Genomic DNA, 56,160 nt, shown 5'->3' with positions numbered 1-56,160 from the left:
TGCTGCGCATCCGCGGCTATGTCGGCAAGCTGCCGATGCCGCGCAGCTTCCAGGAAGGCGCCGAGATCCTGAAACGCCTGTCGGACCAGCAGTTCCCGATCCTCGGCGACGCCGAATGGGAGATGATGGCGCGCCGCACCTGGACCGACCGCGACGGCGCTCTAAAGCCCGACTACGATGTCCGCTTGATGAAGGTGCTGGAGGAGCTCGATCTCGAAGCGCCGTTGCCGGTGCTCTGGACCTATTTCGATGCGCTCAAGACCGTGCCGATGCTGGCGATCCGCGGCGCCAATTCCGACCTGCTGGCGGAAAAGACGCTGGAGGAGATGGCGGAACGCCATCCCGATTGCGAAACCCATACCGCGCCCGGACAGGGTCATGCCCCGCTGCTCGGCAGCAAGGACATGATCCGGCGGATCGCCAAGCTGGTCGCGCGGGCGGAGCGCCGCGCCGGCTGACCGGCTTCAGGATTTCGGGCGCTTGTCCTCGATCTTGTCCTCGACGATCTCGGCGACATTGCCCTGCCCCGCCGTGCCGTCGTCGCGCGAGGTTTCGACCTCGCCGGCCTTGGCCCGTCTGGCGAACTCCGTCTCGGTTCCAGCCGCCAAAAGCTTGGCCTGACTGACCCAGTCCTCGCGCTCGATGCGTCCGGGAAAGGCGAGATAGCCGCCGACCCATTCGACATTCTCCGGCGCCCAACCAGCGATCTGCTCGAAATGCCAGATGCCGAGACCGTGCAGCCGGCCCTCGTTCTGACGGCCGATGCCCTTGATCAGCTTGAGGTCGTCCGGCGTGTCGTCGCGGGCGGCTACGAGCCCGGCCGGACGCTGGCCGGGCAACTCCGCCTCGTTTTCGACAGGCGGCAATCGGGCCTCAGTCGCCACAGACGGGAGGACCGACGCGGCGCTTGCAACGACCGCAGCCTGTAGCGTCGCCACGGGCTCGGCGGCCATTTGCGAAGTCTTCGGTTTGCGGAGGAAGCCCGCGCAGACGCAGCCCGCCCAGTAGACGGTCGTAAACAGCAGCGCCGTCTCGACCCAGGTTGCCGGCACGCCGTTCAGGAACTGAAACCAGGTCAGGACGGCACCAACGCCCCAGAGCGCAGCCAACACGCTCCAGGCACCGCTCCAGAGCCGCGCCTTACCGCCGTCATGGCTGATCCAGCCCATGGCGAAGCCGAGACCGAAGGCGGCAAGCAGGAACCAGACGAACTGGCTGGCGAGATAGAGCATGTCAGCCTCCTACTTCGCCACGGTGAACTGCACGCGGCGGTTCATCGCGCGGGCTTCCAACGCCTCGTGCGGCACGAGCGGCCGGCTGCTGCCATAGCCCTTGACGGCAAGCTGCGCGGGGTCGATGCCGCGCCGCGCCAGTTCGTCCCGCACGCGCAACGCCCGGCGCAAGGACAGATCCGCATTGTCGAAGCCACGCCGCTCGCCGTCACGATTGGCGTGCCCCTCGATGACGACCGGAGAGCCCGGACATTTCTTGAGGATGGCAGCCGCCTCACTGACGACGCGCTCGGTCTTGGCATCAAGCGCGACGACCGACGTTCCCTGGCCGAACAGGACCGTATTGCGCCTGGTCAAACCGTCGAGATCGTTCTGGCAGCTCGCTGGTGGATCAACAACGCAACCGGTCTGGCGCAGGCCCACCATCGCATCGACCTTGAAGCCCTGCGGCAGGCCGGTGGCGGCGCTGGTCTCGATTTCGCTCTTGATCAGGTCGCGGCAGGTCAGGCCCCGCAAGGTGATGCGATCGTCCACCACCGAGGCCGAGCCGAGATCGAGGCGCAGCAGATCGGCAAGCACGGCCCGGGCCGCTTCGGCAAAGCCGGCCGGAGCGCCTGGAACCAGCGTGGTCACATCCTCGAGCCGATCCTTCAACGGCGAATCCGCGATCAACGCGCGCAACGCAGCCTGTGTCGCCTGATCGGGCAGGTATCCGGAGAGCCGCAAGCCGGTCCGATCCGCAGAGAGCGACAGCCCGTAGGGCCGCACGACGACGCTCTCGGGCAAGTCGGGCAGCCTCAAGCCGGCAGGAGCATTGCGGGAAAGGAGTTCCTGCAGGGCCGCGAGACTCGCGGCATCCGCCGCCTCACCCGCGATCGCAAAAGCCTTGTCACGGATCGTCACCGAACCTGCCTTGAGCTTCGACAGAGCATCGAGGGCAAAGGCGATGGTCGTCCGCAGAGCGAGCTCGGACCGAAGCGCCGGCTCGATCGCCATGCGGTCATCGAGCGCGGCCTCGCCGAAACGGCTGCGCGCGGCGACGAGAATATCGGCGCGAGCAGACTCGTCCGGGAGTTTCCCGGTCAGGCGGAGACCGCTTTCGCCCCGAGTCGCGCTCCATTCCAGCGGCACCGGCGTAACCGCTCGGGGAGCGGCGAGCGGCGCGCCTGGCGGTGAGCCGGGAAGCACGCCTTGCGGGCCCGCGGGAGCAGGCGAGGTCACCGGGCCTTCCGGCTTCGGCGGCATCGGCAGCACATCATGCAGAACCAGGCCCGGCACCTCGGGCAGAGGAACGACCACCGGCACGGGTGGCGGCGCCGGCGGACACTCGATCACGGCCTGGGCAACCGAATCCGGGCCATCCAGCTGGGCGATCTGCAGGCGCAGCGCTTGGCACGCCTCGTAGGTCTCAGGCCCCTTCCCGGCCAAAGCGTAGCTTTCGCCATTAATCTCAGCCTTTCCCTGCCGCAGCCGGGCCAGATCGCCGAGGGCGCGCGCAACCTTCGCGAAGAAGGCAGGGGGAGCGCCGAGCGCAGGTTTCATCTCATCGCGAAAGGCGGCACCGGCGCCGAAAGCCTGCCGCGCGACAGCCAGGATCCGGCCCCGCGCGTCCTGGTCGGGATAGGAACCGCGCAACACCACCCCGGTGCCAGCCTCCTGTTCGGCGCTCCAGCGGTAGGGTGCGACCGTCGGCGGCTCGAGGTCGCATTTGACGGCGCGATAACCCGGCCGTTCCGCCTGCTCCATCGCCGCCTCGAGCGACAGGAAGGAATCGGAGCTAGCCGCCTTGCCCTCGATGCAGAAGCGGCCATCGTCGAGCGTGACCCGGCCGGTAGCGAGCTTCGGCAATTCGGCCAGCATCGCCACGGCCATGGCCGCGAAGCCTTCCGGAGCACCAAAGGCAACGGCCTGACGATCATCGATCCGTATGCCGGGCAAAGCTGCGGCGGCAACGGCCACATTCGCCGACGCGGTCTCGAGATCCGGCACGAAACCGCCGAGCGTCACGCTGTCCGACTGGCGGCTGGCAAACCAGGAATAGGGCTTCTGCGCGACGACCTGCGAAAGCCCGCCAAGCGTCCTGCGCACGCCGAACTCGGCGTGCAGCCGAGCCATGGCCTTGCTCGCTCCGTCGGAGGACAGGACCTCACCCCCGATCGTGACATCGCGGCCGTCGACCTGAGCCACGACCGGCCGGGCGCCCGGCGTCGTGCCGGCCGCCGCCGCCACAGCCTGTTCGGCGCGCATGCCGACATCACGCTCGATGACGGAATCAAGCGCGAGATTTCCGGCTCCCCACAACAAGCCCAGTGGGATCAGCCCCCAAAGCCAACGCGCCGGTTGAGACATGCACAAGCCCCCTGCCCGCGCCGCCCTCAAGCCAGACGCGGTACCCCAAGATCGCGATCACCCTTGTTTTTTCAACGGCTTGTCGAGCGATCCGCAGATATCGATTCAAAGGGCGCCCTAAGCCACATTCCCAGGGACCGTGACGGGAACGCCTGAACCAGATCAGGCCGGGCGGCTGGCCTCCGTCAACAGCGAAGCCGGAACAACCCACATAAAAAAGAAGCCCCGGGTTTCCCCGGGGCTTCCTGACCAGAGATCGGAAACCGATCAGAAGTCGCGCTGGATGCGCAGACGGCCGGTCCAGGCGTCGTCCGACTTGATCGTACGACCGTTGACGGCGAAGGCCTTGGCGTCCGGAACGCGAACACCGTACTCGGTGCGCGAGTAGAGGACTTCGACACCGATGTCGAGGCCGGAGACCGGCGACCACACCAGGTTGGCGCCGAGGATCAGCTCCTTCGGATCGACCGAGCGGATCGCGCCGTCGTTCGTCTGGAGAGCCGAGTACGAAGCCAGGAAGTCCGAACGGATGGCCGGGGTCCAGTAGTGGCGCAGAGCCGCAACCAGGTTGTAGCCAGTGTTCGACTTCAGGTTGCCGAAAGCGTTCGGGCCGAAGTTGTTGACGGCATAGGCGGGAAGACGGCCGTAACCAGCGGTACCCCAGCCGAGGTACTCGAGAGCGCCGTCAGCATAACCGGCCTGCAGGAACAGGGCGTCGCCAGCAGCCAGCATCGGCAGGTTGATCTTCACGCCGGCCTGGATGGCCCAGCCCATCTCGTCCTTCTTAGCGCCGTTGCCGCCAGCGAAGGGCGACGAGTACGCGCCGCGATCACCGATGGCGCCCGACAGCTGAGCAGCGCCCCAGCCCTGCTCGACGCGGAGCGAAGCGACGACGTCAGGATAGGTCGTGCCCTGATAGGCGGCGAAGGTCGACGGACGACGACCGGTCGTCTTCGGATCTTCGAGCGAGATCGTGGCGCTGAAGCCGCCGCCGAAGGTGGCGGTGTAGGCCAACAGGTTCGGCGAGCGATCCGAAGTGCGGAGGACGCTGAAGCCGTAGTCGTTGGCGTAGAAGTCGTAGAACGACTGCGCCTTACCAGCGGTGATCGGGCCGAACTGCACGAAGGCCTTATCGAGACCGAGGCTGCTGTCGCTGGTCGTGCCGTTGACACCCGAGAAGCGGTTGGCGCCGGCGTTGGTGCCGCCGTAGCCGTACGAACCCGTGCTGGTGGTCACGTCGTAACGCACGAAGGTGCGCAGCGTGCCGTAGGCGGTCTGGTTGCGGGCGTCGATGTAGATACGGCCGCGAGCGCGGGTGCCGTACGAATCCTGGCCAGCGTTCCAACGCTCACCGAAGGTGTACTCAGCGCGGACACGACCACCGATACGAAGGCAGGTGTCGGTGCCCGGGATGTAGAAGAAGCCGGCGCCAAAAGCGGAGCAGACACGAACGTATTCGACCGGAGCGGCCTTCCGCGAGGGAAGGTCGGCGGCCTGAGCCCCGGCGACCGCGGCGATGCCGGCGGCGGAACCGAGGAGGAGGCTCTTGACGAGCTTCATTTGGTAACCTCCAAAAGAGTTTCGAGACCCTCGGGCTTCAGCCTGCCCCCCGCCCCAGACTTTCAGCCTGATCGCAGAACCTGCTTATTCCCGGTCTTTCGCCTGCGTCACCGACCTATTTCGGAGGCGAAGGCGAAAAACAGCGACCGGGAACGTCCCGACGCATTCCCACCATACGAAAGCCGCCCCGCCGATCAACCACGATCCGTGCCCCAAGGCCGGGAATGGGGTGCTTTGAAAACCGGTGTTGCAGGCGAGCCACGCTTTGACCGGCGAAATTCACCAAGCATTAACCCCAACGGCACCGCACAAGCGATTTTTGCCTTGCGAAGCCGGGGAATCGCTCCATCGGAAACCGGATTCGAGCCGAATCTCTCCGCAGCCCGATTCTCGTGGGAAGCCTGTTCAGTATTCCCACTCGGCGCCGATTCCGACAGCAGCGCTGCCGTCCGCCCCGGTCTCAGCCTGGAGCTTCAGGCGCTTGGTCACGTCGATGCCGACCGAGACGCCGCTATCCTCCGGCTTGGAGCCGACCTTCACCCCGACGGAGATGTTGTCGCTGATATAGCGAGAGGCTCCGACGGTCGGTCCGCCCGCCCCCATCTGGATGTCGAGATTATCGACGCCCAGCGATCGGCGCAGCCGTTCGAAGGTATCGTCGCCGCCGCCACCGGCGAACTGAGCCGCGGCCTGGGCGAGCTGCAGGGCCTGGAAGGGCGAGAGGGAGCCCGAGGCGCGAGCGAAGAGCAGTCGCGACAGCACTTCATCCTGCGGCAATTCGGGTTGCGAGGTGAAAGCGAAGACCGGCTGGTCGGCCGGGCCGCTGATGATGATCCGGGCGGTAACGTCGCCGGCGCTGGTCTGAGCGATGAAATCGAGTTCGGGAATCAGCCCACCCGCGAAGGTCAGCCGGCCACGGCTGAAGTCGAGCCGCTGCGTCAGCACGCTGAGCCGGCCGCGGCGCAGTTCGAATCCGCCATCGAGCGCCGGCGCAGAGGAGGTGCCACCGACGCGAATCTCGCCGCCTAGCTCGGCATCAATGCCGCGACCGCGGATGAAGACCTTGTTGGGGGCGGAGACCGTCAAGGCGAGCGTCGCATCGAAAGCCGGCGCCGCGCGGCCGCGTCCTCGGGCCTGCTGCGCTTTGCGGGCGGCAGCGAGACGAGCGGCAGCAGCGCCGCGCGCATTCACATGCCTGATGCCGTCGACCGGACGGAGCGTCGCCGGCAGGCGATCCGGCACAGAGACCTCGAGCGAAGCGATATCGACCCGGCCACTGAGACGCGGGCGCTGGGCGAGCGGCCCGGTGATTTCGAGATTCAGCCCCGCCACGGCGGTCACCAGCCCGCTGGAGACGAGCTGTGCGCGGTCGCCACGAATGCGGATATTGCCGGGGAAGCCCGCCGCCGGATCGACCTTGACCTGCCCGCTCGCCGAGATCGTACCGCCGTTCGGCGTCTGGGCGCTTGCGCGCTCGATCGTCAGGTTGTCGCCATTGGCGGCGATGCGCGCTTCGATGGCATTGAGGCGAATGCCTTGAAGGGCGTCGGTGAAGCTGCCGCCCGTCAAGGTCGCGTTGCCGCTGAGACGCGGGACGGCAGCGGTTCCGCCGGCGCGCATGTCGAGGGCGACCGCGCCCGTGACGCGCTGTCCGCTCGCGGCGAGCATCGTGTTGGCGAGCGCGGCATCGACGCGTCCTTGCGCGGAGAGGTCGAGCGGGCCGGTGGCGTTGAGCGGCGCGGTGCCGCGGACCGTCAGACTGGCACCCTTCCCGGCGTTCACCGTCGCGGAGATGCCGGCGGCATCGCCCTTGAGTGTGCCCTCGCCCTGGATCTCGACCGGCGGCAGGCCGGCTTGACGCGTTTCGGGCGTGACGAGCTGCGCGATCCTGAGTTTCCACGGGCCCGAGAGATCGCCGGGCTTGCCCTTCACTTGCGCCTCGGCATTCAGCGTTCCGCCCAGCTTCAGGCTGGGCACGGCGATGCTCGCGGCGGAGAGCGGCACGTCGCGGGCAGCGAAGCGCAGGTCAAGCGTCTCGCCGGCGCGGCCGTCGAGCGTCACCCGCCCCTTGTCGATCACCAGCGCGAGATTGGCGATTTCGACGCCGGAAGCCGGGAAGCTGAAGGCCGCAGGATTGGCCAGCGTGATCGCGCGACCATCGCGGCGCGCGTCGAAGGAGGCGAGTTCCAGCTTCAAGGGTTCGCCCGGAACGAGGCGGCCGGCGCCCTTCAGCGCGAAGCCGCGGGCATTGGCGGTCAGGGTGAAGGCGCTGGCATCGGGCGCGCCTTTTGAATCGAAGCGGATGCCGCTGATCGCCTCGCCGGCCGCGACGGCGCGGTCGATGGCGATCGCGGCATCGAGCATCGGGCGGCCGTGTATGTCGCGGGCATTGGCGCGGGCATCGAGCTTGTCGATGGTGAAGGACGGGCCAGCAAGCCGCGAGCCGCGGGCGGTCAGGTCGATATCCTGCCGGCCCTCCGGCGCCGCGAGCACGATATCGGCGTCGAGCTGTCCGCCGAGCTTGGCCAGAGCCAGCGCCGAGAGATCGTCGAGATTGCGGGCGGCGAGCGTCAGGCGGCCGGCGGCCCGGCTCGCCGGATCGAGCGTCAGGCCGCCGTTCAGGCGGACGGAGCCGAGCGCGAAATCGAGCGTCGAGAGGTTCCAGCTATCGTCAGGTTGACGCGCGAGACGCAGCGAGCCGGTCGCCGGCTTGGAATCGACCTCGCCAGCCAGCGTGACGCTGGCATCGAGCGCGCCCTGCAGGTCCTTGGCGACGGCATCGATGGTCAGGCGCGGGATCGGCCGGGCGAGTGCGGTGGCGTTCGCGACGGCGATACGGGCCGTGGCATCGAGCCTGTTCTGCGGCCCGGTGATTCGGGCGGTGACGTCGCCGCGGCCGGAAAGGCGCGGATCGGCGCGCTTGAGATCGGGCAGGTTCAGCGCGAGCTTCAAGTCGGATTGCTGCTGGCCGATCGAGCCGTCCGCCGTGAAGGCGGCATGCAGGCCGGCCACGCGCAGGCCGGTCACGTTATAATCTCCGGCGAGCGCATTGACGCGACCGGCGAGTGTCAGGTTACCGGCGAGCAGGCGGTCGAGGGCCGCCTCGCCCGTCGCGAGGCGCTCGGCCTTGCCGGCGAGCGTCGCCGTGTAATTGTTCGTGCGCGGCGTCGCATCGAGATCGGCTGTGATATCCGCCCTCCCCGTGAGCGAGCGCCCGGCGAGACCGCTCAGGCGAGCGAGATCGGGCAACGCTGCCTTGAGCTGGCCGAGCACGCGCGCCTGGCCGAGCTTGCCCTTGTAGTCGAGCTCGACGCCGGAGAGCGCGAGCTTCAGCGCTTCGAAATCGGCGGTGCCGTCATCCTGCCCGGTGCCGCGCAAGGTGAAGGTGACCTTGTCGCCGACCGCGCGCATCAGCGCCTTGTCGGCCAGAACGATCCCGCTCGCCTCGCCGTCAGAGGTCAGGGTGATGCGGGTGCCGGGCTCGCCGATCGTGCCGGTCGGCGTCGCGTTGAAGACAAGCGCGACCTTGCCGAACTGCCCGGCCGGCAGCTTGGCGTCGCTTGCGTCCAGCTTTGCGACGACGGTCGGCCCGGTGACCGGGCCGCGGATCGTCGCGTCGAAGGCGAGCTTGCCGATCTCGGTGCCTGCCGTGACGGTGCGGCCATCCGCATTGGGGCGTGAGGCGGCAGTGACGCGCAGGTCGAGCGTCTTGTCGGGATTGTAGCGGCCGAGCACATCGAGACGCGCCAGCGCCGAGACCAGCGCGAGATTGCGGATATCGACGCCGCTATCGTCCCGCAGGCCGATCGAACCGTCGAGCCGGGTCGAGCCGGTGAAGACCGGCGCCACCGGTGCCGGCATCAAGCCTTCGATGCGGGCATCGAGTGCCAGCGCAAGCTGACGTTCGGCACCCGAACGGGACAGCGTGGCGGAGCCGTCGGCGCCGATGGTCGGGCCGGCGGTGAAGACGAGGCTGGAGCGGAAGGCGTCGAGCGGGCCGTCGCCGTTGAGGTCCAGCTTCACCGGAGGCTCGCCCGGGAGACCGGCGGCCTTCGAGATCAGGCCGCCCGCCGGCTCGTCGAGCTTGGCCGCGAGCTGCAGGCGCGTGCTTTCCGGCACGAAGGACAAGGTGACATTGAAGAGCCCGCCCATATCGAGCCGCTTCGCCTCGAGCTTGAGGTCGAGCCCCTCATTGGGCGGTCCCAGCCGCGCGGCGCCACTGGCGCTCAGGCGAGCGGCGACGCCCAGAACGGGTTGCCCCAAGGCCAGCTCGTTGAGCTGGAGCGCCCTGACGATCACCTTGAGCGGCAACTCGGGCAGGATCGGCTCGTTGCTCGGCGGTGCCGCGCCGGCCGGCTGCGGCGCGGGCTTGCGCAGGATTTCGAGCTTGCCGATCTCCAGCCGGTCGACATCGAGCCGGCGCAGCAGCAGGGCGCTGCGCGTCCAGATCAGGCGGACGCGGTCGAGACGCAGCCAGGCGCCGTCACGGTCCGAGAGCACGATGTCACGGATCTCGACATCGGAGGACAGCGCACCGTTGACCTGGCCGATCGAGACCTGACTGGAATCGCTCGACAGGGCCTTGGAGATCAGGTCGGCGATCACGCCGCGATCGGTCTGCGCGTTCTGGGCGAAGCCGCCGAAATGCGCCGAGAACAGGAAGCCCGCCGTCAGCAGCAGCGCGAACAAAGCGAGGCGCGGGATGGTGAGGAGCCGGCGCATCAGAAGGCCTGCCCGATACTGACATAGAGCGCGACCGGCTTGTCGCCTTTGCGCGGATTGAGCGGCGCGGCGACGTCGACCCGGATCGGCCCGATGCCGGTATAGTAGCGCAGGCCCAGGCCGGCAGCCATCTGCAGCTTCTGCTTACCGTCCGGCAGGCTCGATTCGAAGGCGGTGCCCGCGTCGAAGAAGGGCACGATGCCGATCGTGTCCGTGATCTTGATCCGGGCCTCGACCGAAGCCTCCAGCAGGCTGCGCCCACCGGTGACACGGCCGAACGGCCCGAGCGGCGACAGGCTGCGATAGGCATAGCCGCGCACGGAGCCGCCGCCGCCGGCATAGAAGCGCCGCGTCGCCGGAATCTCGTCGAGGCTGGCGCCGGAGATCGAGCCGAAGCCGATGCGGCCGGCGAGCACGTAACGGGCATCCTCGTCGAGCGCGTAATAGGCGGAGACGCTCGCCTTCGTCTGGTAGATGCCGACCGTCGAGCCGAGGAAGGTCGGATAGGGCGTGAAGGAGGCGGTCGCACGATAGCCGCGCGTCGGGTCGAGCAGGTTGTCGGTGGAATCGTACTTCACCGACAGGGGAATGCCGACGAGCGTGTAGTCGACCTGCCCCAGCACGTCGCTGGTCTGGCCGCGCTCGACCTCAATGCCGCCCTGGATCGAGAAGGTGTCGCTGAAGCGGTGGCGGATCGCGGTGGTAACGTTGCCGTAGCGAGCGGTGTAGCCGCCATAGCGATTGAGGCCGACGCGCTCGCGCGTCGCGACGCCGTCGAGCAGCCAGTCATTGCGGCTGCCGCCCAGCGCAGGCTTCATGAAGTTGAAGGCGAAGCGGCCGCCGAGATCGGATTCCTTGAAGTCGCCGAAACGCTGGAGCTTGCTGCCGTCGATCCGCGGCGCGAAGAAGACGCTGGCCTCCAGCCGCAGGCGCTCGGCCCCGCCGAACAGGTTGCGGTGCTCCCAATAGGTCTTCACAGCGGGGCCATCGACGGTCGAATAGCGCGCCGAGAAGCCGAGCAGGCGCTTCGGCCTCTCGGTCACGTCGACGAAGATCGGCAGATTGCCGGTCCGGTCGAGCTTGTCGTCCTCGCGGATGCGGACGGAGCCCACGGCGGGAATCGTCGCGATCGATTTGCGCGTATCGGCCAGCGCCTTCGGCGAATAGGGATCGCCCGGCTCCAGGTAGATGAAGGAGCGCACGACTTCGGGCGGGATCTCGTCGGTCTGTCCGATGGTGATGTCGCCGAAGCCGGCGAGCGGGCCGGGCGCGAGGACATAGGTCACGTCCATGATGCCGGCGGCATGGTCGACGACCGGCCGCAGCTCGACGATCCTGGCGAGTGGGCGCGACTGCGCGCGCATATAGTCGACGAGAGCCGCCTGCGCGGCCTTCAACGTCGCCGTGGTGGCTGCCTCGCCCTCCTTGAGCCTGGACACCCTCAGCGGATCGGCGATCGCCGGCGGGCCGGCTTCGTCGCGCTCGACGACATCGATCTTGCGCAGGCCGAAGACCTTGCCCGGCCGGGCAACGACCGTGATCGGTACGGCGTCACGATTTCGATGCGCTTCGAGCGCCCGGACCAGCGCCGCATTGGGCTCGGCTCCGATCCTGAGCGGCACGCCATCGACGACCAGCGTGATATCGGCGTTGAAATAGCCCTGCGACCAGAGCGCATCCAGCATCGGGTTGAGATCGGTCGCCATCCGGCGCGACAGGGACTCGCCATCGGGCGGCGCGTCCTGGCGCAGGCGGAAAAGCAGCGAGGCATCCTGCAGCGAGCGCGTCAGGGCCTTGGCGTTATCGGCCTCGCCGAGATCGAATTCGAGCTTGTAGGGCAAGCCGGATGGGCTCGGCGGCGGCGGCTCGTCCTTCTTGGTGAAGAGGCCGAACACATCGAGCGACGACAGATCGAAAGCCCGGGCAGGTTCAGCCTGCAGGCTCAGCAGTGTGGCAAGCGCACAGCCGCCGCTCAGCGCGACCGCATGCCCTGCCCTACGCCAGAACCGCATCCACCCTCCAAGCAACCCCCGCCACACTCAAAAATCATGCCCATGCCCGCCGCCATCATAGGCAGCGAGCAGGCATGCGCAATGCTCAAGGACTCGACCGTTCCCGCTAACGAAGGGTTAAGGTCACGGTCGCCAGCGGCGACAACCGCGTCACGACCTCGCCCTTTCCGGGCGAGAGCACGCCGCCGCAAAGGCTGCCGGTGGTGATGATCTGCCCGGCCTTCAGGCTGCCGAGATCGTCGCTCTGGCGGTTCGCCCAGGCGAGGAAGGGCGTCATCGGATCCCCGTTTCCGTGAACGGCCGGCTGGTCATAGATCGTGACGCCATTGAGCGAGATGAAGCAATCCAGGCCGCTGAGATCGTCCAGCACGGCGACATCGAGTTCCGGCCCGATCAGATAGCCGCCATGGCCCATCGCATCGGCGAGCCAGAGCGGGAAAGCGACATTGCCGGCCCAGTTGGCGAGGCGGCTCTCGACGATCTCGATGCCGAGATAGGCCTTGTCGCAGCAGGCGAGCAGCTCGGCGCGCGAATAGGCTTGAGCCGGACGGAACGGCACGTCGCGGGCAAGCCGGAGCGCGATCTCGATCTCGATGCGCAGCTCCGCGCCGATCGCCCCGTCATAGACATCGCCGGGCGCCAGCCAGGGGCCGGGCATCAGGCCGGCGACGGCCGTGCCGTCCTCGGCGATGCCGACCTTCCAGCCGAGTTCGGGAAGACCCAGCGCCTTGCCCACCCCCGCCTGCGCCTTCAAGCCCTCAGAGAGGGTCGCCGGCACCGGCAGGCTTGCGATCTCGGCCAGCGAACGCTCGCGGCGGGCCTTCACCAGCGCATCGCGCACGGTCTCGACGGTGGTCGGCATGGGGCTTCCTCTGAATCCGAATGGGCGAGCGTACGCGGCCCCTGCTATCGCAGCAGGCCAGGGGCGACAAGGCAGCTGAACGCACCGGCACCGGATTGCGGCGCATGGAACCTCGCCGTGGCTTCCCCGTTCCCCGAGCATGACCCAGATGCTTCATCATTCTCGCCGGGCGTTGCTGCACGGCTTTGCCGGCCTGGTTCTGCTGGGCTCGGCAGCTCAGGCGCAGTCGTCTGTTCCGGCGCGTGAATTCGTACGCCAGGCCGCGATCGCCCATATGTTCGGGATCGAGTCGGCGACGCTGGCGCTGCACAAGACCAATTCGCCCGCGATCAAGGATTTCGCACACGCACTGACCGGCGAGCAGGGCGCGGCGACCAGCGGCCTGCGCCGGATCGTCGCCAAGCGCTCGGACATCGCCCTGCCCGACCGGCCCGACGGGCGCCATCTCGACCTGCTGCGCGACCTCGGCAACAAACAGGGAGCGGCCTTCGACAGGGCCTATGTCGAAACCCAGCGCAACGCGCATCACGAAGCCGCCGTGCTGATGGAGCGCTATGCCAGTGAAGGCGACGATGCAGAACTGAAACGTTTCGCCGCGCAATCGCTGCCGGTGTTCCGCGAACTCGACCGCAAGTCGCAGGAATTGCCGGTCGCGCCCTAGCTTGCCTCAGCCCTTCGAGCGCCCCTCGGCCTCGCGCTCATAGACGGCGAGGAAGGCCTTGCCCATCAGCGAGTTCTCGCCGTCGATCAACTTGCGCAGCGTCGCTGCGCGGATGGCCTGGAGCTCAGGGTCATCCGGCACGGCCACCGCCGCGAGTTCCGCCAATGCCACGGCGAGCCGGTTCTGCCCCTGCCCTGCCAAGACCTCGGCACGCTCGGCCAGCTTGCGGGCGCCACCGGCGAGTTCGGCCAATTCAGCTGCCAGTTCGGCGGTTCGAGCGGGCTTCAAATGAGCCGCATTGCCGTCGAACCAGCCGGCATAGAAATGGTAGATGCCCCGGACGAGGAATTCGGGATCGTCGTATTTCGGCAGGAGATAGGGCTTGGCGAGGTAGCTCGCAGGCACCGTGACCTTGCTCAGGACATCTTCGAGCCCCGCCCCCGCATTCATCAGCGCGAGCGTCTCGCGGACGAGATGTTCCAGCGCCTCGGCGCCGTCGCTCAGCATCCGCGCGACACGCTCCGCCCCGAAGACGACGGGGCCATGGCCAGGGATGAGAATCTCCGGCTTGAGCGCCGCCATGCGCCGCAGCGCCTGCGCCCATTCGGCCGCATAGCGCTGGACCTTGCGCGGGTTGCCGGCATTGGGGAACACCCAGATCACGAAGTCGCCGCTCGCCAGCACGCGCCGCTCCGGCAACCAGACGAAGGTCGCGTCATCGGTCTCGCCGCGGCCATGGAAGAGGTCGAGCCGCTCCCCGCCTATCGCCAGCGACAGGGTGTCGTCATAGACCTCGTCGGGACGACGCTGGCCGATCGGGTAGACATAGCCGGGCATGTTGAACTGCTGGCTCTGCACCAAGCTGTTGAAGCCGTGCGAGTCGACATAGCGCTGCATGCGCCGGGCGACATTGCGATGGGCGACGATGCGCGGGCGCAGCCACCCGCGCGCATCCGCCTCCTCGTCAATCACCTTGATGCCGCTGGTATGGTCGATATGGCCGTGAGTGAAGATCACGGTATGGATCGGGCCATCGTCCCAGGAGCGGATGACGTCGAGCGTCTGTTTGGCGGTATCGGGCTTGGCGGTGTCGATCAGGACGAGGCCTTCGCGCGTCCGGATCGCCGTGACGCTGCCGCAGAAATAGGTGGTGTGGACGGTGATGATGGTGTCGTCCACCTGCGTGATCGCGCCATGCGAGACCGACGCGGTCCATTCCTCCATCGCCGCGCTGCCGTCCCAGAGGCGCTCGAATAGCGGGTCCTGTGTCATGCGGCGTCCTCTGGCGAAATCCCCGCCTGTTTAGCACCATCGACCGCCCGCGACAGGCCGGCGTGGCCGCATGCTGACAGCAGGCGTCAGCGGATCCGCCGGCCTCATCCCCGGCAAAGCGAAAACCTCAACCCCGCCAAACCCTTTCGCCTCTGGACATGGCGCCCCAAAGCCCGGCAAGAAGCGTGCGGGCGCCGCGGCCAACAAGACCGCGCGTGTGAACAAGAAACGTCCGGAGGAGTCAGGGAATGAAATCGCTTTGGGTCATGGCCGCCGTGCTCGGCGCCGCCCTCAGCCTGCCCGCGCAGGCGCAGGACAAGGTCAAGCTGGTCGACGTCATCGAATTGTCGGGTGCGGGCGCCGCCGCCGGCACCAACTGGAAGAACGGCGCCGACATGGCCATTGCCGACATCAACGCCAAGGGCGGCATCCTCGGCAAGCCGGTCGAGATCGTCCATTACGACACGCAGACCAATCCGGGGAACACCCGCGCCGCCGTGCAGCGCGGCATCGACGAGGGCGCCTACGCCATCCTCGGGCCGATCTTCTCCGGCCCGATCGGCGCCTCCATGCAGATCTCGCAGCGCGCCGAAGTCGCCCAGATCGTCGGCGGCGAGGCGGCCGGCTTCACCAAGCAGGGCAACCCCTACATCTTCCGGACCTCGCTGAGCCAGACGGCGGCGATGCCGAAGATCGCCAAATACCTGAAGGACACCGTCAAGGCCGGTTCGATCGCCGTGGTCTGGGTCAATAACGATTTCGGCAAGGGCGGCCGCGACGCCATCCTGCCCGAACTCGAGAAGGCCGGCATCAAGGTCGCCGTCGATGTCTCGACCGAGCAGGGCCAGGCCGATTTCACCGCCGACGCGATCAAGGTGAAGAACGCCAATGCCGATGCCGTCTTCGTCTATCTGAACGAGGAGGAGAGCGCCCGCTTCCTGCGCGCCGCCAAGCAGCAGGGCATCACCAAGCCGATGATCGGCGAGACCACCCTGCTCGGCGCCCGCGTGCTGGAGCTGGCCGGCGACGCCGCCAACGGCGCCAGGGGCCATGTCGGCCTCTCGACCGATGCGCCGATCCCGGCCCTGCAGGAATTCGGCAAGCGCTACCGCGAGAAATACGGCTTCGCTTCCGACCATAACGGCGTGAAGGGCTACATGGCCGTCTTCATGGTGAAATGGGCGACCGAGAAGCAGAAGAAGCTCGACAAGAAGGGCCTCGCCGACACGCTGCGCGGCGCGACCATCAAGGCGAGCGAGGAGCCGGGCATCATGATCGACACCGTGATCGAGCAGAACGGCGACCTCGACCGCGAGAGCTTCCTGGCCGAAGTCGTCAACGGCAAGCAGGTGATCAACACCACCCTGCCGCGGATCAAGCCGTAAGCAGCCAGCATACCCTCGACGTGATCCCGGACGGAGCGAAGCGAGGATCCGGGATCCATGCCTGAGCCTTCATCGACAAGGTTCGGGAATGGATCCTGGGTCTCCCTGCGGTCGCCCGGGATGACATGAGGTTGGGCACAAAGCGGAAGCCATGGCCGAATTCATCGCCTATCTCATTGCCGGTATCGCCACGGGCGCGATCTATGCGCTCGCCGCGATCGGCTTCACGCTGGTCTGGCAGACCTCGCAGACGATCAACTTCGCCCAGGGCGAGTTCGTCATGCTGCCGGCCGTGCTGATCCTGCTCGCGGTCAAGCTCTTCGGCCTGCCGCTCTGGGCCGGCGGATTGCTCGGCATCGCTGTCTTCCTGCTGATCTTCGGCGCCGGCTTCAAGCTCGTGGTCGTCGATCCGATGATCAAGCACGGCGTGCTGCCGCTCGCCATCGCCACCATGGCGCTCTCGATCGTGATGAAGGAAGGCGCCAAGGACGGCTTCTCGGCAGAGGCGCAGAGCTTCCCCTCGCTGGTGCCGACCGACATGGTCAACCTGCTCGGCGCATCGATCTCGCTGCAGCATCTCGCGATCATCGTGGTCGCCTTCGCGGCGATCGGCCTGCTGCAATGGTTCGTCGGCGGTACGAAGCTTGGCCGGCAAATGCAGGCGACGGCGCAGAACCCGACCGTCGCGCGCATCCTCGGTATCCCGGTCGAGCGGATGGTGCTGCTGACCTTCCTGCTCAATGCCGCGCTCGCCGTCGTCGCCTCGCTGCTGATCTCGCCGATCTATCTGGCGAAGTTCTCGAATGGCGAGACCATCGGCCTCTTCGCCTTCATCGCGGCCATCGTCGGCGGCTTCAACCAGGTGCGCGGCGCGCTGGTCGGCGGCTTGCTGATCGGCGTCGCGGATTCACTCGCCGCCGCCTACATTTCGACCCAGTACCGGCTGGCCGTGCCGCTGGTGCTGCTCGTCGCCATCATCCTGATCAAACCGGAAGGGCTGATGGGCCGCAAGGAGGAGCGCCGCGTATGAGCGCCCCCGCCGTCCAGAATTCGGCGCCCCTGCGCCGCGCCACCGGCCGCATCGATGCCGCGCTGATCGGGCTCATCCTCGGCGCCGTCATCCTCTGGTTCGCGCCAGTCGGGATGGGCCGCTACGGCACCTATGTGCTCTCGCTCTGGCTCGTCATGAGCATCGGCGTGATGGGGCTCAACCTGACGCTCGGCTATGCCGGCCAGACCTCGCTGGCGCAGGCCGCCTTCATGGGTCTCGGCGCCTACACGACCGCGATCCTGACCACGAAATACGGGGTGAATTGGTATGTAGCCTTCGCCCTGTCGGGCCTGCTGACCTTCGCGGTCGGCCTGCTGCTCGGCTTCCCGGCTTTGCGTGTCCGCACGCATTACCTCGCCTTCGTCACGCTCGCCTTCTCGACGCTGATCTGGCTGGTGCTCCGCAACGAGCAATGGCTGACCGGCGGCGTCTTCGGCATCTCCAACATCAACCGGCCCAACTTTTTCGGCATCAAGCTGTTCGGCGCGCTCGAATTCCATCGCTTCGTCGTCGTGGTCACGCTGATCCTGTCGCTCAAGCTGTGGTGGCTGATCCGCAGCCCTTGGGGCCGTGCCTTCACGGCGCTGCGCGAGAACCCGGTCCGGGCCGCGAGCCTCGGCACCGATACCCGCGCCTACACGCTGCTCGCCTTCGCCATCGGCTCGGCCTATGGCGGCTTCGCGGGGGCGCTCTATGCGCCGCTGGTCGAGTTCATCGACCCCTCGCCCTTCTCGCTGTCGCAGAGCCTGTTCCTGCTCCTGATGGTCGTCGCGGGCGGGGCCGGCTATCTCTTCGGCCCCTTCGTCGGCGCGCTGCTCGGCGTCGTGCTGCCGGAATGGCTGCGCTTCGCCGGCTCGCTCTACCTGATCATCTTCGCCGCGATCGTGCTCGCGCTGCTGGTCATCTGCCCGCAAGGCGTCAGCGGCCTGATCGAGCGCGGCTGGAATGCGCTCCGCCGCAAGACCGGGGGCACGCGATGAGCCCGGTCCTCGAAGTCCACGACCTGCACAAGGCCTTCGGCGGCATCAAGGCCGTCAACGGCGTCTCCTTCTCGGTGAAGGAGGGCGAAATCCTCGGAATCATCGGGCCGAACGGTTGCGGCAAGTCGACCCTGTTCAACTGCATCCTCGGCCAGCTCGAACCGACGCAAGGCGCGGTGAAGCTCGACGGCCGGGACGTCACCAACATGCGGCCGTCCGCGCTCAACCGGCTCGGCGTCAGCCGCACCTTCCAGCTCCTCCAGGTCTTCCCGGAACTCTCGGTCCGCGAGAACCTGATCCTCGCCGGACAGGAGCACCAAGGCTCGATGCTCGGCCGGCTGTTCGGCGAGCGCGATGCCGGCTTGTCGGAGAAGGCCGAGCAGATGATCGGCTTCTTCAAGCTCGGCCATCTCGCGTCGGCCAAGGCGGGGGGATTGTCCTACGGGCAGCAGAAGCTGCTCGACGCGGCGATGGCCTTCATGGCCGGCCCGCGTCTCGTGCTGCTCGACGAGCCGGCCGGCGGCGTGAACCTGACCATGCTCGGCGATCTCAAGGAGCGGCTGCGCGCGATCAATGTCGAGCAGGGCGCGACCTTCGTGGTGATCGAGCACAACATGGATTTCGTGATGTCGCTCTGCACGCGCGTGATCGTGCTGGCCGAGGGCAAGGTGCTGGCCGAGGGCACGCCGGCCGAGGTCCGCGCCAACCCGGCCGTGATCGAAGCCTATCTGGGACACTGAGGAGCGCGGCGATGAGCACCCCAATCCTCGAACTCGATGGCGTGGTCGGCGGCTATGGCGCCATGACCATCCTGAACGGCACGAGTTTCGCGGTGAAGCGCGGCGCGATCACCACCATCATCGGGCCAAACGGCGCCGGCAAGTCGACCGTGTTCAAGGCGATCTTCGGCCTGCTCAAGCTGCGCGAAGGCCGCATCCGCTTCGACGGACGCGACATCACCGGCTGGAACCAGCGCAAATTGCTCGAAGCCGGCATCTGCTACGTGCCGCAGGGGCGCAACATCTTTCCCGAGCTTTCGGTGCGCCACAATATCGAGCTCGGCACGGTCGCCGCCGGCGCGGGGATCACCGACATGCCCCAGCGGCTTGAAGAGGCGCTCGACCGCTTCCCGGCGCTCCGTCGCAAGGCCAACCAACAGGCCTCGACCTTGTCCGGCGGCGAGCAGAAGCAGCTCGAGATCGTGCGCGGCCTGCTGCTCGATCCCAAGCTCGTGCTGATCGACGAGCCCTCGATCGGCCTCTCGCCGCTGATGGTGCAGGAGACCTTCGGCATTCTCAGGGATCTTCGGGCCAAAGGCGTCTCGATCCTGATGGTCGAGCAGAACGCCCGTTCGGCGCTGGAGATTTCCGACGAAGGGCTGGTGCTCGAACTCGGCCGCACCCGGATGCAGGGGCCGGCGGCGGAGATCCTCGCCGATCCGCGCATCGGCCAGCTCTTCCTAGGCGGCACGCTGACCGACGCGGCCTGACGGCGCAGGCGTCAAGCTTTGACAGCGGCGCCCTCTCCTGTCGGGATGGCACCGGATACCGAGATCGGAGCCCAGCCATGAAGATTCGCGCCGCCGTCCTGAACGCCAGCCCGGTTGCGGCGCCCTATGCGCAGAGCCGGCCGCTGCGGATCGAGGAGCTCGATCTCGCTCCGCCCGGCCGCGACGAGGTCCTGGTGAGGGTTCGCGCCGCGGGCCTCTGCCATTCCGACCTCTCGGTGATCGACGGCAACCGTATTCGCCCGGTGCCGATGGTGCTCGGCCATGAGGCGGCCGGCGAGGTGGTGGAGACCGGCGAAGGCGTCGACGATCTCAAGCCCGGCGACCGGGTGGTGATGGTGTTCGTGCCGTCCTGCGGACATTGCATGCCTTGCGCCGAGGGACGCCCTGCCCTCTGCGAACCCGGCAATGCCGCCAACGGACGCGGCGAGATGCTCGGCGGCGGACGGCGGCTCTCGATCGCTGGCCAGCCGGTGCATCACCATATCGGCGTCTCCGCCTTTGCCGAGCATGCGGTGATCTCGCGCCGCTCGCTGGTCAGGATCGAGGCGGATATCCCGCACGAGATCGCGGCCCTGTTCGGCTGCGCCGTGCTGACTGGCGTCGGCGCCGCCGTGAACACGGCGCGGATCAAGGCCGGCGAGACGGTCGCGGTGGTTGGGCTCGGCGGCGTCGGGCTCTCGGCGCTGCTCGGCGCCATCGCCTGCGGCGCCTCGCGCGTCATCGCCGTCGATCTCGCGCAGGACAAGCTCGAACTCGCATTGGCGCTCGGCGCGACCGACGCCTTCAAGGCCGATACGCCGGATGCGATCGAGGCGATCCGGCAAGCGACCAAGGGCGGCGTCGATCACGGGCTAGAGATGGCCGGCTCGGTGAAAGCGCTCGACCTCGCCTACCAGATCACGCGGCGCGGCGGCACGACGACGACGGCCGGGCTCGCCAATCCCGCCCATACGCTCTCGCTTTCGCCGGTCCGATTGGTCGCGGAGGAGCGGACGCTGAAGGGGTCCTATGTGGGCTCTTGCGTGCCCTCGCGCGACATCCCGCGCTTCATCGAGCTCTACCAGCGCGGCCGGCTGGCGGTCGACAAGCTCTGGACCAGCTCGGGCAGCCTCGACGAGATCAACGAGGGCTTCGACGCGCTGCACGAAGGCCGCACGATCCGCCACATCGTCAGGATGTGACGCGCGGCGCGCTCCTCGGGCGGGCAAGGCTCGCCGAGAGCGCGGCCAGCAGCATCAATCCGGCCGCCGCGATCGGCAAGATGGCGAATTCGGTCGCCGTATAGAGCGCGCCGAACGAGGCCGTGCCGGCGAAGAGCGCGAGATAGGTCACGCCGCTGTTGAGGCCCATCACAGCGCCACGACGAGCGGGATCGAGCGCGCCGAGGCGCATGATCAGCACGTTCAGCCCGAAATGATTGGCGAGGCCCCAGAGGAATACCGCCGCCAAAGTCAGGACATAGCTGCCGCTGGCGGCGCCCATGCCGAGATAGACGCAGGCGACGGCGAGAAACATCACCGGCAGGAAGCGCCCGGCATCGAAGCGGTCGATCAGGCCATCCAGGAAAGCGGCGGCGCCGAAGCCGAGGCCATAGGTCAACGCGAGCAGTCCGTTGGCGCTGAGCGGGAGGCCGAGCGTGCGATGCAGGTGGTCGCCTATATAGGCGTAAACGCCGTAGAAGGATGCCATGAAGCCGGCGCAGGCGGTCAGCAGCGGCACGACACCGGGCACCCGCAACGCAGCCAATGGCGAGGAGGTCGTGGCTGCGGCCGGCGCAACCCGCAGCTTCATCGCTTGCGCGACCAGAAGCGCGAGCGCGCTGGCAGCGGCGGCGAAGCCATAGACGAAGCGCCAGCCGACGCTGTCGGCCAGCACCGCCGAGAGCGAGACGCCCGCGACCATGCTCAGCGTCCAGCCTGAGAGCACGATGCCGATCGTGTCGCTCTCGCGCCTGGCAGGCGCGACCGCGGCAGCGAGCGTGTAGATGGAGGGCAGCGCCACGCCCGCTGCAAGACCGGCGACGAACTGGGCGCCCACCAGCATCGGCAGGATGGGTGCTGCGGCGCTCGCCACCAAAGCCAGGGCGAAGAGCGCCAGCGCCGCGCGCAGCGTCACACCCGCGCCAAAGCGATCTATGAGGCGGCCGAGCAGGATCGCCGCCAGCGCCGTGCCGATGCCGAAGGCGCCGGAGGCTGTCATCACGGCCGGCGTGCCGCGGCCGAAGCTCTCGGCAACTTGCGGCGCGATCGGCCCGAGCACGAGGGAGTTCGAGCCGATGACGCCGATGCAGAGGCACAGCGCATAGGCTGCGGCCGGAATGCGGACGGCCGGCATGGCCGAGACAGAAGAATGTTGATTCATGTTCGGCATGAGCAAAGAATGGCCGAACATCATTCAGGTTCAATCGGATTCACGGCGATGGATCAAAAAACAGATGGCGTTCGGCGCGAACGCGTGGCGGAACGCTCGCTCGATGCGATGGACCGAAAGCTGTTAGGCGTTCTGGTCGAGGATGCGACGGAGAGTTACGCCCGGATCGGCGAGAAGGTCGGGCTGTCGCCGCCGGCCGCGCATGAGCGGATCAAGCGGCTCAAGCAATCCGGCGCGATCCGGCAGGTCGCGGCGCTGATCGAGCCGGTGGCCACCGGCAAGACCCTGCTCGCCTTCGTGCATGTCGACACCACCGGCTGGGGCAAGACGCCGGCGCTGATGGCGGTGAAGGAGCATCCCGAGGTCGAGGAGATCCACTCCGTCGCGGGCGATACCTGCATGCTCCTGAAGGTCCGGACCACCGACACCCATGCGCTCGAAGGCCTGCTTGGGCGGCTCTACGACACGCCCGGCGTCAAGGCGACGCGCAGCTATGTCGTGCTCTCGACCTATCTGGAGCGGCCGGTGCAGCCCGGCATCACCGCGAGCTGGCCAAAGCCGGCGGCGGCCGGATAGACCGGCTGCATTTGATCCGTCCTGTCAAAGGCATAGCGCCCGCTCATCACATCTTGATTCAAGCGGCTTTCGCGACACCGGAATCGCACACCAGCTTCATCACGGGCGCATGACGGCTGCGATTTGACTCGGCCGCTTGGGGGCGCTCTTCCTCTCCCGACTGCCGAGGGAATGCCGATGTCGAATGCGCTGGAAGGTCTCGTCGTGGTCGCGCTGGAGCAGGCGGTGGCCGCGCCGGTCGCGAGCTGCAAGCTCGCCGATGCCGGCGCGCGCGTGATCAAGCTGGAGCGCCCGGAAGGCGATTTCGCGCGCGGCTATGACGGCTTCGCCAAGGGACAGTCCTCCTATTTCGTCTGGATCAACCGGGGCAAGGAATCCTGCCGGGTCGACCTGCGCCAGCCTGACGACCTCGCGCTGGTCGAGGCGATGATCGCGTCGGCCGATGTCTTCATCCAGAACCTCGCGCCCGGCGCCAGTGAGCGGCTCGGGCTCGGCAGCGCGACGCTCCGGCAACGCCATCCCCGCCTGATCACCTGCGACATCTCCGGCTATGCGCCGGGCACGCCGCATGAGCGGCGCAAGGCCTATGACCTGCTGATCCAGGCGGAATCGGGCCTCTCCGCCATCACCGGCACCGCCAATTCCGGCCCCTCGCGCATCGGCGTCTCGATCGCCGATATCGCCACCGGACAGGCCGCCTATGCCGCGATCCTCGAAGCCCTGCTGAAGCGGGCGCGCACCGGCGAAGGCTCGGCGATCGCGCTCTCGCTGTTCGACACGCTCGCCGAGCTGATGAACGTGCCCTATCTGACGCGTCGCTATGGCGGCATCGAGCCGGCGCGGGTCGGGCTCGCCCATCCCTCGATCGCGCCTTATGGCGTGTTCTCGCTCCTCGACGGCGAGGTGCTGGTCTCGATCCAGAGCGAGCGGGAATGGCAGGTCTTCGCCCGCGACGTGCTGGAAAGCCCCGAATTGGCCGATGATCCGCGCTTCGCCTCCAATGTGCTGCGGGTGAAGGAACGCGCCGTGCTTGATGGCGAGGTGCAGGCGCGGCTCGGCCGGCGGCGCTTCGTAGATGTCACTGCGGCGCTCGATCGCCACGCGATCGCCTATGGGACCGTCTCCACGGTCGGCGGATTGATCGACCATCCGGCCGCGACCGCCCTGCCCGTCCCGACGCCGAACGGTCCGGTCGAGGTGCTGGCGCCCTCAGTGGTGGTTGATGGCAAGCGCGTCGCGATGCGGCCGGTGCCTGCGCTCGGCCAGCATGACGCGGCGCTGCGCGCCGAATTCACCCGCCAGACCGAGGGAAGCCGCGCATGAGCATCGACATTACCCGGCTCGCGAGCTGGATCGGCAAGACCGAGGAAGCTGAGGACATCATCACGCCGCGCCTGGTGCAGAGCTTCACGGCCACGTTCGGCCGCCATCTCGCGCCTCACGGGGTGGGAGAGGCGCCGCTGGCGCTGCATTGGTGCCTGGCGCCGCCGATCTCGGATATCGCGGCTAGCGGCCCTGACGGCCATGCCGCCAAGGGCGAGTTCCTGCCGCCAGTGCCGCTGCCGCGGCGGATGTGGGCCGGCGGGCGGATCGAGACGCTGGCGCCGCTGCGCGAAGGCGACCGCGTCACCCGGCGTTCCCGCATCGGCGATATCGCCTACAAGGAGGGGCGTAGCGGCCCGCTCTGCTTCGTTGCCGTCCATCATGAGTATGCGACCGAGCGCGGCGTCGCGCTGCGCGAGCGGCACGACATCGTCTATCGCGAGGCGGCGCAACCCGGCACCTCTCCAGCCGGAGCGTCAGGTCCGGCTGCCGAGGGCGAGCTCGCCGATCTCGTCTGGGAGGTCGAGGGCAGCCCGCTGCTGCTCTTCCGCTACTCGGCGCTAACCTTCAACGGCCACCGCATCCACTACGATTTCCCCTATGCGACGGGAACCGAAGGCTATGCCGGCCTCGTCGTGCACGGGCCGATCCAAGCGACGCTGATCGCCAACATCATCGCGACATTGACGGAAGGCGCGCCGATCCGGCTCGACTATCGCGGTTTGAGCCCGCTCATCGCCGGCGACGTCTTCCGCGTGAAGGCGAAGCGGCAGGCCGATGGCAGCGTCAGGGGCTGGACCGAGGGTGTCGACGGGCGGGTCCGCATGGAAGGCTTTCACCAACCGGCGTGACGGCGCCTCAAGCCGGCGCGACGAAGGGCTGGGATATCTCTACGAAGACCGGCAGCGCCTCCAGTCCTGCGGCATGAGCGGCAAGGGCCGGCATTGCAGCTACATCGACCAGTCCCGGATGCGCCTCGGCGATGAAGCGCAGGGCCACCGCTGCCGCGATGTCGGCATGGCCCGGCGTCTCGCCGAACCAATAGGGCGTGGTGCGGGCGGCGCGATCGCGTTCGAGCGCGGCCAACGCCGAGAGGATCTGGCTGCTGCAGCGCTCCGACCAGACTGCCGAGACCTGCTCGTGCAGGCGCAATTCGTAGAACAGGCTGACCGCCTTCTCGGCCGCTCCCATCGCGAGCGCCACGACGGAGAGGGTCTGGCGCCGCAGCGGACCGCTGCGTGGGCAGAGCGCGCGTTCCGGCCCGACGAGATCGTCGAGCGCATCGATCATGTCGGCGCTGTCGAACAGCACCTCGCCGTCGCCAAGCACCAGTGTCGGCACCCGCATCAGCGGATTGAAGGCGCGCACCTTCTCGCCATCAGAGAAAACGGACCAGGGGCGATGCTCGAACGGCAGGCCGTAGAGCGCGAGCGTGATGCCGACGCGGCGCACGAAGGGCGAGTCATACTGACCGATCAGGATCATCGGTTTTCTCCGTTCACCATCTTCCGAACAGGCGGCGAGCCCGGCATATTCCCGGTGTCACGGCCGCGCCGCAATGCTAACGTCCTGTCCCGGCAAGGATAGTGGGAGCCGGGCATGGCAAGGGATCATCGTCTCAACCGTCGCGAGACGCTCAAGGCCGGAGCCGCGATCGCCGCCTCTGCCGCGCTGCCGGGAACGGCCGCCGCGCAAGCCCCGGCAAAGCTCAAGCTGCGCGTGCTCGAAACCACCGACCTTCACGTCAACGTCGTGCCCTATGACTATTTCCGCGACGGCGGCGACGACACGGTCGGCCTCGCCAAGACCGCGAGCCTGATCAAGGCGGCGCAGGCCGACGCGAAGAACAGCCTGCTCTTCGACAATGGCGATTTCCTGCAGGGCTCCTCGCTCGGCGACTACATCGCCTACAAGAAGGGACTGAAGGCCGGCGACACCCATCCGATGCTCGCCGCGATGAACGCCCTGCCTTATCTTTGCGGCACGCTCGGCAACCATGAATTCAACTACGGGTTGGAGTTCCTCGACCACGGCCTCGCCAAGGCGGAGTTCCCGATGGTCTGCGCCAATGTCGAGCGGGTCGGCGGTGGGCCGCTGGTCGATGCCTGGCGCCTGTTCGAGCAGAGCTTCGAGGACGAGGCCGGCAACCGGCATGTGCTGCAGATCGGCGTGATCGGCTTCGTGCCGCCGCAGATCATGCAATGGGACAAGGGCAATCTCGAGGGCAAGATCGTCGCGACCGACATCGTCGACGCCGCGGAGAAGCACATGCCGGACCTGCGCGACGCCCAGCCCGACCTCGTCATCGCGCTCTGCCATTCCGGCATCGCGGGCGGCCAGCGACGTGGCATGGAGGAGAACGCGGCGCTTCATCTCTCGAAGGTCGAGGGTATCGACGTCATCCTGACCGGCCACCAGCACCTGGTCTTTCCCGGCGGCAAGTCCTTCGACGGCATTGCCGGCGTCGACAACGTCAAGGGCTCGCTCAATGGCAAGCCTGCCTGCCAGCCCGGCTTCTGGGGCTCGCATCTCGGCATCGTCGACCTCGAATTGGAAAAGCGCGGCGAGCGCTGGACGATCGCCGATTTCAAGGTCGAGGCGAAGCCGATCTACGAGCGCACGCCCGATCGCAAGATCGTGCCGAAAGCTACCGCCGAACCGACGGTCCTGGCCGCGGTCAAGGCCGACCACGAAGCGACGCTGGCCTATATGCGCGAACCGGTCGGCAGCACGGCCGCGCCGATCAATTCCTATTTCGCGCTGGTGGCGGACGATCCTTCCATCCAGATCGTGGCCGAGGCGCAGATCGCCTATGTCAAGCCGCTGATGGCGCAGACGCGCTGGAAGAACCTGCCGATCCTCTCGGCGGCAGCGCCGTTCAAGTCCGGCGGCCGCTCCGGCCCGTCCTTCTACACCGACATTCCCGCCGGGCCGCTGGCGCTGAAGAACATCGCCGACATCTATCTCTACCCCAATACGGTGCAGATCGTGAAAGTCAGCGGGCACGACGTAAGGGAATGGCTGGAACGCGCCGCCGGCATCTTCAACCGCATCGACCCCGCCAAGAGCGGTGAGCAGCCGTTGATCAACCTGGCCTTCCCCGCCTTCAATTTCGACGTGATCGACGGCGTGACCTACCGGATCGACGTCACGCAACCCTCGCGCTACGACAATGACGGCAAGCTCGTCGCAGCCGAAGCACGCCGCATTCTCGACCTCGCCTTCGCCGGCGAGCCGATCGACGACAAGGCGGAATTCCTCATCGTTACAAACAATTACCGTGCGTCCGGCGGCGGCAATTTCCCGGGCACGAAGACGACGGTGGTGCTGGAAGCGCCCGACCTGAACCGTGATGTGATCGTGCGCCATATCCTCGGCCAGAAGACGATCGACCCGAAAGCCGACGGCAACTGGTCGCTCGCGCCGTTGCCGGCTGGCGTCCATGCGACCTTCCTCACCTCGCCGGCAGCGGCAGGCAAACTGCCCGCAGGCCTCAAGGCAGAGCCGGCCGGCGATGGCCCTGAAGGTTTCGCCAAGTACCGGCTGCGCGGCTGACTGCGCAGCATCAGGCGTGAATCATAATTTGTCGGCGAAACCTCCGACGCGACATACAGTTCTTTAATAGATTTTTAGCGAGAATAGAGGGTACGCCGCGTAAATCAGACATAACGACGGGACGGCTGATGATCGTCGACGTTCACGAGAACGATACCTCGATGAAATCCGAGCTTGTGGCCGCGCTCTATGCCACGCCCGGAACGATCTTCATCGGCACCGTCACGGTTGCCGCGGTGCTGGCCGCGAGCGCGCTCCTGACGGGCGACGACGTGGTTTTTTACGCGATGGCTGCGATCATGATCGCGATCGGCGTGTTCCGCTATCTGTCGCATCGCTACTACAAAGGCATCCACCTCGCTTCCGCCAGCGAGAGCCAGATCGGCACGCTGGAAAATCTCGCCATGGCCGGCGCCTGGTCGACCGCCGCACTGATCTCGGCCTTCGGCAGCTATGCCATCCTGCGCTACACCTACGAGCCCGTCGCCGCGCTCGCGATCGCTCAGACCATCGGGTATCTCGCCGGGATTTCCGGACGCAACAGCTCGCGGCCGGTGATCACCCGCGTGCAAGTGCTGGCAGCGGCGATGCCGTTCACATTCGCCCTGCTCTGGACGGGGGATCCGGCCTATCTGGTGATCGGCCTTTCGGTCGCGCTGACCACCGTCCTGACCTTCTCCAGCGCGCAGGTGATCCACCAGATCTTCCTTGCCCGGCTGCGTACGATGCGCGAGCTGGAGCACCTGGCCGTCAACGACACGATCACCAGCCTCTACAATCGCCGCGGCTTCATGCGTGAAATCCGGCAGATGGCGGCGTCCGGCCGGGCGGTGACGCTGATCTCGATCGATATCGACCGCTTCAAGAGCATCAATGACAGCCTCGGCCACGATATCGGCGACGCCCTGCTGCAAGGCTTCAGCGAGACGCTGATCGCCGAGCTCGGCGTCGGCGACATCGCGGCGCGCACCGGCGGCGACGAGTTCATGGTCGCGACCTCGCGCGATGCCGAGGGTGCGAGCGCGCTTGCGGCCCGCCTCGTCATGATGCTCGCCGGCCAGCGCGTCATCGGCGGGCGCCACATCACCGCAACCGCCAGCATGGGCATCGCGCCCGCCGGCTGCGCCGCCTCGATCGACGAGGCCCTGAAATGCGTCGACATCGCCCTCTACCGGGCCAAGCTCGACGGGAGGAACCGCTTCGTCATGTATACCGACGCGATCCGCAACGAGCACGAGGACGGCGTGGCGCTCGAAACCGAGCTGCGCGACGCCATCCGCCGCGGCGAGTTCGAGCTGCATTTCCAGCCGATCTACAACCCGCGCTCCGGCACCGCGACCATGGCGGAGGCGCTGCTGCGCTGGCGGCACCCGCGTCGCGGCATGGTAAGCCCCGAGATCTTCATTCCGCTGGCCGAGCGGACCGGGCTCATCACCGTGCTGGGCTCCTGGGTGCTCGGCGAGGCGATCCGCTCGGCGCTGTCCTGGCCGCGCAGCGTCGGCGTCAGCGTCAATGTCTCGGCCCGCCAGTTCGACCATGGCCACGATATCGTCGGCGTCGTCGAGGCCCTGCTCAGGATGAGTGGCATCGAGCCCCAGCGCCTGACGATCGAGATCACCGAGAGCTCGCTGATCGACGATCCCGACCATGTCGTCTCCCGCCTCGTGGCGCTGCGCGCGCTCGGCGTGCGGATCGCACTCGACGATTTCGGCACGGGCTATTCCTCGCTCAGCTATCTCGCGCATCTGCCGATCGACACGATCAAGATCGACCAGGCCTTCACCCAGGAGATCGGCACCTCGCGCAAGGCGGATTCGCTGATGAACGCGATCGCCCAGCTCGCGCATGACCTGAAGCTGCGCCTGATCGTCGAGGGCGTGGAGACGCAGGAGCAGCTCACCGTCATCGAAAAGCACGCCGTCCACGGCATTCAGGGCTATATCTTCGCCCGGCCGATGACAGCGGCGGATTTGCTGCCCATGATCGGCAACCGTGTTCCCACGGGGCGGATGGGGTCGGCGCGCTCGCGCTCCGGCTCGCGCAAGCCGGGTCGCTTCAGTCAGGTTGCCTGATACGCCCCGGACGCAGACGACCGCGCGAGCCGGAGGCCTAGAGGCTGCTGATGCAACGCCCGAACTATCCAAGCGGGAAGGATCTGCTGAGCGCCGATGCCGTGTCGCGATTCGACCTCGACGACATCATCGAACGCGCCGAGCGGCATCTGCGCGAGGAGGAACTGGAAAAGGCCGGCCTACCCCTGCCCGAGCAGCCGCCGGCACCGCGCCGCCGCCCGAAGGTGATCGCCACCCTGTTCGACCAGCGCAGCACGCGCACCCGCCTCGGCTTCCAGACGGCCGCCGCGCGACTCGGCCACCAATCGATCGACGCCTATGACACCGATCGCAGCCGGATGGGCACGGCCACCGGCGAGTCGATCGAGGACCATATTCATACGGTGGAGCTCTACAGCGACCTGCTGATCGTACGCTCGCACCTGGAGGACATGCCCTACCGCGTCGGGCGCCTGAGCTACCTGCCGGTGATCAATGCCGGCAACGGCGCCGACGAACATCCGACACAGGCTCTGGTCGACATCTTCGCCATCCGACAGATGCGCGGCCCGCTCGAGACTTTGAGCATCGCGCTGTCGAGCGATTCGCGGGCGCGCTTCGCGATCTCCTTCGTGAAGATGCTGCGCCTCTCCCCGCCGAGGCGCTTCACGCTGTGCTGCCTGCCGGATGTGCCGATCAACCCCGCGATGCGCGAGGCGATGACCGTGCTTGCCGATCTCGGCACTCAGGTCGGCCTCGTGCACGACATCCGCCACACCCTCGACCACGATGTCCTCAGCATCCAGATGCAGGACATGAGCAAATTCGCCCACGCTTCGCTCGGTAACGAAGCCGTGGACAAGGAAAAAGAGAGCGAACCCTTCACCCTGACTGCCCGCAAGGTCCTAGACGCCCGTTCAGACACGTTGATCCTCAACCCGCTTCCGCGCTTCTCGGAGCTCGACACCTCATGCGACAGCCTCCCGAACGCAGGCTATTTCCGCCAGGTCCAGCTGTCCGTGCCGATGCGAATGGCCATCCTGGAACGCATGCTGCTGGGAATTCCCTGGACGGGACAGGCCGAGGGTTTCCGGCCTTCCTCGGGTGGATGAGCGCCTATCTGGCGTCCTATCTCGCGATCGCCGTCTCAATCCGCCTGCTCTCCGGCTATCTCACGGTCATCGAGATCGGGCTCCTGCGCTCGGTCGGCAGTCTCGCCATCGCCGGGGCCGCGGTCTGGGCGGGTGAGCCCGAACAGCGCCGCAACGTCCTGCCCCCCAAATTGCGCGAAGATGTCGCCCGCAGCGTCCTGCATCTCCTCGGCTCGCTCGCCCTGATCTGGAGCCTGGCGCATCTGCCGCTCGCGCTGGTGACCACGATCGAGTTCTCGGGCCCGCTCTTCGCGGCCGTGCTGCTCTTCCTGGCCCTGCGCCGACGCCCAGGCACCGTTGCGACGGTCGGGCTCGCCGTTCTGGCGACCGGGATCGGGCTCCTGGTGTTCCAACTGAATGCCGTGCCCAACCGCGACCTTGCGATCGCGATCGGCGCCGTCGCGGTGCTGACCACCACCAACCTGATGCTGGCGCGGCTCGCGGCGCAACGCAGCACGCTCTCGATCGTACTGCTGATGCACGCGATCCAGCTACCGCTCTATCTGCTGCTCTGGCTCTTCGTGCCGGAACAGTGGTCGCCGCCGTCGCAGCCCTATCGGCTGGCCTTCGCGCTGCCCGAACTCGCGGTGATCGGCGGCGCGGTGCTCGCGCTCATCGTCGGTGGCTTCGTCTCGCAGGCGGCGCTCGCCAATGCCTCACGCCACGCTTCGCCACTACAGCTCTGCAGCGCCGACACGCTGCGCGTGCCGCTGATCACGCTGGCGGCCTATCTGCTGCTGGCGGAATTGCCGCCGGCAGAGCTGTGGCTGCCGGGGCTCTGGGTGCTTTGCGGCGTCGTCATCACCAGCCTGCCGGTTTCGGTGGCTGCGAAGCTGCGCCCGGAACGAGCCGGGCGCGCCTAGAAACCGGTATCAGGGCGTGATCTCGAAGATCACGTTGACCTGCGTCCTGTAGGTGTTCTCGCCGCTCGCCAGCGGCACGGCCGCATCGCTGGCGGCCATGCGCACGGCGCCGCCATAGGGCATCGGGCGCGCCATAACCGACTGTTCCTCAATCGACAGGATCTTGCCGAGCTTGACGTCCGCCGCTTCGGCCAGGGTCTTCGCGCGCGCCACCGCATCGGCAACCGCGCGCTTGCGCGCCTCGGTCAGCGTCGGCTTCATGTCGTCCTTGACGAAGGCGATGCCGCCGCCCTGGTTGACGCCGAGCCCGACCGCCTTGTCGAGGATGCCTCCGGCGTCAGCGAGGTTGCGGACCCGGACGGTCAGCGCATTGCTGACACTGTAGCCCGCGATCTTCGGCTCGCCGGCGCGGTCCTTGCCCGGCTGGGCATAGCGCGGCTGGATGCTGAGGCCCGAGGTCTGGAGATCGCGCTCGGCGACGCCGGCTTCCTTGAGCGCGGCCAGCACCTGCTTCATCGCCTCATTATTGGCGGTGAGCGCGGCGCGCGCCGTCTCGGCTTCGCGCAGGACGGTGAGGTTCAGGATCGCCATGTCCGGCGCGACATTCACCTCGCCCTCCCCGGTCACGCTGATGCGCGGGCTGGGCTGCGACGGGCTTTGCTGGGCTGCAGCGGGGGCGGACAGCAAGGCAGCCGCGCCGACGAGCACGGTTCCGGCCAGAGCAAAGGCAAGGCGATTCGACATGATGTCTCCTGTTGACCCGACCTCCATCGGCCGGCGTCGCATCCGAGCCGGGACATCTTGTCGAAATTATCACGACACCGCGCGACAGGCCGCCGCGCCTGGCTATTCCTCGACCAATCGCCGCGCGATGACCTGTGCCTGGATCTCGGCCGCGCCCTCGAAGATGTTGAGGATGCGGGCGTCGCAGAGCACGCGGCTGACCGGATATTCCAGCGCGAAGCCGTTGCCGCCATGGATCTGCAGGGCGTTGTCGGCCGCGGCCCAGGCGACGCGGGCGCCGAGCAGCTTGGCCATGCCGGCTTCGAGGTCGCAGCGCCGGTCGGCATCCTTCTCCCGGGCGGCGAAATAGGTGAGCTGGCGGGCGATCAGGATCTCGGCCGCCATCATCGCGAGCTTGTCGGCGACGCGCGGGAAGGCGATCAGCTTCTTGCCGAACTGGATGCGCTCCTGCGCATAACGCAGCCCGAGATCGAAGGCCGATTGCGCGACACCAATGGCGCGCGCCGCCGTCTGGATGCGCGCCGCCTCGAAGGTCTGCATGAGCTGCTTGAAGCCCTGGCCGGGCACGCCGCCGAGCAGGTTCTCACCCTTCACCTCGAAGCCGTCGAAGGCGAGCTCGTATTCCTTCATGCCGCGATAGCCGAGAACCTCGATCTCGCCGCCGGTGAGGCCCTCGACCGGAAACGGATCGGCATCGCTGCCGCGCGGCTTCTCGGCGATCAGCATCGAGAGGCCCTTGTAGCCGGGCTCGGACGGGTCAGTGCGCACCAGCAGCGTCATGATGTCGGCGCGGACGGGATGGGTGATCCAGGTCTTGTTGCCATGGACCTTCCAGACATCGCCTTCCTTCACCGCCTTGGTCCGCAGAGAGGCGAGATCGGAGCCGGTATTGGGCTCGGTGAAGACGGCGGTCGGCAGGACCTCGCCCGAGGCGATCTTCGGCAGCCAATGCTCCTTCTGCGCGTCGGTGCCGCCGCAAAGGATCAGCTCGGCCGCGATCTCCGAACGGGTGCCGAGCGAGCCGACGCCGATATAGCCGCGCGACAGCTCTTCCGAGACGACGCACATCGAGACCTTCGATAGGCCCATGCCGCCGAATTCCTCGGGGATGGTCAGGCCGAAGACGCCGAGTTCGGCCATCTTCTCGACCACCGGCATCGGGATGTATTCGTTCTCCAGGTGCCATTCATGCGCATGCGGCGTCACTTCGGCGGCGCAGAAGCGGCGCATCTCCGAGCGGATCGCTTCAAGAGTCTCGTCGAGGCCGGTATCGCCGATGCTGGCCGCGCCCTGGTCCTGGCTGAAGAGCGCGACGAAGCGGGCGCGGTTCTCCGGCGTGTTGCCTTCGGCGATGAGGGCATCGACGGCGTCCGAGCAGGCCGCGGCGACCGCCTTCTGCGACAGGCCAAGCGCCGGCAGGCGGAGGATCTCGCCCTGGCTCATCGGAATGCCGCCGAATATCTGGGCGGCGTATTCGCCGGCGCCGATGCGCAGCGCATAGTCCTCGATGGCGCCGTAGCGGTCCTCGGCGCGCAGGCGCTCGCCATAGGCGGCCAGCTCGCGCAGCGCTGTGACATAGGTCGCCAGCCAGGACAGGCCATGGGCGGCGTGCTGCTCGGCCTCAAGCCGCGCCGACGAGATGCGGCCATCGACGAGAACCTTCTGCCGCACTGCGGCAACGGCTTCCTGGAACAGCGTCTCCAGACCGGGGAGCGCTGCCGAAATCAGTTCAACCGCATCCGCACGATGCTCAGCCTTTGCGGCCGTATTGGCGTTCATGGTCTTCGACCCTCCCTTTGTTGCGACGCAGCATAAAGGGAGATCGCGGCAAACCGAAACCCTCCTTTTGGGGAGGCGCCTATTTGCGACTGGCGAGCACGACGCCGAGGATCGTCACCGCCATGCCGCCGATCTGAAGCGGGGTCAGCGTCTCCCCGAAGAGCAGCCAGGCCTCGACCGCGACCGCTGCCGGCACGAGATAGAGGAAGGTCGCGATGCGCGAGACCTCGCCGCGCCGGAGCATGAAGAAGTACAGCCCGATGCCGCCGAGCGAGAGCACGACCGCCGACCAGCCCAGCACCAGCCACATGGTCAGGTTCCACTCGATCCGCATCGGCTCCAGGGCATAGGCGAATGGCAGGAGGACGAGGCAGGCGGCGATGTACTGGATCGCGGTGACCGTTCGCAGGTCGCCGGTGGAAACATGGGCCTTCTGGTAGAAGGAGCCGAAGGTCACCGAGAACATGCCGATCACGTTGATCAGGATCGGCCCGAGCACGCCCCAGAGCGCGGCGGGCGCGACCCCGGCCAGTTGCGGCTGCAGCACCAGCGCGATGCCGACGAAGCCGCAGACGATGCCGAGCCAGCGGATCGGCGAAATGCGCTCCCCCAGCAGCGCGGGCGCAAAAAGGGCCGTCAACACCGGCTGCAGGCCGGCGATGAGGCCGGAAATGCCGGCGGGCAGGCCATGGCGCACCGCCCACCAGACGCCGCCAAGATAGATGCCATGCAGCAGGATGCCGGAGATCGCGGCATTGCGCAGCGCGCGCCAGCCCTGCGGCCAGGGTGCGCCGGTCGCCAGCGCCAGCAGCGAGACAATGAGCGCGGCGCTGGCGAAGCGCACGATCAGGAAGGTCAAGGCATCGGCATAGCGGGCCGAATAGCCGGCCACGATCCAGCCCGTGGACCAGAGGAAGGTGAAGACCAGCGGTATCGCGCGCAGGATGAAAGGCGAAGACATCAGAACCTGAAACCGCCGGACCTGATCGTCTCTAGCCCCGATCCTCAGCGCCTGACAGCGCAGGAACGCGCCCTACCCATGCTTCCGCCGAGGATGAGCTCAGTCGCGATCGGGGGCGCCCGGCGGAAACAGTTTGCGAAAGGGCCTCGCCTCCTCGACGGCGCGCGCGAAGGAGGGCCGCGCCAACAGGCGAGACCGGAAGGCGCGCAGGTTGCCGAATGCCTCGTCGATCTCGTGGACCCAGTCGGCATAGAACAGCGAGGGCGCCGCCGCGCAATCGGCCAGGCTGAAATCGTCGCCACAGGCCCAGTGCCGACCGGCGAGCGCGCCATCCAACCAACGGTAGGCGTCGTCGAGCTGCTCGCGCGCCCTGGCGACGCCAAAGGGATCGCGGTCGTCGACTGGTCGGAGATGGTCGAACACGATCGCCTGCATCGGCGTCATCACGTAATTGTCGAAGACGCGATCCATCAGCCGCACGTCGAGCGCCTGCTCCGCATCGGCCGGCACCAGCCGGGCGGTCCCAGGGTGAAACAGGTCGAGATGCTCGATGATCACGCTGGATTCGAAGATCGGTGCACCACCATCGACGAGCACCGGCATCTTTTTCAGCGGCCAGAGCCTGACCCATTCGGCGCCGGCCTCCGGGTCTTCCGGGCCGAGCTGGCGATAGGTGAAGGGCGTCGCGTTCTCGTAGAGCGCCACCAGCACTTTTTGACAATACGACGAGAACGGATGGGCGTAGAGCGTGAGCGACACGGGTTCTCTCCTTCGTGCGGCTGAGCGGAGCCCTGCATAGAACAACTGATTGCACTTTGCAATCAGTTTTTGGCAATCCACAGGATCACTCCGACGCATGTATTCGCCGCGCCGCAATCGTTAACGAAATCCGAAACGCCCCCTTCCGCATCGTCAACCAATCCTCAATGCGGCCGGCGCAATGTCGCCTGCGACCAACGTTTGTGACGATGCCCAGCGATTCTTCCCCTCTTCCTGCCGAAGGCGCCGAACTGCTCGACAGCGAGCATGAAGGCTTCGCCACCTTCGCGCGCAATGCGCTGGCTTCGGCGATCCTGAACTTTGCCGCCGTGATCGCCGTCGCGGCCATGCTATGGCGCCCCGACCGGGTGCCGGTCCTGATCGGTTGGGCACTCGTCACGCTGGCTTACTCGCTGTCGATGGGGCTCGATATCGCCGCCTGGCGCAGCCGCCTGCATGAGCGCTCGCCCTGGCCGATGCGGATCGTGCATCTTCGGGCGCCTGTTCTCGGGCTGATCTGGGGCGCGCTGCCCTGGATCGCTGGCCCGACCACCGATCCCCGCGAGAACATCGCGATTGGCCTCGTCATCACCGGCATGATCGCCAGCGGCATGACCCGCTTCGTCGTCGTGCCGCGCGCGGCGCTGATCTACGGCCTCACGCTGGGCGTGACCTGCACCCTCGCCTTCGCCCAGCATTCCCTCGAGACCGCGGCGACGGCAGCGATCCTGCTCGCGCTTTATCTGGTGTTCATGACCCGTCACGTCACCGCCTATGGCGCGACGCTCGCGGATGCCGTGCGCGGCCGCAATGCCGCGATCGAAAGCAGCCGGGAACGCACTCGGCTCCAGCACGACGCCCTGACGGAACGTGACGAGACGAGCCGGCGGCATCAGGAGTTGATGGAAGTCGTCGCGGACTTTCGCCGGTCGATGGCGGGCTTCCAAGATGTGGTGAGACGCGAGACCCGTGGCATCGCAGCCAGCACGGCTTCGCTCTCCGGAGCAGCGGAAACAACAGCTGGCCAGGCAGGCGCCGCCCGCAGCGCCGCCGCAAGCGCCACGGGCGAGATCGACGCCATCGCAGCCAGCACCGGCCAGCTCAACGACGCGATCGCCCTGATCGGCGAGCGGACCTATCGCGCCGGCGCCGTGATCAGCGAGACCGTCTCGATCAGCGCGACGGCGATGACCGACATCGCCCAGCTCTCGGCCGTGATGCAGGGCATTACCGGCATCGTCGAGATGATCCAGGCGATCGCCGGCCGGACGAACCTGCTCGCCCTGAACGCGACGATCGAAGCGGCGCGTGCCGGCGATGCGGGGCGCGGCTTCTCCGTCGTCGCCGCCGAGGTCAAGGGCCTGGCCGCGCAGACAGCCGAAGCCAGCAACGAAATCATCGCGCGGATCGGCGCGATCGGCGCCTCGGCCGGGAATGTCACGCGCTCGATCGAGGCGATCCGGCAGGCCGTCCTCGATGTCCACGACGTCACGCATGCCATCGTCTCGGCCGTCGAGGAGCAGCGGGCTTCCACCGCTGCGATGGCGAGCAATATCGACTCCGCCGCCGATCATAGCCGCCAGGCGACCGAGCGCGTCGAAGAGGCCTACAACGCCGTGGGCGAGACCAAGACAGAGATCGGGAAGGCCCGGCAGGCCGCCGAGGTGATGGCCGAGGTGGCCGGATCGCTCGCCACCTCGGTCGACGACTTCCTGCGCCGCATGGAAGCGGCGAATGCCGGCGGGCGCGCCGCCTGAGCGGCCCGAACCGCCTTAGCCCGTCAAAGCCTCGGCGACGTCCTCATAGGTCCTGAGACCGGTGCGCGGGGCATAGACCAGCACCGACATGTTGCCCGGCGCATGCTCGTTCTTCCACATCTTGTGATGGGCGAGCGGGATCTTGTCCCAGGGGAAGACCTCGGACATGCAGGGATCGATGCGGCGGTCGATCACGAACTGGTTCGCCGCGCTCGCCTGCTTGAGATGGGCGAAATGCGAGCCCTGGACGCGCTTCTGCCGCATCCAGACATAGCGGGCGTCGAAGGTGATGTTGAAGCCCGAGGTGCCGGCGCAGAACACCACCATGCCGCCGCGCTTGGCAACGAGGCAGGAGACAGGGAAGGTCGCCTCGCCAGGATGCTCGAAGACGATGTCGACGTCCTTCTTGCCGGTGATGTCCCAAATCGCCTTGCCGAACTTGCGGGCCTCCTTGGTCCACTCGGCATATTCGGGCGAGTTGACCGTGGGCATCTGGCCCCAGCAGTTGAAGTCCTTGCGGTTGATCACGCCTTTAGCGCCGAGGCCAAGGACATAGTCGCGCTTGGTCTCGTCGGAGATCACGCCGATGGCGTTGGCGCCGGAGGCCGCGCAGAGCTGCACGCCGAAGACGCCGAGGCCACCAGAAGCGCCCCAGACAAGAACGTTGTCACCGGGCTTGATCGTGTGCGGGGCGTGGCCGAACAGCATGCGATAGGCGGTGGCCAGCGTCAGCGTGTAGCAGGCGGCCTCTTCCCAGGCGAGGTGCTTGGGCTTGTGCATGAGCTGTCGCGACTGCACCCGGCAGAACTGGGCGAAGGAGCCGTCGGGCGTCTCGTAGCCCCAGATGCGCTGGGTCGACGAGAACATCGGGTCGCCGCCATTGCACTCCTCGTCGTCGCCGTCGTCCTGGTTGCAATGGACGATGACCTCGTCGCCGACCTTCCAGCGCTTCACCTTGGAGCCAACGGCCCAGACGATGCCCGAGGCATCGGAGCCGGCGACGTGGAACGGCGCCTTGTGGACGTCGAAAGGCGAGATCGGCTGGCCGAGGCCCGCCCAGATACCGTTGTAGTTGACACCGCCTGCCATCACGAGGAGCAGCACCTCTTCCTCGCCGATCGACCATGTCGGCACGACCTCGACCTGGAAGCTCTCCTGCGGCGCGCCGTGACGCTCGCGCCGGATGGCCCAGGCGTACATCTTTTCCGGGACATGGCCGAGCGGCGGCAATTCGTCGAGCTCGTAGAGATCCTTGAGCGGCTTCACGGCGGCCTGCGACTTGGACATGGTCGTCTCCCCTGCTCTCTTCCGTCGTTGCCCGGCCCGGAGCTCATCATCGGACTGGGACGCCGATCATGCACCATATGTTGCGCTGCGCCATTAACCTAAGGAATCACACCGCAGCGCAAAACCCTTTCTTTCCGGCGCTTGCTCTTTCTTCATCGTTTGCCACGATGCTGACGGCCTGCGCGACGCCGAGGAGAACCGATGCGCGGTCTTCTGATGATGGTCGGCCTGCCCGACCTGCCCCTGCTGTCCGTCATGCTCGTCGTCACGATGATCGTGCTCGGCGCCATGATGTTCGGCTGGTTCGCAGACATGCTGCTCGACCAAAACGCATTCGGCGTGGCGTTCAACACCGGTATCCTGCTGGTTGGCGCTTTCGCAGGCGCCTGGCTGTGGCATCGCTACGGCATTCCGACACGGTTTCCGGCCGAGGCCGTGCGTGCCGTCGTCGCCGTGGGCTCAGGCCTGCTCCTGCTGATCACGCTGGCCGTCGTCCGGCCTTGAGCTTCAGCCATCAAGCTTCGCGCCGAAGCTGTTCAGATATTTCATCCCGGTATCGCACATCAGCGTGACGATGGTCGCACTGGAGCCGAGGCGTTCGGCCAGGCGCAAGGCGGCGACGACATTGCCGCCGGTCGAGGTTCCCGCGAACAGCCCCTCCTCCCGTGCCAGGCGCAGCGCCATCGCCGTTGCCTCGGCCGTCGAAACCGGCTCGATCGCATCGACGAGGTCAGCCCGCCAGAGCGGCACGACATAGCCGGCGCCGACGCCGTCGATCTTGTGCGCCCCTGTCGGGCCGCCCGACAATACGGCTGATTCGGCCGGCTCGACCGCCATCAAGGCGATCTTCGGATCACGCCGAAGCAACGCCTCGCCAGTCCCACGCAGGGATGCGGACGTGCCGACGCTCTGGACGAAGCCGCAGATGCGCCCGCCGGTCTGCTCCCAGATCTCGTCAGCCAGCCGGTCATAGGCGGCGAGCTGGTCCGTATTGCGCATCTGATCGGTCCAGAAAGCGCCCGTCTCGACCGCGATGGTGCGGGCGGCCTCGATCATGTCCTTGGTCAGCTTCTCGGTCATGCGGCCAGAGTCGCTCGGGATGATCGTCAGCTCGGCGCCGAGCAGCCGCATATGGGTCAGCTTCTCGCGGGCGAAGGCGTCGGAGGTGACGATATGCAGACGGTAACCCTTCACCGCGCAGACCTGCGCGAGCGAAACGCCGGTGCTGCCGCCGGTATATTCGACGACGCTGCCGCCCGGCTGCAAGCGGCCGTCACGCTCGGCCGCCTCGATCATCGCCAGAGCCATCCGGTCCTTCATGCTGCCGGTCGGGTTCTCGCTCTCGATCTTCAGGAGCACGCGTGCGCCGTTCGCCGGCACGATCCGGCGCAACTGCAGAAGCGTAGTGCCGCCGATGCGGCTGAGGATGTCGATGGGCATCACGGGTCCCCGAAAGGCAATTCGATGTATATGCAATTATTGTATCTACATGTAAATTCCGATTCGCCATGACGGAGACAAGCGGATTTCGTGGAGAATTGCGGATGCTGGTCGCCAGCTGCGCGGGCCTGAGCCTGCGTCAGGCTGCGCGTCGCGTGACGCTGCTTCACGATGAGGCGCTCAAGGACAGTGGGCTCAGCCTCGCCCAGGTCGGGCTGATGGCGCTGATCGCGACGAGCGCAGATGACCGCATGGCAGCACTGGCGGCGCGCGCCGGGCTCGATCCCTCGACGCTGTCACGCAACCTGAGAGGGCTGGAACGGGAGGGGCTGATCGAGATCGTGACGGTGGAAAAGGATCTGCGCCGGCGCGCGGTCTGGCTGACGGAAAGCGGGCTCAGGCGCCTTCAGGGCGCGCTACCGGCCTGGCGCGCGACTCAGGCCCGAATTGCGGAACTCTTCCCGGCCAACCTGATGGAGCGGATCGCTGCGGCCAGTGAAAAGCTCACCGTGCGGGCGGAGTGAACGTCAGGCCGCGCCGCTGCGGCTGGCCGAGAGCATGTAGTTCACATCCATGTCGCGGGATGCACTCCAGCGGCCGGTCAGCGGGTTGAAGACCACCCCCGTCTGCGTGCCGATCGTGAAGCCGTTGCCTTCGATGGCTCCCCCAAGCTCGGCCGGGGTCACGAACTTCTCCCAGTCATGCGTGCCCTTGGGCAGCCAGCGCAGGACATATTCGGCGCCGACGATCGCCAGCGCATAGGATTTCAGCGTGCGGTTGAGCGTCGCCATGACCAGGAGGCCATCCGGCTTCACCGCCGCGCAGCAGGCAGCGACGAAGGCCCCGACATCGGCGACATGCTCGACGACCTCCATGGCGAGCACGATATCGAAGCGCTTACCGGATTCGACGACCGCCTCGATCGTCTCCTCGCGATAGTCGATCGAAAGTCCGCTCTTCTCGGCATGAGCACGCGCGACCGCGATATTGGTCGGGGCCGGATCGAGGCCCGTGACCTCCGCGCCCAACCTTGAGAGGGGTTCAGACAGAACGCCCCCGCCGCAGCCGATATCGACCAGGCTCAGGCCATCAAGCGCCCGCATCGTCTTCGGATCGCGGCCGAAATGCGCGCAGGCCTCGTCGCGGACATAGGCCAGCCGGACCGGATTGAACTTGTGCAGGACGGCCATGGGGCCCTTCGGGTCCCACCAGTCGCGGGCGATCGCATCGAAGCGGGCGACCTCGGCCGGGTCGATCGTCGAGCCTGTGCGCTGGGCCGCAGCCGCCATGAACCGGTCCTTCGCTTATGCAATGCCGCATTGACACCGCGCCTGTCGCCCGTCATCTACACCCGCCCCGCCGCAAGTGCGAGGGCAAGTTTTCGACCCGGTCCCAAGCCGGGGCAGCTATCGAAAAGACCGTCATGGCCCGTCTGGTGATGAAATTCGGCGGCACTTCAGTCGCCACTGTCGAGCGGATCAAGAACGCGGCACGGCACGTCAAACGCGAGTTCGACGCCGGCCACGAGGTCGCGGTCGTGGTTTCCGCGATGTCGGGCAAGACCAATGAGCTCGTCGGCTGGTGCAAGGAAGCGGCGCCGATCTTTGACCAGGCCGAGTACGACACCGTCGTCGCCTCGGGCGAGCAGGTCACCTCCGGGCTGATGGCGATCGTCCTCCAGGAGATGGGCCTGCCGGCACGCTCCTGGCAGGGCTGGCAGATTCCGCTTTACGGCTCCGACGCGCATGGCTCAGCCCGGATCGAGAGCGTCGATGGCGCCGGCATCCTCGCGGGCTTCGACCGCAGCCGCGAGATCGCGGTCTGCTCGGGCTTCCAGGGCGTGAACCCGCGCACGCATCGCATCGTCACGCTTGGCCGCGGCGGCTCCGACACCAGCGCGGTCGCGCTCGCCGCGGGGCTCAAGGCCGATCGCTGCGACATCTACACCGATGTCGACGGCGTCTACACCACCGACCCGCGCGTGGTGCCGAAAGCCCGGCGCATGGACAAGGTCTCCTTCGAGGAAATGCTCGAAATGGCCTCGCTCGGCTCCAAGGTGCTGCAGGTGCGCTCGGTCGAGATCGCCATGACCCAGCGCGTGCCGACCTATGTGCGCTCCTCCTTCGACGACCCCGAAAACCCCAATCCTGGCACCCTCATCTGCGACGAGGACGACATCGTGGAACAGCAGATCGTCACCGGCATCGCCTTCTCCCGGGACGAAGCCCAGATCACCCTCCGCCGCGTGGCCGACAAGCCCGGCGTTGCCGCGGCGATCTTCGGCCCGCTCGCCGATGCCAATATCAATGTCGACATGATCATCCAGGTCGTCTCCGACGACCAGGCGACGACCGACATCACCTTCACCGTGCCGACCGCCGATTACGAGCGCGCCAGGACGCTGCTCGAGAGCAAGCACGACACGATCTCCTATCAAGAGATCCAGGGTGCGACCGACGTGGTGAAGATCTCGGCGATCGGCGTCGGCATGCGCTCGCATGCGGGCGTCGCGGCGCGCGCCTTCCGGGCGCTGGCCGAGAAGGGCATCAATATCCGCGCGATCACCACCTCCGAGATCAAGTTCTCGGTGCTGATCGACTCGGCCTATACCGAGCTTGCGGTGCGCACGCTGCACTCGCTCTATGGGCTGGACGCGGCCTGAGGCTACCGTGCATCCCAAGGGCGTCATGCTCGGACTTGACCCGAGCATCTCCTGACGCGAAGGCTCCAGAGCCCTACCTTCCAGAGTTTCTCGGGTCTTCGCTACGCTCCGCCCGAGAATGACGGCAAGCGACACGCTATTCGGCTGGATGCGTGATCGGCGGCGGGGTGTGCTTCGTGCCGCGAAGAGAGCCCCCGAGCTTCACGAGCCCTTCCGAGAGCCTGTCCATGTAGAGGAACAGGACGGGCGTGATGAACAACGTCAGAACCTGCGAGATCATCAGGCCGCCGACCACCGCGATGCCGAGCGGCTGACGCAGTTCCGCGCTGGCGCCGGCGCCAAGCGCAATCGGCAGGGTGCCCATCAGCGCGGCCAGCGTCGTCATCAGGATCGGCCGGAAGCGCATCACGCAGGCCCGGTGGATCGCCTCCTGCGCCGACTTGCCCTCGCGCCTGAGCACCAGCGCCACGTCGATCATCATGATCGCGTTCTTCTTGACGATGCCGATCAGCATCAGAAGCCCGATGATGGCGATGACCGAGAGTTCGAGGTCGAAGAGCCTGAGCGCTCCCAGCGCGCCGACCGCCGCCGATGGCAGGCCGGTCAGGATGGTCAGCGGGTGGATGAAGCTCTCATAGAGGATGCCGAGCACGATGTAGATCGTCAGGATGGCACCGGCGATCAGCAGGCCCTGGTTCGCCAGGGAATCCTGGAAGGTCTTGGCCGTGCCCGCGAGCGTGGTCGAGATCGACCTGGGCAGGCCGAGCTCGTCCTTGATCGCCTCTATGCGGTTGACGCTGTCGCCGAGCGCGACGCCGGCCGGCAGGTTGTAGGAGATCGTCACCGCCGGAAGCTGGCCGAGCTGATTGACGGTGAGCTGGCCAGCCGTGCGCTCGATCCGGGCGATGGCGCCGAGCGGCACCAGCGTGCCGGACTTGGTGCGGATTCGGATCGCGTTCAGCCGCTCGGGCGTCCAGTGGTCGTTCGGGTTGAATTCGACCACGACATTGTAGCTGTCGCCGGCGGTATAGATCGTCGAGACCTGCCGGACGCCGAAACCGGAATAGAGCGTCGAACGCAGGATGTCGGAGCCGATGCCGAGCGCATTGGCCTTGTCGCGATCGACCACCACCGTCGCCTGCAGGGCGTTGTCCTGAAGGTCGGTCGTGACATCGACGAAGGCTGAGCGGTCGCGGCTCATCGCGTCGGCGAGGCGCACGGCCCAGCCGTTCATCTGCGCCTGGTCGAGCCCCTGCACGACGAGCTGATACTGGCTCTTCGAGGAGCGCGCGCCGATGCGCAGGTTCTGGATGGGGGTCATGTAGGTGCTGATGCCCGCCACCTGGGCGAGATCGCGCCTGAGCGAGGCCAGCACCGCCTGGATATGGGGCCGCTCGTCGAGCGGCTTCAGCTCGACGAAAAGACGGCCGGCATTGAGGGCGCTGCCACCGCCGCCATTGCCGCCAACGGTCGAGGCGACATGCGCGACATAGGGCGACTTGCGGAAGACCTGAGCCACCTCGGCCTGAAGCTTCTGCATCGCCTTGAAGGAGATGTCCTGCCGGGCCTCGGTCGAGACCTGGAGCTGGCCGATATCCTCCTGCGGGAAGAAGCCCTTCGGCGTGGTCTGGAGCAGCCAGACCGTGCCCGCCATGGTCAGGAAAAAGGCAAGCAGCATCAGCGGCTGGAAGCGCAGGCAGAACTTCAGGCCGGCGTCATAGCCGGCGAGCAGTTTGTCGAAGCCCTTTTCCAGCCAGCGTCCGAGCGCGTTCTCCTGATGATGCTCGGAATACCCAGAGAGCAGGCGCGAGCAGAGCATCGGCGTCAGCGTCAGCGAGACGAAAGCGGAGGCGAGGATCGAGACCGTCACCACCACCGCGAACTCGTTGAAGATCCGACCGATGACGCCGCCCATCAGCAGGACGGGGATGAAGACCGCGACCAGCGAGAGCGAGATCGAGATGATGGTGAAGCCGATCTCGCCCGCGCCCTTCAGTGCGGCGTCGTAGGCCGAGAGCCCGTCCTCCTCCATGTGCCGGACGATGTTCTCGAGCATGACGATGGCGTCGTCGACGACGAGGCCGACCGAGAGCGTGAGCCCCAGCAGCGAGATGTTGTCGATCGAGAAATTCAGCAGATACATCACCGCCAGCGTGGCAATGATCGAGATCGGCACCGCGACGGCCGGGATGAAGGTCGCGGCGATCCGGCGCAGAAAGACGAAGATCACCATGACGACCAGCGCGATGGTCAGCAGCAGCGTGAACTGCACGTCCTCGACCGCCTGGCGGATCGAGGTCGAGCGGTCGTTGAGCAGCGAGAGCGAGGCGGCCGCCGGCAACTGGTCCTCGAAGGCCGGGATCATCGCCTTGACGCGGTCGACCACCTCGACGGTGTTGGCGTCGGGCTGGCGCTGGACGGCGAGCACGATCGCGGGCGTGCCGTCATAGGTGCTGCGGGTCTGGGTGTTCTCGACGGAATCGATCACCTTGGCAACGTCGCCGAGCCGGACCGGCTTGCCCGAGCGCGTGGTGATGATGACATTGGCGAACTGGGCGGCGTCGGCGAGCTGCGTCTTCGCCTGGATGGTCAGCTGCTGGGCCGAGTTCTGGATCGTGCCGACCGGCGTATTCGCATTGGTCGCGGTGATCGCAGCTTGCAATTCGTCGAGGCCGATGCCGCGCGCGGCAAGCGCGGTCGGATCGATCTGGATGCGCACGGCGTATTTCTGGCTGCCCCAGATCAGCACCTGCGCGACGCCGTCCACGGTGGAAAGCGCCGGCGAGATCACCTGCTGGGCAAAGGCATCGAGCTGCGAGAGCGGCACCACGTCGCTCTTCAGCGCCATCAGGATGATCGGCGCATCGGCCGGATTCACCTTGCGGTAGCTCGGCTGGGTCGTCATCTCGATCGGCAATTGCCGCTGCGTGCGGGCGATCGCCGCCTGCACGTCGGCAGCGGCGGCGTCGATGTCGCGGTTCAGCACGAACTGGATCGCGATCGAGGTCGAGCCCTGGGAGTTCGTGGTCGAGATCGAGTCGATGCCGGCGATCGTGGCGAACTGCTTGATCAGCGGCGTCGCGACCGAGGTCGCCATCGTGTCGGGCGAGGCGCCCGGCAATTGCGCGGAGACGTTGACGACCGGGAATTCGGCGCGCGGGAGGGCCGCGACCGGCAGGAAGCGCCAGGCGAAGAGCCCCGCCAGCACCAGCGAGACCGACATCAGGATGGTCGCGACGGGATGACGAATGCAGAAGGAGGAGACGTTCATGAGCGTGCGCCCCCCGCGACCGGCGTCGCCTGCGCCGGCTTCTCGCCCGTGGCCGCGCGCTCGCGCACCTTGGAGCCCTGCTTCAGCCGCATCTGGCCGTCGGTAACGACGCGCTCGCCCGGCGCGATGCCCTCGGTGACGGCTGTGCGCTCGCCATCGCTGAGCGCGACCTTGATCTGCCGGAGATCGACCGTGGAATCCGGCTTCACGACGAAGACATAGGGGCCCTTCTGGCCGGTCTGCACCGCGACGGTCGGGATCACCGTGACGCCGCCAAGCGTCTCCGGGATGATCTCGACATCGACATATTGGCCGGGCCAGAGGCTGAGATCGTCATTGGCGAAGGCGGCCTTGGCGGTGATCGTGCCGGAGGTGATGTCGACGGTGGAATCGACGAAATTGAGCTTGCCCTCGGCCGCTGTGCGAGCGCCGTTCGGCACGCGGGCGGTCACCGGCACGGGCTTCGCGGCGGCGAGCGCGCCTTGCAAGACCGGCAATTCGCTCTCCGGCATGGCGAAGGAGACACGCAGCGGCTTCATCTGGGTGATGGTCAAAAGGCCGGTGCCGACGCTGTTGGCGCTGGCATTGACGAGATTGCCCGGCGTGACCTGCACGGTACCGATGCGCCCGTCGATCGGCGCCGTGATGCGGGTGTAGCTCAACTTCAGCCGGTCGGCGTCGAGCGTCGCGTGATCGGCCTGGATCGAGGCGGCGGAGCTGCGCTCATCGGCCGTCGCCTGGTCGACCTGCGCCTGCGTGCCGGCATTGCGGGCAAAAAGCTGCCTGTAGCGGTCGAGATCGGCGAGGTTGCGGGTATGGGTCGCCTCGTCACGGGCCAGCATCGCCTCGTCCTTGGCGATCTGGGCCTTGATGTCGCGATCGTCGAGCGTGAAGAGCAGGTCGCCGGCCTTGACGAACTGCCCGTCGGTGACGTGCTGGGCCATGATCTGGCTGTCGATGCGCGAGCGCACGAGCACGCTCGCCGGCGTCTCGACGAAGCCGATCGCATGCTTGCGCACCGGGAAATCGGCGTGAACCGCGGCGGCGGAAATCACCGTGACCGGAGCGCCGTCGCGCCGCCCGCCGCGGGCCGTATGCGCGGCCTCAGGGCTGCGCGAATGCCAATACCAGGCCCCGCCGGCAGCAAGTCCGATGGCAACAACGCCGATGATCAATCCTGAACGCTTCATATTCTGTCCACTAGCTCAGGCTGCGTTACCGGCAGAGGCCGGCGCCTTGTCTTCAGACCGGGTGCGGATCTGCTCGCGGATCATGGAGAGCGTGCCGAGAGCGGACTGGATCGCGTCCTCCTCGGCCTCGCCGAGAATCTCGTCGGCGATCTCGGTCCGGACGGCGTCGAGCTCGTCGACCAGCGCCCGCCCCTCCGGCGTGAGGAAGAGGCGATAGGCACGCCGGTCGGCCGGGTCTTCGCGGCGCTCGATCAGGCTCTGGCTCTGCAAGCGGTCAAGCAGGCGGGCGAGCGAGATCGGTTGGAGGTCCATCTGTTCGGCAAGCGAGGCCTGGTTCAGCCCCTCCTGCCGCCTGAGACGGGACATCACCCCCCACTGCGCCCGCGTCGTGCCGTGCTGGCGCGCGCGCTGTTCGACATAGGTCCGGAGCAGCCGCGAGGTTTCAACCAGCTGGAAAACCAGTTCCCGCCGCAAGGGTCGCTTCATTCGCAGGCCTCCCAATCGTAAGCCTGCTTATCATATGTTCGATTACGGCATTTTCAGGAGCGGATTGTGCGGCGCACGCAAAGGTGAAGAGGCGCCGTAGCCGTGCCCTCACCGGCCGGTGAAGACCGCCGACCGCTTCTCGAGGAAGGCCGTCACGCCCTCGCGGAAATCGGCGGTCGCCGTCGTCTCGCGGAAAGCCTCGCGCTCGGCGTCGAGGTGATCGGCGAGACCGGCATCGGGAGCCTCCGTCAGCAAAGTGCGGATACGGCCATAGGCGCCGGTCGGCCCCGCCGCGAGCTTGCGGGCCATTGCCAGGGCCTCGCCGCGAGCCTGAGCGGCAGGCACGACGCGGTTGACGAGGCCGATCTTGAGCGCCTCCTCGGCCCCGAAGGTTTCAGCCAGCAGCGCGATCTCGCGCGCCTTGCGCTGGCCGACGAGGCGAGCCAGTCGGTAGGTGCCGCCGAGATCGGGCGTCGCGCCGATTCGGGCATAGGCCATGGTGAAGCGGGCATCGTCGGCAGCAACGGCGAGATCGCAAGCGAGAGCGAGGCTGAAGCCGCCCCCCGCGATGGCGCCCTGCAGGCAGGCGACCGAGGGCTGCGGCAAGGCGTCGAGCAGGCGCAGCGCCTCGTGGAGCGGCGCCATGATCGCCCCGATGCCGGCCGCGATGTCGTCGTTGGCGAGGAATTGCGAGACGTCGCCGCCGGCGCAGAAGGCCCGGCCATTGCCTTGCAGCAGGATGGCGCGGACGTCGCTGCTGGCAGCTATCGCTTTGACCTGCGCGAGGAAGAGTTCGGCCATCGGCGCGTCGATGGCGTTCAGCACCGCCGGCCGGTTGAGCGTCAGGATGGCGACGCCGCCGTCACGGGTGAGCTGAACCGAATCGGAAGCGTCGGGCATGGCGGTCTCCGGGAAGCGCGGGCTGTCATCCCCGAGGCTAGCATCGGGATCGCCGGCATCGCGAGGTGCATCTACACGCATCGGGCATCGCGTTTGCGCGAGGGCCACTGGCCTTGGCCACGGGGCGGCTTCTAGACTGCGCGGGAAACCTGCCCCTTCCGAGACTTGTCCCCCATGAGCCAGCTCTTCAGCCCCTATCAGCTTGGCGGCCTTACGCTTGCCAACCGTATCGTCATCGCTCCGATGTGCCAGTATTCGGCGCAGGATGGCTGCGCCAGCGACTGGCACACCATCCATCTCGGCCATCTCGCCTTGTCCGGCGCCGGCCTCCTGATCATCGAGGCGACGGCCGTCGAGCCGGATGGCCGGATCAGCCCGTTCGATCTCGGGCTCTGGTCGGACGAGACCGAGGCCGCGCTCGGCAAGGCTCTCGATTCAGCCCAGCGCTGGTCGGACATGCCGATCGCGATCCAGCTCGCCCATGCCGGCCGCAAGGCCTCCGTCGCCCAACCCTGGAAGGGCGGCGGCCAACTCGGGCTCGATCAGGGCGGCTGGACGGTCGAGGGCCCCTCGGAGCTCGGCTTCGAAAACTATCCGCGACCGCCGCGCGCGCTCACACGCGACGATATCGGCCGATTGATCGAGGCCTTCGCGGATTCGGCCCGCCGGGCCGTGCGGCTCGGCTTCGCCGCGATCGAGCTTCATGGCGCGCATGGCTATCTGATGCACCAGTTCCTCTCGCCATTCTCGAACAAGCGCGAGGACGAATATGGCGGCTCGCTTGAGAACCGCATGCGCTTCCCGCTCGCGGTGCTCGATGCGGTGCGGGCCGTGGTGCCGGCGGGCTACCCGGTCGGTTTCCGCATCTCCGGCACTGACTGGGTCGAGGGTGGCTGGGATATCGAGCAGAGCATCGCCTTCTCCGCGGCAGCCAAGGCGCGCGGCGCCGACTTCATCGACATGTCCGGCGGCGGGCTCTCGGCACAGCAGAAGATCCCGCTCGGCCCGAGCTATCAGGTGCCGCTGGCGCGCGCCGTGAAGCAGGCCACGGGCATCACCACCATGGCCGTCGGCCTGATTACCGAGGCTGAACAGGCCGAGGCGATCATCGGCACGGGCGAGGCCGACCTCGTCGCACTGGCGCGCGGCATTCTCTACAATCCGCGCTGGCCCTGGCACGCGGCGGCGCAGCTCGGCGCCACCGTCAGGGCACCGAACCAGTATCTGCGCTCGCAGCCGCGGCAGTATTCCAAGCTGTTCGCCTGAACCGTACCACCATCGTCGTTCCAGCCCGGCGCTGCTGACGCGGCTTGTCCGGCACGACGAAAACACTTCAATTGCGCCGCCCACTCGCACACCAGAGAGCTGCATGACCGCCTATTCCGACCTCTCCGCCCATTTCGGCCGCATCGCCGCGCTGTCGAACGCCATCGGCATCCTGCAGTGGGACAACGACGTGATGATGCCGAAGGGCGCGGCCGAGACGCGGGCCGAGAGCATGGCGCTGCTGCGCGTCATGCGCCACGGCCTCTCGACCGATGCCCGTATCGGTGACTGGCTCGAAAACGCTGAGAACGACGGCAGCCTCGGCGCCTGGGAAAAGGCGAACCTGCGCGAAACCCGGCGCGTCTGGACAGTCGATACCGCCCTGCCCTCGGAGCTGGTGGAAGCGTCGAGCAAGGCGATCTCTGCCTGCGAGATGCGCTGGCGCCAGGCGCGGGCCGATGCCGACTTCGCCGGGCTCCTGCCCTATCTCACCGAAGTCCTGAACCTGCAGCGCCAGATCGGCCGGGCCCAGGGCGAGAAGCTCGGCCTCTCCCCCTATGACGCGCTGCTCAACGATTACGAGCCCGATGGCCGCTCGGCCAACATCGACGCGCTGTTCGACGATCTCGCCGCTTTCCTGCCCGGCTTCACGCAAGAGGCGCTTGCCGTGCAGGCGCGCCGCCCGGCCCCGATCGCGCTGGGAGGCCCCTTCGCGACCGAGACGCAGCGCGCGCTCGGCCTCAAGCTCATGACGGCGCTGGGTTATGATTTCGAGCGCGGCCGGCTCGACATCTCGACCCATCCGTTCTGCGGCGGCGCCGACAACGATGTCCGCATCACCACGCGCTATGACGAGGCCGATTTCACCAAGGCATTGATGGGCGTGCTGCACGAGAGTGGCCACGCGCTCTACGAGCAGGGCCGCCCTCAAGCGTATCTCAGCCAGCCTGTCGGCGCTGCGCGCGGCATGAGCCTGCATGAGAGCCAGTCGCTCCTGATGGAGATGCAGGCCTGCCGCTCGCGCCAGTTCCTCGCCTATGCGGCGCCGCTGATGCGGGAGAGCTTCGGCGGCACGGGACCGGCCTGGGAAAGCGAGGCGATGTGGCATCGCTATACCCGCGTCGAGCCCGGCTTCATCCGCGTCGATGCCGACGAGGTCACCTATCCCGCCCATGTCATCCTGCGCTACCGGCTGGAAAAGGCGCTGATCGCCGACGAGATGCCGCTCGCCGAATTGCCGGCCGCCTGGAGTGCCGGGATGAAGTCCCTGCTCGGTGTCACCGTGCCGAATGACCGGCTCGGCTGCCTGCAGGACATCCATTGGCCGTCCGGCGGCTGGGGCTATTTCCCGACCTATACACTGGGCGCCATGACCGCGGCCCAGATCTTCGACGCCGCCTGCAAGGCCGAGGCCTCGATCCTGCCCGGCATCGGCAAGGGCGATTTCAGCCCGCTGGTCAGCTGGCTGCGCGCCCATATCCACGGCAAGGGCTCTCTGCTCTCGACCGACGACCTGCTGACGGAAGCGACCGGACGGCCGCTCGACGCCTCCGTGTTCAAGGCGCATCTGCGCCGGCGCTATATCGACGAGGTTTGAGCTCTCTTCATTTTATTTATTTGAAACAAAAACTTAAGCCATAACCGATCGCCGATCGGCCATGCAGCTTTCGGACTTGCATCAGGGCGCCCGAAGCGGGATGTCGGAGACGACCTTCCGCTTCGGTGACCGACCATGACCCAGTCCAAGCCCGCCCCCCGCATCGCCATCACCTATTGCTCCATGTGCAACTGGATGTTGCGCTCGGCCTGGCTCGGGCAGGAACTTCTCTCGACCTTCGGGCAGGATCTCGGCGAGGTCGCGCTGATCCCGCGCACCGGCGGCATCTTCCAGATTCATTACGATCGCGAGCTGATCTGGGACCGCAAGGCCGATGGCGGCTTCCCGGATTCGAAGGTGCTGAAGCAGCGCGTGCGCGACCGGCTCGATCCCGAACGCAGCCTCGGCCATGTCGACGGCCACACGATGTCGGCCGAGGCGGAGAGCTGAGTGCCCTCGCCCTGCCCGAGAATAGGTCCTCTCAGGCCGCGTGCTTCCGCGTCGCCGCGATCCAGGCCTTCAGCCGGCCCTCGGGATCGGCGTTCAGGGTGATGTCGGTTACCGCCGCGACGATATCGGCGCCGGCCTCGAACACGCCCGGCGCCCGCTCCAGCGAGATACCGCCGATGCCGACCAGCGGCAGGTCGCCGATGCGGCGCTTCCATTCGCCCAGCCGCTCCAGCCCCTGCGGGCCGAAGCGCATCTGCTTCAGGATCGTCGGGTAGACCGGGCCGAGCGCGACATAGTCCGGCTTCGCCGCCAGAGCCCGCTCCAGCTCGGGCTCGTCATGGCTGCTGATGCCGAGCTTCAGTCCCGCCTTGCGGATCGCATCGAGATCGGCGTCGTCGAGATCCTCCTGGCCGAGATGGATGAAGTCGCAGCCCTCGGCGATGGCGAGCTTCCAGTAGTCGTTGACGACGAGCACGCAGCCGGCCGCAGCGCAGAGCGTCTTCGCCCGGGCGATCTCGCGCGCGACTTCGGTCTCCGGGCGGTCCTTGACGCGCAACTGCACCAGCTTGACGCCGAGCGGCAGCATCCGCTCCAGCCAATCGGCGCTGTCGAAGATGGGATAGAACGGATCGAGCTTCATGCGAGAAATGCCTTGCCCATGACAGGGGTGGAGGGAGCGGCCATATCGCGCGCCTCGATCGGCTGCGCGGCGAAGGCCATGCGGCCGGCGCGGATGGCGAGCGCGAAGGCCTCCGCCATCGCGGCGGGGTCGCCGGCCTTGGCAACGGCGGTGTTGAGCAGGATACCGTCATAGCCCAGTTCCATCGCCTGCGCGGCATGGGAGGGCAGCCCGATGCCGGCATCGACGACGAGCGGAATGTCGGGGAAGTGCTGGCGCATGCTGCGCAGGCCATAGGGGTTGTTGAGCCCCCTGCCCGATCCGATCGGCGCGCCCCAGGGCATGAGCACCTCGCAGCCGGCATCGAGCAGCCGCCCGCCGACGACGAGATCCTCGGTGGTGTAGGGAAAGACCTTGAAGCCGTCGTCAGAGAGGATGCGGGCTGCCTCGACCAGCGCGATCACGTCCGGCTGGAGCGTATCGTCCTCGCCGATCACCTCGAGCTTGATCCAGTCGGTGCCGAAGACCTCGCGCGCCATCTGCGCGGTGGTGACCGCCTCCTTGACGGTATGGCAGCCTGCGGTGTTGGGCAGAACCTTGACGCCGAGTTCGCGGATCAGCGCCCAGAAGGCCTGGCCGGCGCCGCCCGACGATTCCCGCCGCAGGGAGACGGTGACGACCTCGGCGCCGGAGCGCCTCACCGCCTCGGCCAGGATCGCGGGCGACGGATACTGCGCCGTGCCGAGGAAGAGCGGGTTCCGCGGCTCGAAGCCGTAGAAGGATGCCATCTCAGCCTCCCTGCATCGGCGCGACGATTTCGATGCGATCGCCTTCGCTAAGCGACGTTTCCGCACGCTTGCGGGCCGGCACGAAATCGCCGTTCACGGCGGTCGCGACGATGCGGCCGCCATAGCCCAGCTCGGCCAGCGCCTCGGCCAGCGTCTTCGCGGCAACGGTTTGGGGCGCGCCGTTAAGCAGCAAGGTCATGCAGCATCTCCGGTGTGGATTGCGGGTTCAGCGCGGCCTCGGCCGCCATCCGCGCCATGGCGGGGCTGAGCAGGAAGCCGTGGCGATAGAGCCCGTTGACATGGATCACGCGGCCGCGGCGCGTCAGCCGCGGCAGGTTGTCGGGAAAGGCCGGGCGGGCATCGGTGCCGATCTCGACCACTTCCGCCTCGGCGAAGGCCGGATGCAGCGCATAGGCCGCGCCGAGCAGTTCCAGCATGGCGCGGGCCGAGATGCGGCGGCGTTCGCCGCTCTCGATCATCGTCGCACCGACCATGAACAGCCCGTCGGCCCGCGGCACGATATAGAGCGGGATGCGCGGATGCAGCAGCCGCACCGGCCGCGACAGGCTGATATCGCCGCTCCGCAGCAGCAGCATCTCGCCCTTGACGCCGCGCAGATCAGGCAGGGCATCGCTCGCCGCCAGCCCCCGGCAGTCGAGCACGACATCGGCGTCGAGATCGGCCGGCTCCACGGCGCTGTTGACATGGATGGCCGCCCCATTCGAGACGAGGCGATCCGCCAAAGCCACGATCGCCGTGCGCGGATCGAGATGAGCTTCCTCGGCAAAGAACAACCCGCGCGCGAAACGCCCGGCGAGATCAGGCTCCAGCCCTGCGATGGCCTCGCCGTCGAGCTCCTCGAAATGGCTGGTGCGCTGGCCGAAGCGACGCAATTCCGAGCGGTCCCGACTGGGCGCGACGACGAGCGTGCCATTGCGGGTAACGCTGCAGGCATGGCGCTCCCACCAGTCGGCGGCCTGCTGGCCAAGCCGGACTACCGGTTCCTCTGCGCTCTCGCCCTCGCACCAAGGCGCCAGCATGCCGCCGGCATACCAGGAACAGGCCTCGGCACCGACGCGCGGGCCGCGCTCATGGATGGTGACGCGCACGCCCCGCGCCAGCAATTCTGTCGCGCAGGCCAAACCGACGACGCCGGCGCCGGCCACCTCGGCATTCAGGCGTGACTGAGGGCGTTCTGCCGCCATGCGCTTCCCTGCTTCCGGGAAAGGCAGCGGCCTGAGGCGCGAGCACGATATCTGCGAGCCGAAGACCGTTCCCTTCGCCGGCATTACCCGGATCAGGTACGATGGGTTGGCGCAAAACACGCCTCTCAGCCTTTCGGCACCCCAACGGACGGGTTCAATCTAGTGGCTGCCGGGCAGAGGGGCAAGGCAAGCCGGCGCACAGCTCCTTTGCGGAAGATGCCGCCCTCGCATGAAGGAAACCGGTTGCGCCCTCCCTTCACACGTGAGGGATCGCTCTTGCAGATCACGCGCATGCACAGACAGTGAGAAGGAAGTTGCCGACGAGGCTTGTCAAACGCCTCGGCAATCGGGCATAGAGCCTCTCGCCGGAGACGTGGCCGAGAGGCTGAAGGCACTCGTTTGCTAAATGAGCATACCCCACAAGGGTATCGAGGGTTCGAATCCCTCCGTCTCCGCCACTCTTTTTTGCTGTTATTTTTCAGTCACTTAGATTGGAAGTTGTAAGCGATTGTGTAGCAAAAGTGTGAGCGCTTTTGTGTAGCGCTGCGCCGGCTTGCGCCCTCTCCCAGCATCCCTAAAATCATGCGGACACATAGGGGGAAGGTGTGCCGTTCTCATCGCTGACTGATTCTCGCGATCTGGCGCTTGCTCAGGCCGCATTGGAAGCGGTGTGGGCCGAGATCAAGCCGGACGTGCCGCCGCTCAATGTGGAGCGCGAGCGAACCCGCCTCGCCTACATCATCGCTGGCCTCGCCCATGCGGCGCTCGATCAAGAGAACTTGAAGCGCGCGGCATTGGAGCGCTATCGCGAGCAACCCTAGACGTTGCTTCTAGCGTCGGCGGATGTAGGTGGCTTTCCAGCCGTCCGTTTTTGGCAGGCCGTTCTGACCTCTCGGTGAAAGGTGCGCTCGCGCTGCCGGACGCATGATCGCCCATACGACAAAGGCGCCGACAATCGTTCCCGCGATGAACTCCATGGCGCTCTGCCTACTGTCTGAAGCTGGTCGGCGTCTTTGCAATCGCGGCGGCGGCGCTCGCCTCTCCCAACTGCTTGGCTAGTTCGGCGGCAGCCTTCGGACCAAGGGCAATTGCGATCCGCGAGGCCGGGCCTGATCGGACTGCCAACTCAAGCTTGACCACAACCTCATTCGGTCCTTGTCCGACTTGGAATCCAAGCACTCTATGAGCAGCAAGAGTGTCGTCAGCCATGGTGTCCCTCATTTTTTATGAAGACATAATTGCGGGTGCCGGCAGCCGTCTAGAGGACTCAAATCAAAAGCCCGCCGATCTGCATCGGCGGGCTTTATGTCGTAAATCGCCCTGGGCTTTAGGCGGTGTGCTACGTCGCCGCCCGAACACTGAGGCGAGGCTTAGGAAGCTCGACGCCCATCAACTCCAAGCGCTCCACGATAGCGTCGGCCAGCGCGAGCACGTCGAGGTCCGCGTCGTCCGGCGCGATTGTCAAATCGCATTGAAGCGCAGCCCCCTTATCGCGTTGAAGGCTAGCCCCCCTT

The 56,160-nt window shown here is 67.0% G+C and carries 48 protein-coding genes, 1 tRNA gene and 1 riboswitch (1 of these 50 only partly in view); of the genes, 24 read left to right on the top strand and 25 right to left on the bottom strand.

Annotated elements, in window-relative coordinates:
• On the top strand, positions 1-458 hold the 3' portion of the coding sequence (locus NUV79_RS02890; protein ID WP_257731585.1) for an alpha/beta fold hydrolase. It extends 433 nt beyond the left edge of the window; only the last 458 of its 891 coding nucleotides appear in the window; its start codon lies beyond the left edge, outside the window; the stop codon is at positions 456-458.
• Between the two features lie 6 nt (positions 459-464).
• Here NUV79_RS02890 and NUV79_RS25245 read toward each other — a convergent pair whose 3' ends face one another.
• The 6 genes from NUV79_RS25245 to NUV79_RS02860 all read right to left on the bottom strand — a co-directional run bounded on the left by NUV79_RS25245 (position 465) and on the right by NUV79_RS02860 (position 12,737).
• Positions 465-1,232 (bottom strand): hypothetical protein, encoded by a 768-nt coding sequence (locus tag NUV79_RS25245; protein WP_308218152.1) that lies wholly within the window; start codon positions 1,230-1,232, stop codon positions 465-467.
• A 9-nt stretch (positions 1,233-1,241) separates the two neighbouring features.
• Positions 1,242-3,479 (bottom strand): OmpA family protein, encoded by a 2,238-nt coding sequence (locus NUV79_RS02880; RefSeq protein ID WP_257731584.1) that lies wholly within the window; start codon positions 3,477-3,479, stop codon positions 1,242-1,244.
• 369 nt (positions 3,480-3,848) lie between these two features.
• On the bottom strand, positions 3,849-5,141 hold the full coding sequence (locus tag NUV79_RS02875) for a porin (protein WP_257731583.1): 1,293 nt from the start codon (positions 5,139-5,141) through the stop codon (positions 3,849-3,851).
• Between the two features lie 405 nt (positions 5,142-5,546).
• Positions 5,547-9,863, bottom strand: a complete 4,317-nt coding sequence (locus tag NUV79_RS02870; RefSeq protein ID WP_257731582.1) for a translocation/assembly module TamB domain-containing protein — start codon at positions 9,861-9,863, stop codon at positions 5,547-5,549.
• Positions 9,863-11,875 (bottom strand): autotransporter assembly complex protein TamA, encoded by a 2,013-nt coding sequence (locus NUV79_RS02865; RefSeq protein WP_257731581.1) that lies wholly within the window; start codon positions 11,873-11,875, stop codon positions 9,863-9,865. The genes NUV79_RS02870 and NUV79_RS02865 overlap by 1 nt, the downstream gene beginning before the upstream one ends.
• 106 nt (positions 11,876-11,981) lie before the next feature.
• Positions 11,982-12,737, bottom strand: a complete 756-nt coding sequence (locus NUV79_RS02860) for a hypothetical protein (protein WP_257731580.1) — start codon at positions 12,735-12,737, stop codon at positions 11,982-11,984.
• Between the two features lie 148 nt (positions 12,738-12,885).
• Here NUV79_RS02860 and NUV79_RS02855 point away from each other — a divergent pair, with 148 nt between their 5' ends.
• Complete coding sequence (locus NUV79_RS02855) at positions 12,886-13,398, top strand: DUF4142 domain-containing protein (RefSeq protein WP_257731579.1); 513 nt, start codon at positions 12,886-12,888, stop codon at positions 13,396-13,398.
• 6 nt (positions 13,399-13,404) lie between these two features.
• Here NUV79_RS02855 and NUV79_RS02850 read toward each other — a convergent pair whose 3' ends face one another.
• On the bottom strand, positions 13,405-14,670 hold the full coding sequence (locus NUV79_RS02850) for an alkyl sulfatase dimerization domain-containing protein (RefSeq protein ID WP_257731578.1): 1,266 nt from the start codon (positions 14,668-14,670) through the stop codon (positions 13,405-13,407).
• A gap of 248 nt (positions 14,671-14,918) precedes the next feature.
• Between NUV79_RS02850 and NUV79_RS02845 the strand changes: the two genes are divergently transcribed.
• The 6 genes from NUV79_RS02845 (at position 14,919) to NUV79_RS02820 (ending at position 20,777) form a co-directional block, all read left to right on the top strand.
• The gene (locus NUV79_RS02845; RefSeq protein ID WP_257731577.1) at positions 14,919-16,055 is read left to right on the top strand and encodes an ABC transporter substrate-binding protein; all 1,137 of its coding nucleotides are present in this window, start codon (positions 14,919-14,921) and stop codon (positions 16,053-16,055) included.
• Between the two features lie 151 nt (positions 16,056-16,206).
• Entirely contained in the window at positions 16,207-17,085 is an 879-nt protein-coding gene (locus NUV79_RS02840) for a branched-chain amino acid ABC transporter permease (protein WP_257731576.1), read from the top strand.
• Positions 17,082-18,086, top strand: coding sequence for a branched-chain amino acid ABC transporter permease (locus tag NUV79_RS02835; RefSeq protein WP_257731575.1), 1,005 nt, complete (start codon positions 17,082-17,084; stop codon positions 18,084-18,086). Before NUV79_RS02840 ends, NUV79_RS02835 begins: the two co-directional genes overlap by 4 nt.
• The gene (locus tag NUV79_RS02830; RefSeq protein ID WP_257731574.1) at positions 18,083-18,826 is read left to right on the top strand and encodes an ABC transporter ATP-binding protein; all 744 of its coding nucleotides are present in this window, start codon (positions 18,083-18,085) and stop codon (positions 18,824-18,826) included. Before NUV79_RS02835 ends, NUV79_RS02830 begins: the two co-directional genes overlap by 4 nt.
• A gap of 11 nt (positions 18,827-18,837) precedes the next feature.
• A complete protein-coding gene (locus NUV79_RS02825) occupies positions 18,838-19,575 on the top strand; it encodes an ABC transporter ATP-binding protein (protein WP_257731573.1) in 738 nt (245 codons plus the stop codon).
• 77 nt (positions 19,576-19,652) lie between these two features.
• Entirely contained in the window at positions 19,653-20,777 is a 1,125-nt protein-coding gene (locus NUV79_RS02820; protein ID WP_257731572.1) for a zinc-dependent alcohol dehydrogenase family protein, read from the top strand.
• Here NUV79_RS02820 and NUV79_RS02815 read toward each other — a convergent pair.
• Positions 20,767-21,966, bottom strand: a complete 1,200-nt coding sequence (locus NUV79_RS02815; protein WP_257731571.1) for an MFS transporter — start codon at positions 21,964-21,966, stop codon at positions 20,767-20,769. The genes NUV79_RS02820 and NUV79_RS02815 overlap by 11 nt on opposite strands.
• Before the next feature lie 48 nt (positions 21,967-22,014).
• On the opposite strand from NUV79_RS02815, the gene NUV79_RS02810 reads away from it, so the two are divergent.
• The 3 genes from NUV79_RS02810 (at position 22,015) to NUV79_RS02800 (ending at position 24,716) form a co-directional block, all read left to right on the top strand.
• Positions 22,015-22,542, top strand: a complete 528-nt coding sequence (locus NUV79_RS02810) for an Lrp/AsnC family transcriptional regulator (protein ID WP_257731570.1) — start codon at positions 22,015-22,017, stop codon at positions 22,540-22,542.
• 177 nt (positions 22,543-22,719) lie between these two features.
• Positions 22,720-23,865 carry a CaiB/BaiF CoA transferase family protein gene (locus NUV79_RS02805; protein ID WP_257731569.1) on the top strand — a complete coding sequence of 382 codons (1,146 nt, stop codon included), beginning with the start codon at positions 22,720-22,722 and terminating at the stop codon, positions 23,863-23,865.
• Complete coding sequence (locus tag NUV79_RS02800) at positions 23,862-24,716, top strand: HTD2 family dehydratase (RefSeq protein ID WP_257731568.1); 855 nt, start codon at positions 23,862-23,864, stop codon at positions 24,714-24,716. Before NUV79_RS02805 ends, NUV79_RS02800 begins: the two co-directional genes overlap by 4 nt.
• A 7-nt stretch (positions 24,717-24,723) precedes the next feature.
• Here the strand turns inward: NUV79_RS02800 and NUV79_RS02795 are convergent, their stop codons facing one another.
• Entirely contained in the window at positions 24,724-25,350 is a 627-nt protein-coding gene (locus NUV79_RS02795) for a glutathione S-transferase family protein (protein ID WP_257731567.1), read from the bottom strand.
• Between the two features lie 114 nt (positions 25,351-25,464).
• On the opposite strand from NUV79_RS02795, the gene NUV79_RS02790 reads away from it, so the two are divergent.
• The 4 genes from NUV79_RS02790 (at position 25,465) to NUV79_RS02775 (ending at position 31,485) form a co-directional block, all read left to right on the top strand.
• Positions 25,465-27,420, top strand: a complete 1,956-nt coding sequence (locus NUV79_RS02790) for a bifunctional 2',3'-cyclic-nucleotide 2'-phosphodiesterase/3'-nucleotidase (RefSeq protein WP_257731566.1) — start codon at positions 25,465-25,467, stop codon at positions 27,418-27,420.
• 128 nt (positions 27,421-27,548) lie between these two features.
• Entirely contained in the window at positions 27,549-29,492 is a 1,944-nt protein-coding gene (locus tag NUV79_RS02785; protein ID WP_257731565.1) for a putative bifunctional diguanylate cyclase/phosphodiesterase, read from the top strand.
• Positions 29,493-29,542: 50 nt separating this feature from the next.
• Positions 29,543-30,583, top strand: coding sequence for an aspartate carbamoyltransferase (locus tag NUV79_RS02780; protein ID WP_257731564.1), 1,041 nt, complete (start codon positions 29,543-29,545; stop codon positions 30,581-30,583).
• A complete protein-coding gene (locus NUV79_RS02775) occupies positions 30,580-31,485 on the top strand; it encodes a hypothetical protein (RefSeq protein WP_257731563.1) in 906 nt (301 codons plus the stop codon). The genes NUV79_RS02780 and NUV79_RS02775 overlap by 4 nt, the downstream gene beginning before the upstream one ends.
• Positions 31,486-31,494: 9 nt before the next feature.
• On the opposite strand, the gene NUV79_RS02770 is transcribed toward NUV79_RS02775, so the two are convergent.
• From NUV79_RS02770 to NUV79_RS02755, 4 genes are all read right to left on the bottom strand, one after another.
• Positions 31,495-32,229 carry an SIMPL domain-containing protein gene (locus tag NUV79_RS02770; protein WP_257731562.1) on the bottom strand — a complete coding sequence of 245 codons (735 nt, stop codon included), beginning with the start codon at positions 32,227-32,229 and terminating at the stop codon, positions 31,495-31,497.
• A 102-nt stretch (positions 32,230-32,331) separates the two neighbouring features.
• The gene (locus NUV79_RS02765) at positions 32,332-34,008 is read right to left on the bottom strand and encodes an acyl-CoA dehydrogenase family protein (RefSeq protein WP_257731561.1); all 1,677 of its coding nucleotides are present in this window, start codon (positions 34,006-34,008) and stop codon (positions 32,332-32,334) included.
• Between the two features lie 79 nt (positions 34,009-34,087).
• The gene (locus tag NUV79_RS02760) at positions 34,088-34,969 is read right to left on the bottom strand and encodes a DMT family transporter (RefSeq protein ID WP_257731560.1); all 882 of its coding nucleotides are present in this window, start codon (positions 34,967-34,969) and stop codon (positions 34,088-34,090) included.
• Positions 34,970-35,068: 99 nt separating this feature from the next.
• Positions 35,069-35,728, bottom strand: a complete 660-nt coding sequence (locus tag NUV79_RS02755; RefSeq protein WP_257731559.1) for a glutathione S-transferase family protein — start codon at positions 35,726-35,728, stop codon at positions 35,069-35,071.
• A gap of 209 nt (positions 35,729-35,937) precedes the next feature.
• Between NUV79_RS02755 and NUV79_RS02750 the strand changes: the two genes are divergently transcribed.
• Positions 35,938-37,485, top strand: a complete 1,548-nt coding sequence (locus NUV79_RS02750; RefSeq protein ID WP_257731558.1) for a methyl-accepting chemotaxis protein — start codon at positions 35,938-35,940, stop codon at positions 37,483-37,485.
• A gap of 15 nt (positions 37,486-37,500) precedes the next feature.
• On the opposite strand, the gene ccrA is transcribed toward NUV79_RS02750, so the two are convergent.
• Positions 37,501-38,772: a crotonyl-CoA carboxylase/reductase gene (ccrA, locus tag NUV79_RS02745; RefSeq protein ID WP_257731557.1), complete on the bottom strand. Its 1,272-nt coding sequence runs from the start codon at positions 38,770-38,772 to the stop codon at positions 37,501-37,503.
• A gap of 201 nt (positions 38,773-38,973) precedes the next feature.
• On the opposite strand from ccrA, the gene NUV79_RS02740 reads away from it, so the two are divergent.
• On the top strand, positions 38,974-39,276 hold the full coding sequence (locus NUV79_RS02740) for a hypothetical protein (protein ID WP_257731556.1): 303 nt from the start codon (positions 38,974-38,976) through the stop codon (positions 39,274-39,276).
• A 3-nt stretch (positions 39,277-39,279) separates the two neighbouring features.
• Here the strand turns inward: NUV79_RS02740 and NUV79_RS02735 are convergent, their stop codons facing one another.
• Entirely contained in the window at positions 39,280-40,212 is a 933-nt protein-coding gene (locus NUV79_RS02735) for a PLP-dependent cysteine synthase family protein (protein ID WP_257731555.1), read from the bottom strand.
• 104 nt (positions 40,213-40,316) lie between these two features.
• On the opposite strand from NUV79_RS02735, the gene NUV79_RS02730 reads away from it, so the two are divergent.
• Complete coding sequence (locus NUV79_RS02730; RefSeq protein WP_257731554.1) at positions 40,317-40,736, top strand: MarR family winged helix-turn-helix transcriptional regulator; 420 nt, start codon at positions 40,317-40,319, stop codon at positions 40,734-40,736.
• A gap of 3 nt (positions 40,737-40,739) precedes the next feature.
• Here NUV79_RS02730 and ubiG read toward each other — a convergent pair whose 3' ends face one another.
• Complete coding sequence (ubiG, locus tag NUV79_RS02725) at positions 40,740-41,501, bottom strand: bifunctional 2-polyprenyl-6-hydroxyphenol methylase/3-demethylubiquinol 3-O-methyltransferase UbiG (RefSeq protein WP_257731553.1); 762 nt, start codon at positions 41,499-41,501, stop codon at positions 40,740-40,742.
• A 134-nt stretch (positions 41,502-41,635) separates the two neighbouring features.
• Here ubiG and NUV79_RS02720 point away from each other — a divergent pair, with 134 nt between their 5' ends.
• Positions 41,636-42,874: an aspartate kinase gene (locus NUV79_RS02720; protein ID WP_257731552.1), complete on the top strand. Its 1,239-nt coding sequence runs from the start codon at positions 41,636-41,638 to the stop codon at positions 42,872-42,874.
• A 136-nt stretch (positions 42,875-43,010) separates the two neighbouring features.
• On the opposite strand, the gene NUV79_RS02715 is transcribed toward NUV79_RS02720, so the two are convergent.
• The 4 genes from NUV79_RS02715 to NUV79_RS02700 form a co-directional block, all read right to left on the bottom strand.
• A complete protein-coding gene (locus NUV79_RS02715) occupies positions 43,011-46,145 on the bottom strand; it encodes an efflux RND transporter permease subunit (protein ID WP_257731551.1) in 3,135 nt (1,044 codons plus the stop codon).
• Positions 46,142-47,335 (bottom strand): efflux RND transporter periplasmic adaptor subunit, encoded by a 1,194-nt coding sequence (locus NUV79_RS02710; protein ID WP_257731550.1) that lies wholly within the window; start codon positions 47,333-47,335, stop codon positions 46,142-46,144. The genes NUV79_RS02715 and NUV79_RS02710 overlap by 4 nt, the downstream gene beginning before the upstream one ends.
• Before the next feature lie 15 nt (positions 47,336-47,350).
• Positions 47,351-47,821, bottom strand: coding sequence for a MarR family winged helix-turn-helix transcriptional regulator (locus NUV79_RS02705; RefSeq protein ID WP_257731549.1), 471 nt, complete (start codon positions 47,819-47,821; stop codon positions 47,351-47,353).
• Positions 47,822-47,929: 108 nt separating this feature from the next.
• Positions 47,930-48,721 (bottom strand): enoyl-CoA hydratase/isomerase family protein, encoded by a 792-nt coding sequence (locus tag NUV79_RS02700; protein WP_257731548.1) that lies wholly within the window; start codon positions 48,719-48,721, stop codon positions 47,930-47,932.
• Between the two features lie 174 nt (positions 48,722-48,895).
• Here NUV79_RS02700 and NUV79_RS02695 point away from each other — a divergent pair, with 174 nt between their 5' ends.
• From NUV79_RS02695 to NUV79_RS02685, 3 genes are all read left to right on the top strand, one after another.
• The gene (locus NUV79_RS02695) at positions 48,896-49,987 is read left to right on the top strand and encodes an NADH:flavin oxidoreductase/NADH oxidase (protein ID WP_257731547.1); all 1,092 of its coding nucleotides are present in this window, start codon (positions 48,896-48,898) and stop codon (positions 49,985-49,987) included.
• A gap of 103 nt (positions 49,988-50,090) precedes the next feature.
• Positions 50,091-51,584 (top strand): carboxypeptidase M32, encoded by a 1,494-nt coding sequence (locus NUV79_RS02690; RefSeq protein WP_257731546.1) that lies wholly within the window; start codon positions 50,091-50,093, stop codon positions 51,582-51,584.
• A gap of 135 nt (positions 51,585-51,719) precedes the next feature.
• On the top strand, positions 51,720-52,034 hold the full coding sequence (locus NUV79_RS02685; protein WP_257731545.1) for an Rdx family protein: 315 nt from the start codon (positions 51,720-51,722) through the stop codon (positions 52,032-52,034).
• A 31-nt stretch (positions 52,035-52,065) separates the two neighbouring features.
• On the opposite strand, the gene NUV79_RS02680 is transcribed toward NUV79_RS02685, so the two are convergent.
• Genes NUV79_RS02680 through thiO form a run of 4 tightly spaced genes read right to left on the bottom strand, consistent with a single transcriptional unit; the run spans position 52,066 to position 54,619 of the window.
• Positions 52,066-52,674 (bottom strand): thiamine phosphate synthase, encoded by a 609-nt coding sequence (locus NUV79_RS02680; RefSeq protein ID WP_257731544.1) that lies wholly within the window; start codon positions 52,672-52,674, stop codon positions 52,066-52,068.
• Positions 52,671-53,441: a thiazole synthase gene (locus NUV79_RS02675; RefSeq protein ID WP_257731543.1), complete on the bottom strand. Its 771-nt coding sequence runs from the start codon at positions 53,439-53,441 to the stop codon at positions 52,671-52,673. Before NUV79_RS02675 ends, NUV79_RS02680 begins: the two co-directional genes overlap by 4 nt.
• 1 nt (position 53,442) lies before the next feature.
• Entirely contained in the window at positions 53,443-53,640 is a 198-nt protein-coding gene (gene thiS / locus NUV79_RS02670; RefSeq protein WP_257731542.1) for a sulfur carrier protein ThiS, read from the bottom strand.
• Complete coding sequence (gene thiO / locus NUV79_RS02665) at positions 53,624-54,619, bottom strand: glycine oxidase ThiO (RefSeq protein WP_257731972.1); 996 nt, start codon at positions 54,617-54,619, stop codon at positions 53,624-53,626. The genes thiS and thiO overlap by 17 nt, the downstream gene beginning before the upstream one ends.
• Before the next feature lie 79 nt (positions 54,620-54,698).
• A riboswitch (TPP riboswitch) is annotated at positions 54,699-54,800 on the bottom strand.
• A gap of 213 nt (positions 54,801-55,013) precedes the next feature.
• Here thiO and NUV79_RS02660 point away from each other — a divergent pair.
• Positions 55,014-55,104 (top strand) — tRNA-Ser (locus NUV79_RS02660).
• A gap of 147 nt (positions 55,105-55,251) precedes the next feature.
• Complete coding sequence (locus NUV79_RS02655; protein WP_257731541.1) at positions 55,252-55,467, top strand: hypothetical protein; 216 nt, start codon at positions 55,252-55,254, stop codon at positions 55,465-55,467.
• Positions 55,468-55,633: 166 nt separating this feature from the next.
• Here the strand turns inward: NUV79_RS02655 and NUV79_RS02650 are convergent, their stop codons facing one another.
• Positions 55,634-55,855, bottom strand: a complete 222-nt coding sequence (locus tag NUV79_RS02650) for a hypothetical protein (protein ID WP_257731540.1) — start codon at positions 55,853-55,855, stop codon at positions 55,634-55,636.
• Positions 55,856-56,160 lie beyond the last annotated feature (305 nt).

Source organism: Allobosea sp. 47.2.35, from assembly GCF_024655635.1.
Lineage (GTDB): Bacteria > Pseudomonadota > Alphaproteobacteria > Rhizobiales > Beijerinckiaceae > Allobosea.
The sequence above is the reverse complement of the archived record's forward strand: the minus strand, read 5'-3'. Positions and strand labels throughout refer to the sequence as shown.

Excerpts from the sequence above, each read along its gene's own strand:
- NUV79_RS25245 (WP_308218152.1), bottom strand. The coding sequence starts at position 1,232 with ATGCTCTATCTCGCCAGCCAGTTCGTCTGGTTCCTGCTTGCCGCCTTC.
- NUV79_RS02880 (WP_257731584.1), bottom strand. The coding sequence starts at position 3,479 with ATGCGCGCCGAACAGGCTGTGGCGGCGGCGGCCGGCACGACGCCGGGC.
- NUV79_RS02875 (WP_257731583.1), bottom strand. The coding sequence starts at position 5,141 with ATGAAGCTCGTCAAGAGCCTCCTCCTCGGTTCCGCCGCCGGCATCGCC.
- NUV79_RS02870 (WP_257731582.1), bottom strand. The coding sequence starts at position 9,863 with ATGCGCCGGCTCCTCACCATCCCGCGCCTCGCTTTGTTCGCGCTGCTG.
- NUV79_RS02865 (WP_257731581.1), bottom strand. The coding sequence starts at position 11,875 with ATGCGGTTCTGGCGTAGGGCAGGGCATGCGGTCGCGCTGAGCGGCGGC.
- NUV79_RS02860 (WP_257731580.1), bottom strand. The coding sequence starts at position 12,737 with ATGCCGACCACCGTCGAGACCGTGCGCGATGCGCTGGTGAAGGCCCGC.
- NUV79_RS02855 (WP_257731579.1), top strand. The coding sequence starts at position 12,886 with ATGCTTCATCATTCTCGCCGGGCGTTGCTGCACGGCTTTGCCGGCCTG.
- NUV79_RS02850 (WP_257731578.1), bottom strand. The coding sequence starts at position 14,670 with ATGACACAGGACCCGCTATTCGAGCGCCTCTGGGACGGCAGCGCGGCG.
- NUV79_RS02845 (WP_257731577.1), top strand. The coding sequence starts at position 14,919 with ATGAAATCGCTTTGGGTCATGGCCGCCGTGCTCGGCGCCGCCCTCAGC.
- NUV79_RS02840 (WP_257731576.1), top strand. The coding sequence starts at position 16,207 with ATGGCCGAATTCATCGCCTATCTCATTGCCGGTATCGCCACGGGCGCG.
- NUV79_RS02835 (WP_257731575.1), top strand. The coding sequence starts at position 17,082 with ATGAGCGCCCCCGCCGTCCAGAATTCGGCGCCCCTGCGCCGCGCCACC.
- NUV79_RS02830 (WP_257731574.1), top strand. The coding sequence starts at position 18,083 with ATGAGCCCGGTCCTCGAAGTCCACGACCTGCACAAGGCCTTCGGCGGC.
- NUV79_RS02825 (WP_257731573.1), top strand. The coding sequence starts at position 18,838 with ATGAGCACCCCAATCCTCGAACTCGATGGCGTGGTCGGCGGCTATGGC.
- NUV79_RS02820 (WP_257731572.1), top strand. The coding sequence starts at position 19,653 with ATGAAGATTCGCGCCGCCGTCCTGAACGCCAGCCCGGTTGCGGCGCCC.
- NUV79_RS02815 (WP_257731571.1), bottom strand. The coding sequence starts at position 21,966 with ATGCCGAACATGAATCAACATTCTTCTGTCTCGGCCATGCCGGCCGTC.
- NUV79_RS02810 (WP_257731570.1), top strand. The coding sequence starts at position 22,015 with ATGGATCAAAAAACAGATGGCGTTCGGCGCGAACGCGTGGCGGAACGC.
- NUV79_RS02805 (WP_257731569.1), top strand. The coding sequence starts at position 22,720 with ATGTCGAATGCGCTGGAAGGTCTCGTCGTGGTCGCGCTGGAGCAGGCG.
- NUV79_RS02800 (WP_257731568.1), top strand. The coding sequence starts at position 23,862 with ATGAGCATCGACATTACCCGGCTCGCGAGCTGGATCGGCAAGACCGAG.
- NUV79_RS02795 (WP_257731567.1), bottom strand. The coding sequence starts at position 25,350 with ATGATCCTGATCGGTCAGTATGACTCGCCCTTCGTGCGCCGCGTCGGC.
- NUV79_RS02790 (WP_257731566.1), top strand. The coding sequence starts at position 25,465 with ATGGCAAGGGATCATCGTCTCAACCGTCGCGAGACGCTCAAGGCCGGA.
- NUV79_RS02785 (WP_257731565.1), top strand. The coding sequence starts at position 27,549 with ATGATCGTCGACGTTCACGAGAACGATACCTCGATGAAATCCGAGCTT.
- NUV79_RS02780 (WP_257731564.1), top strand. The coding sequence starts at position 29,543 with ATGCAACGCCCGAACTATCCAAGCGGGAAGGATCTGCTGAGCGCCGAT.
- NUV79_RS02775 (WP_257731563.1), top strand. The coding sequence starts at position 30,580 with ATGAGCGCCTATCTGGCGTCCTATCTCGCGATCGCCGTCTCAATCCGC.
- NUV79_RS02770 (WP_257731562.1), bottom strand. The coding sequence starts at position 32,229 with ATGTCGAATCGCCTTGCCTTTGCTCTGGCCGGAACCGTGCTCGTCGGC.
- NUV79_RS02765 (WP_257731561.1), bottom strand. The coding sequence starts at position 34,008 with ATGAACGCCAATACGGCCGCAAAGGCTGAGCATCGTGCGGATGCGGTT.
- NUV79_RS02760 (WP_257731560.1), bottom strand. The coding sequence starts at position 34,969 with ATGTCTTCGCCTTTCATCCTGCGCGCGATACCGCTGGTCTTCACCTTC.
- NUV79_RS02750 (WP_257731558.1), top strand. The coding sequence starts at position 35,938 with ATGCCCAGCGATTCTTCCCCTCTTCCTGCCGAAGGCGCCGAACTGCTC.
- ccrA (WP_257731557.1), bottom strand. The coding sequence starts at position 38,772 with ATGTCCAAGTCGCAGGCCGCCGTGAAGCCGCTCAAGGATCTCTACGAG.
- NUV79_RS02740 (WP_257731556.1), top strand. The coding sequence starts at position 38,974 with ATGCGCGGTCTTCTGATGATGGTCGGCCTGCCCGACCTGCCCCTGCTG.
- NUV79_RS02735 (WP_257731555.1), bottom strand. The coding sequence starts at position 40,212 with ATGCCCATCGACATCCTCAGCCGCATCGGCGGCACTACGCTTCTGCAG.
- NUV79_RS02730 (WP_257731554.1), top strand. The coding sequence starts at position 40,317 with ATGCTGGTCGCCAGCTGCGCGGGCCTGAGCCTGCGTCAGGCTGCGCGT.
- ubiG (WP_257731553.1), bottom strand. The coding sequence starts at position 41,501 with ATGGCGGCTGCGGCCCAGCGCACAGGCTCGACGATCGACCCGGCCGAG.
- NUV79_RS02720 (WP_257731552.1), top strand. The coding sequence starts at position 41,636 with ATGGCCCGTCTGGTGATGAAATTCGGCGGCACTTCAGTCGCCACTGTC.
- NUV79_RS02715 (WP_257731551.1), bottom strand. The coding sequence starts at position 46,145 with ATGAACGTCTCCTCCTTCTGCATTCGTCATCCCGTCGCGACCATCCTG.
- NUV79_RS02710 (WP_257731550.1), bottom strand. The coding sequence starts at position 47,335 with ATGAAGCGTTCAGGATTGATCATCGGCGTTGTTGCCATCGGACTTGCT.
- NUV79_RS02705 (WP_257731549.1), bottom strand. The coding sequence starts at position 47,821 with ATGAAGCGACCCTTGCGGCGGGAACTGGTTTTCCAGCTGGTTGAAACC.
- NUV79_RS02700 (WP_257731548.1), bottom strand. The coding sequence starts at position 48,721 with ATGCCCGACGCTTCCGATTCGGTTCAGCTCACCCGTGACGGCGGCGTC.
- NUV79_RS02695 (WP_257731547.1), top strand. The coding sequence starts at position 48,896 with ATGAGCCAGCTCTTCAGCCCCTATCAGCTTGGCGGCCTTACGCTTGCC.
- NUV79_RS02690 (WP_257731546.1), top strand. The coding sequence starts at position 50,091 with ATGACCGCCTATTCCGACCTCTCCGCCCATTTCGGCCGCATCGCCGCG.
- NUV79_RS02685 (WP_257731545.1), top strand. The coding sequence starts at position 51,720 with ATGACCCAGTCCAAGCCCGCCCCCCGCATCGCCATCACCTATTGCTCC.
- NUV79_RS02680 (WP_257731544.1), bottom strand. The coding sequence starts at position 52,674 with ATGAAGCTCGATCCGTTCTATCCCATCTTCGACAGCGCCGATTGGCTG.
- NUV79_RS02675 (WP_257731543.1), bottom strand. The coding sequence starts at position 53,441 with ATGGCATCCTTCTACGGCTTCGAGCCGCGGAACCCGCTCTTCCTCGGC.
- thiS (WP_257731542.1), bottom strand. The coding sequence starts at position 53,640 with ATGACCTTGCTGCTTAACGGCGCGCCCCAAACCGTTGCCGCGAAGACG.
- NUV79_RS02650 (WP_257731540.1), bottom strand. The coding sequence starts at position 55,855 with ATGGCTGACGACACTCTTGCTGCTCATAGAGTGCTTGGATTCCAAGTC.